Source organism: Terrimonas sp., from assembly GCF_003075435.1.
GTDB lineage: Bacteria > Bacteroidota > Bacteroidia > Chitinophagales > Chitinophagaceae > Agriterribacter.
This window is the reverse complement of the sequence record NZ_QCZJ01000007.1, coordinates 57,058-114,728: the sequence shown is the minus strand read 5'-3', so window position 1 is coordinate 114,728 and position 57,671 is coordinate 57,058. Positions and strand designations below refer to the sequence as shown.

Sequence of the window (57,671 nt, the reverse complement as noted above, 5' to 3'; positions counted from 1 at the left end):
ACAGGTGTCCGGCTTCTTTAAACTTATGCTGGTAGGCGGCTGTAGCCATTACTGTTGTTTTCAGTTCATCTTCCAAAAACTGCCAGAGGCGAAGGCGATGTGTTATGTCTTGATTGAAGAAAGGCTGATCGCCCCGGTCAATGATTTTTTCACTCCCGTACATTCCCGACACCGTTAAGGTGTTTTGCTGATCAATATTCCAATCCACGCCTGCCTTAGTGGTAAGGAAATTTGTATTCCTGTTCCTCTTTAACTGGGAATTGATAATTGTACCGTCATCATATACACGCGTTACAAATTGATTTTTGTTCAGCGTTTTTGTATACAGATCATCTGCCTGCAGAAAAATATTTACTTTATCTTTTCTGTAATTGAGTGATAGAGATGGGTTGATCTTAGGGGTGAATGTATATTGCGGTCTGATGGCAGGCAGGTTTTCTTTTCTTACCCATAGTGAACCTAAACCTGTGGTAAAACCAATCTTACCGTTAAATCCGTTTTGCTTATTCTTCTTCATGATGATATTGATGATACCGGCATTGCCATTGGCATCATACTTTGAAGAAGGATTGTTGATGATCTCTATTTTATCAATAGCAGATGCAGGAATATTATCTAAACCTGTTTGACTGCCGAAACCTGTTAATGCGGTTTGTTTTCCATCTATTAATATAGTTACCTTGTCATTACCTCTCAATTGCACTTTACCATCCTGTACGGTAATGCCCGGAAGATTTTGCATGCTTTGTAAAACAGAACCGCCGCTCTGGCTGATATTATCCGCAACAGAATAGATCTTCTTATCCAGCCTGCTGCTTATATCATTTGTTTTTGCTGTAATGATAACGCTTTCTAAAACGGTTGATTGCTCAACCAGCTCAATTGCGGGGATATCCAAAAATTCCGAGAGGCTGCCGATAAATAAAGGCTGCCCTTTCGCTTCAAATCCTGTAAATGAAACGGCTAAAAAATAATTGCCGGGTTTTATATTTTCAACTGAGAACCGTCCTTCTTCGTTGGTAACCGTTCCTGCGACAAACGCGCTGTCTTTTTCGTTCTTCACAATAACATTTGCATAAGGTATAGCAGATTTGCCGGCTTTGTTTTTTACAATGCCGGAAATAGTAACAACTGATACCTGGGCTAAAGAATAAGCTACCGGGAGTATTGAAAGTAACAGGAAGATGAAAAGTTTATTGAACATGCCTTAAACCTTGAAGTGTATAAAGCGAAATTGCAACCTGATTTAGAAGAAATTTTGAAACGATCTTTCAGTTGCTGCGCTGTAATAGCGTAATATGTTTTCATGATTCAGTCCGGAACAGCGCCATTCCATAATGCAAAACCCGGCCCATATGGCAAGGTTATATATGTTGTTATTTTTCTTTCATTTTATTGTTTTTAAATCGCTCACTGGCCGTTTGGTAATAAGAAATAGTTTCTGAAATTAATTCCTCATTTTTATTTTCCGTTTCTAACATTGATTCATCTTTTTGAGATACGGAAAACTGTACAATTCTTTTTCTGTCGTCTATCTGGGTGAACAGGTTTTGTTTAAGTAAGCCTAATGTCCTGTAATTCCCTATAAACGCTCTTTCTTCGCCTGTTTCAGTTTGATTAATATCCCTGCCATATAAGTCTGAAGTATAGTTCCAGTTCAAATATCCGAACAATGTGGGCATTAAGTCAATTTGTGAAACTAATCTGTCTATTCTTTGTGGCGGGTGAGGCAGGTTATAAATTATTGCCGGAATATGATGCTTGTCAATGTTAATCTCCCATTTGCCCGCACTGCTTGCACAATGGTCGGCAACTATAACGAATACGGTATTTTTAAACCACAACTTCTTTTGCGCATCGGAAATAAATTTTCCTAATGCATAATCCGTATATTTTACAGCCGCATTCCTGTCACCTTGCGGAAGATTGATTCTGCCTGTTGGGAAAGTATAGGGCTTATGATTGGACGTGGTCATCACAAATTGAAAAAATGGTGTATTGGCTGCAAAGCTCTGATCAGCATATTTGATAGCCTGTTTGTATAAGTCTTCGTCACAAATTCCCCATGCATTTTCAAAGCTCACTTCTTTATCAGGAATAGTATACCGGCGTGTATCAATCTTATCAGATAATGGATTTCCCCTGTTTCTGTCTACAATGTCGAACCCCTGTCCGCCAAAAAAATTATTCATGTTATCAAAATAACCATCCCCACCATAAATGAAGAGAGGGTGATAATGCTTTTGCCTGAGTATGGTAGCAATAGAAAAGATATGCTGATTATCTGGTCTTCTTACAATACTATTGCCCGGGGTTGGTGGAACGCAAAGTGTAAGCGCTTCCATCCCTCTTACCGTTCTTGTGCCGGTTGCGTATAAATTGGTAAAGAAAATACTTTGATCAGCAAGGCTGTCATAATGATGTGTAAGATTTTCTTGGTTGCCAAACGCTTTTAAAAAATCTGCACTAAAGCTTTCTATAGCAATCAGGATGATATTAGGACGGCTTTCTTTTCCTCCTTGTGCTACCCTGTTTATATCGTCCCACTGGGCAGAGGTATAATGCTGGTTTTTCTGCAGGATATTTTTCTTTAAAACAGCGTATGCTTTTTTTTCATTGAGTTTGGGATAGAACATATCATAATCCAGTTCATTGGACCTGAATGCCGCAAAAAAAGAAAATACACCATTCTTTCCAACCTCATTTATTGCAGGGTTATCGCTAAAATCTGCCTGCTCGTTTTTCATTGTTCTTAATAACAGGAACGCAGTAAGCAATATGGGAAACGTATAAAATGCTCTGATGCGTATAGAACGTTTGTCAGAAAACGTGTTCCTCAGTACCCCTGTTTTATGCAGCAGCATAAACGTACTAATTACCAAAGCAATTAAAACAATAATAATAATCGGCAAGGGATACGACTGGTTAATATTGCTGACAACTTCGTAGGTATATATCAGGTAGTCAACTGCTATAAAATTGAATCTTACTCCAAATTCATCCCAAAAAGGAAACTCCGCTATCAAACTAAAAAAGATGATAATCAAAACAACAGAGAGATAGAGACAGGTAACTATCTTATCTGCTAATGAACCAATCCATTTTTTGGGAAACAGCAGAAGGTAAATAGCGTAGAGCAACAGGAATGATAATCCTATGGAAGTATCGAAAACAAATCCTGTAAGGAATGCCTTAAGAATATAAATTAAATTGAAATCAATATTTTTTGCAGACCACGAAAAGAAGACAACTCTTGTGAGAAATGATATCGTTATATACAATCCTAAAATTGTGAATAACGCGGAAAATCTGTTGTTTATAAGATTCAGTAATCTCCTGCTGGAAATCATATTTTGCCTGTTAAAAGGCGAGACAAAGTACCATATCAATTTAGAAGGAATTTTGAAGCTAGATTTCGCAGGGCGGATAGCGTTGCGTAAAAGCTAAAATTATATATGCAACTTCACCGGTTAACCATAACGGCTTCAAATATGTTACAAAGATCACTGAGCGCTTACCAGGGCGGGTCGTTTCTTTGCGCTTCTTTGTGTAAATACTTTGTGTATTTTGTGGTTAAAAACTAATTTAACCTTGGCAATCGCTTTGTATATCTCCGTACTTTGCTGCAACACAGTTTTGTTAATTTGACATATGCCACCAGGACGCAAAAATATTTGTTTCCCGCTATCTAAAATTTTACCGAAAAGAGATGCTCTTTATTGACGAAGTCATATTTCACTGTCCAGTCCTGAAGCTTGCATATTTCCTGAACAATTGAAAGTCCTAAACCACTACCGCGGTTATCGTCAGACATTCTTGAAAATCTCTTAAACAGCAAATCCGGATTGAGCGCTTGTTCTCCTGAATTGGAAACTTCAAAAGCAGATTTTGATAATGTAATCCTTGTGGAGCCTTCCGGTAAAGTATGCCGGATGGCATTGATCAGAAGATTATTGACTAAAACCTCTGTTAAACCACTATTGCCTTTTACTTCTACATTTGAAAGAATATCGGTGCTTACATCTATTTTCTTCTCTTTAAAATGTTCCTGCAAAGCCTCCATACTTTGAAGTACTATGGTATCAAACCTGATAAGCTCAGCACTATCGAACTGGCTGTTTTCAATTTTTGCAAGCAACAAGAGATTCTTATTTATTCGGGAACTTCTTATTAATGCTTTGTTCATTTCCTCCGCAATATGATATTGTCTTTCAGTCAGGTCATCACTTTGCAACAAAATATCCAGTTTGTTTTTCAGGATAGCCAGGGGTGTTTGCAGCTCGTGGGAAGCATTTTCCGTAAATTCTTTTTGATTTTTGTAAGTGGCAATACTGTGTTGAAGCAATTTGTCGAGCGTTGCGTTTAATTCAGCAAATTCTATAGTATCAGTATCCTGAAACTGAATTCTATTTTGACCATTTAGCTGAAATGATTTTAATTTCTGCAAAGTGTCCTGAAAGGGTTGCCATATTTTTTTCGAAAGCCTTCTGTTCAATATCCAGAAACCAACTACCAGAATCAGGAAAAACAGTAACGTAACCATTGCAATATAACCAACGGTTTCCTCTGTTTCTTCAATGTTCGTTTCAACAACCAGTGAATAATTCTGATTGTTGATCTTAATATTTGTCTTTAACCCACGAAAGCGGTCAATAGCTTCTTTTGTAGAATATGGATTTTGCCGCATCACCGTATACTGGCTATCCTTTACTAACGGCTGGTGAATAAGCGCTACCTTACTTACAGGCTGTATTTCATTCCAGAATTGAATGCTTTGAGCCAATTTTTCGTCGCTGATCTTTTGTTCATTAAACTCATTTTCTATTCTCTCCGCGATAAGTTCATTGTTTTCGTCTAATTCATTCAGCCATATCCAGTCCACTAACAGAAAATACGATGGAATACTCAGCGCAAAAACAATAAATGCAAAAACAGTGAGCTGCTTAAGTGACTTCTGCAATAGATTTTTCATCCTTCCCATTTGTATCCGGTACCGTAAACAGTTTTTAAAAATTGTTCGCATCCGGCTTCATTCAGCTTTTTCTTCAGGTTCTTTACGTGTGCATATACGAAGTCGTGATTGTCGAGCATATCAGCGAAATCTCCTGAAAGATGTTCAGCCAGGGTACTTTTAGAAAGTACCCTGTTTTTATTACCGATAAAGTATATAAGTAAGCCAAATTCTTTTTTTGTAAGTGTAACCACGGCCTTATTTACTGCAACCGTTTTTGCCAGAAGGTCTATTTCCAATTCACCCTGTCTTACAATATTGGAATTGTTGAATTGCTTTCTTCGTATCAGGGAGTATATGCGGGCCGTTAATTCAGACAGATGAAAAGGTTTTGTGAGATAGTCATCTGCGCCGATTTGCAACCCTTTAATCTTATCATCCAGGGAATTCCTGGCAGAAATTATAATAACACCGTCCTGTTTATTCTCTTTTTTCAATTCTTCTAAAATTTTTAGCCCATTGCCATCCGGAAGCGTTATATCCAGTAAAATACAATCATAATCAAATACTTCTATTTTTTTCATCGCTTCAGTAAAGGTAGCAGCAACCTCGCATAAGTAGCTTTCTCCTGAAAGATACTCTACAACACTTAGGGCAAGCTCTTTTTCATCTTCTATCAGCAGAATTTTCATAACACAAATTTAAAATCAGATTTCGAAGAAATCCTGAATAGAACTACAGCTATAGCATCCAATATTATTTCTGCATTATTGCATGCTGTTATTATATAAGGATAAAGTTGAATGTAAAGTTCCTGGTCTCTGCTTATAGCCTGTTGTGATGTTTGGCTAAACAGGAATAAGCTTTTTAAAAAATAATCCTTTCTAAACGTGAGATGTAAGATTAGCTTTCACGCCTCACATTTCACGTTTGACATATCACGAGGCTCTCATTAATTTGTTTCCCTATCATCCAAACCTCTGCTCCAATCAATACTCCCCCAAACCAGTCATGCTCGAAAAATGAGTTTTGATGCAGGCAAAGATGTTTTGTTATGGGTCTTTATGCCTATTTTCTTTTGGCGTGTTATCCTCAATAGATTGCTTATACCATTTGTGCTTTTGTAATCTCTTTATCGTTGGATTAATCAGTAAAAGAAAGAAAAGTGAAGTAAAAGTATTACTAATGGTGTAAGCCATTGCTACCTGTAAAGCCGGTTCCTGGCTAAAGGAAACAGCTATATTTTTCAGCAAACCAAAGAATGGGAACATCAGTATAACGCCGACAATGTTAAAAGTTGATGCTGACCACGCCACCAATTTTGAAATGGGGGAAAATCTGAGGCTTACCATTAAAGCTGTAGAGGTGGTACCTATATTGGCTCCTATCACAATAGGAATAGCAATGTCAATATTGATTGTACCCTGAGAAAGCAGTACAATAACCAAACCCACTACGACTGAGCTCGATTGAATGATTATTGTAATGATAATCCCATAAACAATTCCCAGTAAGGGATTAGATGCTGTTGACAAAATGCCAACCAAATAAGGGTCGTTTTTTATCGGTTCCATTGCCTGGCTGATAAATGACAGTGCAAAGAAGATAAAACCGAAGTAGAATATTGATTTTCCCGCAACGGCTATTTTAGCAGGAATCATACTGATGATTGTTCCCAATACGATAAAAAAAGGACCAAGAAAAGATGAGTTCATTGAAACGATCCACGCGGTAGAGGTAGTGCCAACATTAGTTCCAAGCAAGATCAGGATGCTGTCGCGAAAAGTGATTACACCGGCATTGACCAAAGAAACCGTAAGTGTGGATACTAAAGTACTCGATTGTATCACAGCGGTAAACACACCACCCAACAGAAATCCACCCAAAGGGATCCTGGTTATTTTTCTTATCCATTTGGAAAGTCTTTCTGCTCCTAAGTGTTCTATCTCCTTGCTGAAACTTTGTAACCCAAATACAAATAAAGCTATGGAAGCAATAATAATCGTTATCGTCTGAAAATTCTCGAACATTCCTGTTGCTGATTTAATAAATCTATATTCCTTTTTTAATCTTTGAGTCGTACTTTTTTATTGTATGTCCTTCCACCATTGGTAAAAAGATTGTCTCAACAGATTGTCTAACTTCACTTTTTCACCTATTAAGAGTGTCAAAACAGGCAACTTATTTGCTTCAGCCAATGCTGTAACTCTTTCGAGTGGTTCAAACCAATTATGCTGAGCCAGCAGGAACCTGGAATGATGAACAGGAAGAAAGCATTTTGCCCTGAGGTCACTTGCCGCCTTGACGGTATCTTCGGGAAAAGAATGTACAAAAGCCCATTTTTCGTTGTACTGCCCGCATTTCAGAACAGCAAGGTCAAACGGTCCGAATTGTTCACCAATTCTTTTGAAATGCGTTCCGTACCCGCTATCGCCCAAATCAACCCTGTTACCCAATTATGTTTTTCAATAACCTTTTTCTCTCAACCCCAATATTCAAAATGCTGGGCAACACCCAAACCGCAAATTACTTTATCTATACGGTTTTTAAGCGTTTCAACAGTTTGATAGTCGAGGTGGCCCAGCAGTCGTGTGTAATAAACAGATAATCTATTAATCAACAAAAGTCGCAGGGTTCGGCCCCTCATGTTCCGAAGCATATCTTGCCGCAAAAGCCCTGGCAAACTGTGTCACAACGCTCAAAGCATATTTCAGTTCGGCAAAACAGGAAGGGGCTTCTTTGAAAAATTTTCTTTCTTCTTTCGCAAATGTGCCCTTTTGTTTTCCCATTGCCAGATAAGTATATTTTTTTACGTTGTTTTCCTGTAATTCCAGATTGCAAAACCGTTTAATACTACGGCAAACATTGCGAGGTAACCGAGCTCTGTTCCCACATCTGCCAATCCGGCTCCCTTTAATACAATCAACCGGACGACTTTAATAAAATGCGTTACGGGTGTAAAGTCCGACATCGTTCTTGCCCAATCCGGCATACTGTCTACACTGGTGAAGAAGCCGCTCATCAGCATAAATATCATCATAAAAAAATAGGCGATAAACATTGCCTGCAACTGTGTATCGGCAAAAGTGGAAATCAATAATCCCAGGCCTAATAAGGCTACCAGATAGACGGCAGCAAACAAGTATAAAGCCAATAAACTGCCGGTGGGGAAAATGCCATAAACCAGGTACATTACCGTCAATCCTATAGTAAACACAATCATTCCTACAATCCAGAACGGAATTAGTTTTCCGAGTATGAACTGCCATTTTTTAATAGGCGTTACATTGATTTGTTCAATCGTTCCTATCTCTTTTTCCTTTACAATATTCAGTGCCGTAATAAAGCCTCCAATCATGGTGAGTAACAGTACCAATATTCCCGGCACCATATAGTATTTATATTCCGCCCTCGGGTTATACCAATTGATGCTCTCCACTGAGATTTTTGCGGAGGGTGCTGCTATCTGATTCTTAGGCGACTTTATGTTTACATCAAGATTGCTGTTAAAATCTGCCAATACCTGAACAAGGTACGCGCCACCCAAAGCGGCTTTTGTGCCGTTAATGGCATCTACAGAAAGATTCACTTTTTGGTTGCTTTCACGGACAAGATTTTTTTCAAATCCTGCCGGAATTTCCAACACCAGATCGGCATTACCATACTCAATCAGCTCCAATCCTTCTTTAAAGGAGCCGGGACTACCTGCAATTTTGAAATAACCAGATGAAGCTATCTTATTTTCCAGCTTTTGAGAATAGCTGCTGTGGTCATGATCAATATAAGCTACATTCACATTCTTTACTTCAAAATTGGCAGCCAGCGGCAGTATAATCAACTGCATTGTAGGTGCAACAAGCATCATCGCCAGAATTGTTTTGTCCCTCAAAATCTGGCGGAATTCTTTTTGTAATATAAAAAGTAATGTTTTCATTTTTTCCAATTAACGATTGATAGTTAACAGTGGACAATTGACGATTGACAGTTGACAATTGATGATGGACAATTGATGATGATAAGAACCTTCCTCCACTCATTTTATCATTGTCCATTGTTCATTCTCCATTAATTAAAGTCTAATTTTAAAATTCTTCAATGCCACAAACAACAACCCTGATGCCATTCCTGCCAGAATAAGCGTCTCTTTCCATACATAACTGAAGCCAAGCCCTTTGAGCATTATGCCTTTTATAATAGTATAGTAATATTTTGACGGAACGATATAGGAAAACCACTGAAACGCTTTGGGCATATTTTCCAACGGGAACATAAAACCTGTAAGCAACATGGTAGGCAGCATCATTCCCATCATAGAAATCAGCATTGCCGTTTGCTGCGAAGCGGTAACATTGGAAATCAGCAAACCCAGTGAAAGACAGGTTATGATGAAGAGGATACTTTCAGCGAAGATCAGTACCAGGCTGCCCTGTATTTCTATATTCAAAAAGAATACGGCAAGCAACAGGATGATGATAAAATCAATGAGCGACAGCACCAGGTAAGGAACTGCTTTCGCAATCAATACCATTATCGGCTTAAAGGGCGACACCAATAGTATTTCCATTGTGCCCAATTCTTTCTCACGCACTACTGCAACAGAAGTCAGTGCGGTGCTCACAATCATAAATATCAAAGCAATAACACCCGGAATGAAGTTGAGTGAGCCATTCAGATCTTCGTTATACAACATTCTCATTTCAGGAATAATCTGATAAGACAACCTTGCGGTTGGGTTCAATTCCTGCTGGTAATTATTGATAATGGTATTCAGATAGTTTGTTACCGTTGTTGCTGTGTTTGGGTCGGAAGCATCAGCGATGATCTGTATCTGTGCACCGCCGGTCTTATAAAGGTCTGAACCAAAATTTGCAGGAAAAAGAATAGCACATTTTATTTCACCCTCTTTAAAGCGGTTTTCAATTTCCTTATAATTCAATGCCGGTTTCTTAATCTGAAAATAGGAGCTTGACTGTATTTTTGAAATAATCTGTTCCGTTTGTACATCATGGGCGTTATCCAATATGGCGACGCCGATATTTTTCACTTCACTGCTTAATGCAAAACCAAATAATAAGATTTGGGCAACAGGCATTCCGAAGAGAATCAGCAGGGTGCGCCTGTCTCTGAATACATGGTAAAACTCTTTACGTATGAAAGCGAATAGTTGTTTCATTTGTTTTAATTGACAGTTGACGATTTTTCAATTGACGATTGACAATTGACAGTTGACGATGATTGTCCAATTGAGGATGACTTATTCTTTCTATTGTTATCCATAACTGTTTTTTTGTTTTTCAATTATTCACTGTCCACTGTCCACTCTCCATCGTCCATTGTTAATTGTCCATTCGTTTAGCTCCTCTTGCCAATTGATAGAAAACATCATCCATAGTATCAGTATTAAACTTGTTTTTAAGGTTTGCCGGGCTGTCTAACGCTTCTACACGACCGTCTACCATTACGCTGATGCGGTTACAATATTCTGCTTCGTCCATATAATGCGTAGTTACGAATACCGTAATCCCGTCGGCTGCCGCTTCGTAAATCATATCCCAAAACTGCCGCCTGGTTACAGGATCAACGCCTCCGGTGGGTTCATCCAGAAACACAATTTTCGGACGGTGGAAAATGGCAACCGAAAAAGCAAGTTTCTGTTTCCATCCCAAAGGCAGTTCGCCTACTAATTTTTTAGCTTCCTTTTCCAACCCCAATGTGGTGATCAGTTTGTTGCTGCGTGTTTTTATATCGGGCCTCGAAACGCCATACACTCCACCATAAAACTCAATATTTTCTAATATGGTCAGGTTATCATACAGGGAGAATTTCTGGCTCATATAGCCAATATTCTTTTTAATGCTTTCCTGCTGTTTGTATACATCAAAACCGGCTACGGTGGCTTGGCCTGAGGTAGGATAGGATAGCCCGCAAAGAATACGCATTGCGGTGGTTTTTCCTGCTCCGTTTGCACCGAGAAAACCGAATATCTCGCCTTGTTCTACATCAAAGGAAATTTCATCAACAGCTTTGAAAGCTCCGAACTGCTTGGTCAGTTTCCGACATTCAATGGACAATTGACGATTGACAGTTGACGATTGTTCAATTGAGGATGATTTATTCGTTCTATTGTTATCCATAACTATTTTTTGTTTTGCAATTATTCACTGTCCACTGTCCACTGTCCACTCTCCATTGTCTACTTTTAACTGTTCATTAATCGAATGAAGCAGTCTTCTATGCCTGGGATAATTTTCTTAATTACAAGATTTTTATGTCCGCTTTCAATCAGTCTACTTTTTACATTGTCCGTTGTCAATTGTCCATGGCCCATCGTAAAACGTGTATATTCGCCGGAGGCATAGCAGCTTTCAACTTCAGCCTCAGCGCGTAGATCCTGCAAGAGCTTGTAAATATTATCCGCTTTGGCAGCGAACAAGGCTTTAGGAAAATTGTTAATGATATTGCCGGGTGTATCAATGGACATTATACTGCCGTTTTGTATCAATGCGATACGGTCGCAAAGCGTAGCTTCATCCATATAAGGAGTGGAAACAACAATAGTGATGCCCTGCTTTTTCAGTTTGCCAAGCATATCCCAAAACTCTTTTCTCGAAACTACATCTACACCTGTGGTGGGTTCATCCAGAAACAAAACTTTAGGCTTGTGGATCAGGGCACAGCACAAAGCCAGTTTTTGCTTCATACCTCCTGAAAGTTTTCCTGCCCTCCTGCTGCTGAAAGGCTTTATCTGCTCGTAAATATCTTTGATGAGCTCGTAATTATCTTCAATGGTAGTACCAAAAACCGTTGCGAAAAAGCTGAGGTTTTCTTCTACTGTTAAATCCTGGTACAGTGAGAAGCGACCGGGCATATAACCTACAATATTTTGGATTTCCTTATAATCCTTAACCACATCAAATCCCTCTACCGTTGCCGTTCCGCTATCTGCAAGCAACAAGGTAGTCAGGATACGGAATATGGATGTTTTGCCTGCTCCATCGGGGCCAATCAAACCAAATAACTCGCCTTTAGCTACCTCAAATGAGGTATCATTGACAGCTTTTACCTCGCCTTTGTTATAGGTTTTGATGATATTTTTTACGCTTACTGAGCTCATATTAATTGACAGTTTTACAATTGACAATTGACAGTTGACAGTTGACGATTCATTGTCCATTGCCCACTCTCCATTAACCGCGTTTAAGTTTTTGCTTAGTTGTTTTTACTATACTGATGAGTAACTTTAAGATAGATAAACAATCTTCTTTCATTGAACCAAACTCCTGCTCTGTAAGAAAATCAGTATCCTTCAGTAACATCAACCAGTATTCGGTTTCATTAGCTTCTTTGAGTGCTATATTCATTTTGTTCAAAAAATCGGCTTTTGATTGGGTGTGTTCAGCTTCTTTAACTAAAGCACCTATCGCCGTTCCACTGCTCAATAATTGTTTTGATAGAACGTATTCCTTCTTTTTATTAGAAAGATGTTTATACAAATTCACAATCCGTATCGCGGAAGCATAACTTTTACCCGCTATAATATTTTCCATATTTTTATAATTAGCAATTGATGATTTTTCAATTAGCGATTAACAATTGAAAATTAACGTTTCATTGTTCACTGTCCATTATTCATTATTCATCATCCACCGTCCATTGTCAATTAAACAATACTTCTCCATACATTCCTATTTTCAGATAGCCATCATTCTTTACATTTACCTTGATAGCATACACCAGGTTGGCTCTTTCGTTTTTGGTTTGAATGGTTTTAGGTGTAAATTCAGATTTTGCTGAAATCCAGGTAATGGTTCCCTGGTACTCTTTGTAACCGCCTTTGCCATCATCAATCCTTACTTTTACTGATTGTCCGATTTTTACCTGTGGTAATTGTGCTCCGGTAATATAAGCCCTCAGATCAAGCGTTTCTGTATTAGCAATTCTGTAAAGAGGTTTGCCCATTGTTTGCATTTCTCCCTGCAGGGCATAGTTAGCCAATACAGTTCCGTTAATAGGGTTGATGATTTGACCTTTATTGATTTGTTCCTGAAGCTGTGCTGCCATTTTTTCCATTGGAGCTTTTTCGCTCAATATGCTGCGGTTCTGTGTATTGGTGTTATAGGTATTTATTTTTAATTGCTGTTCCGTAACTGCAATTTGCTTTTTCAACTGATCGATAGACGCGCTGATGTCGTCCAGTTGCTTGCGTGTGGCAGCATCTGCCTTTACCAGGTTTTCGGTACGATTTTTTTCTCTTAGCTGTTGTTCCAGTTGTGCTTTTTGCACTTCCAACTGACGGCGCACCAATTCAGCCTGGTCGTTGGGAGCTACTGTTTTTTGATTTAATGCTTCAATACTCGCTTCAGTCTGTGCTTTTTGGAGTTCCACAATTTTAACATCAATCTGACCAACATTATCACCAACTTTTAACTGATTTCCTTCTTTTACATTATAGGTAAGTAAAACACCGTTCTGTTGTGCCGATACAATAACTTCATCTGCTTCAAAGTTTCCCGAAGCATCATAGTCCATTTTGTTACTGCACGAAGCGAGAAATAATACTATTAAAACAATTAGCAATGACTTTCTAATTGGCAATTGACGGTTGACAATTGACAATGATTTTTTGATTGCCTTTAATAATACATTGATCTTATTTTCCATTTCTGTCTGTATTTTATTTTTTGAATTGCTTGTTTTCATCGTCCACTGTCCATCGTCCATTGTTCATTATCCACTGTCCATTAATTTAATTGCCTGACTTAAATTTTAAATTATACTGTGCCTGCAACAACTGTATCTGGTGTAAGATGAGGTTTTGCTTTGCTGCATTTTCATTATTGACCTTCTGGATATATTCGTGGGTAGTAATAACACCGTTTGCCAGTTGTGCAGAAGCTGACTGGGTAACTGCTTCTCTCAATTCAATCGTTTTATTGTCCTGGCCGATGATTTCCGTGTACTTCTTTATGTTTTCATCCTGTTGGGCAATATCCATTTGTACGTTACGGATAAAAGTTTCTTTGTCTGTATCTGCAGCCTGGCTGTTCAGATCGTAAATAGCGCGTTGATTTTTCAGTGTATAAAGACTTCCGAGTGACCAGTTAAGCCGGATACCGGTAATATACCACGCTCCGAAATCATTAGAAATAGGATTAAGCGTGGGTCTTCCGTAAGCACCCTGGAAAAATGCTTTGAATGTGGGCATATAGCCTGATTTCAGTTGTTTTGTTTGTGCTACGTGAATGTTTTTTTGCAAATCATACAGTTTCAGTTCCGGGCGGTTGATTTCTCCTGATGGCAGCTCAGGTTCAGGTTTCAGCAGTTCCGAAGAAGATGCAACTTCCTTACCTATAAAAACAGAAAGCATTTTCAGAAAAGCCGAGCGGTTTCCCCCGTAATCAATGTTTGAAGATTTTGTATTTTCTATTTCGGCTTTGATTTCGTTTACATCACTGGCATAAGCCGTTCCGTATTTGTAGGCAGCTTCTGTTTTGTCCAACTGGGTTTGGAGATTGGCAATTTTAAGATTGTTCAGTTCCAGTTGTGCATCCAGCAAAAGGATAGAAAAGAAAATAGCGTTGATACGGTCGTTTATCGCATACAGTTCCACTTCCACATTTTGTTTTTGTAAGCCGGCATTGGCCTTTGTTATCTCATTCTGATAACGGGTATTTCCGCCATCAAACAATAACTGCTCCACCTCTCCAGAAATTTTATACTGGTCTTTGCTGAATGCGGGTGGCGAAAAGCCCAAAGGAGAAGAAGCCCCGCCAAGCAAATCACCATAATCCACTACCTGCGACTGGTAAGTAGCCTGTCCCGCTATATTGAATTGCGGCAAAAATTTTTTTCTGGCGTTATTTATAGTATAATCTGCCGACTTGGTCACCAGGTCCATTTTCTTAACCGCCGGATAGTTTTCCTTTGCCAGCCGGTAACATTCATCCAACGTGAGCCACTGTGCATTGACAGCGTTGACAGCTAATATCCAGTAGCAGGCAGCCAAAATTGCTTTTTTTATCATCTTGTTTGTCATTTCGTTTTAATCATTTGATTAGTTTAAGAGAAAAAAAATTATTTTGCCTTCATCATCGCTTTTATCCAAACCGGTATCAGCTTTTTACGTTCCTGCATCATTTTGCTAAATTCCGCATCATTCATTCCGTTCACTGTTTGCAGCAAAGGTTTGGCGAGGAAAGGGAACACTGTCAATCCTAAAAGGTTCATCAAAAAATGTAAAGGATCGGGTTCTGTAATCTTTCCTTTTGCTACCGCTTCCTGGTGTTGCTTAAAAAATATGGAGTTCAAAACAATTTGCTTAATCGGCAGTTTTTCTGCTAATCCACTTGCGTTGTTGCGCATTTCGCTCAACATAAAAATCGGGATATTCGGCTCTTTGGTGATGAAGTCAATGTAGTTGGAAGCGATTTGTTCTACTTTCTTTTCAATCGTGGTTCTCCCGTCATTTAATACCATTGACATATTTTGCACAAAACCTGTAACTGTTTCAAGTATTATGATATTAAACAACTTTTCCTTACTCCGGAAATAATAATTAAGCAGCGCCAGGTTGATGCCTGCTTCCTCCGCAATATCTCTTGTGCGGGTAGCTGCGAAGCCTTTTTTATGAAATACGGTTCGGGCAGCTTCTTTTATTTTTTCTTCGGTTGAGGTGTCCAATGTTTTTATTTCCTTCTTCATCGCCATTGTGCATTAAAATTCGTGTCAGGCACAAAGATATAAACAAGTTTTTGATTTATCCAAACGTTTTAATCAAATGATTAAATTTTGAACAAGTCCAGCCTGGAACTGCTGACGGTGTAAGATACAAAAGTTGAAAATATATTTTATTGTTCATTAGTGTTCGGTCGGCCGGATATGTAGTGGATAGTAGCACTAAGATGAGGATTTATTCGACGCCCCTGCTGACGCAAAACTGCCTGTTGCCTGTAGTTTTATTTCCATTTCCAATTCAAATCTTCTATATAGTTTATTTTTAGTCTGCCACAAAGCTGTCTTAGTTCTTGTCTCAATTGGGGAATATTACTAATCTTTGATTTGGGGATTATCAAGTGCCCACCAGTTCTGAGACTCGGATAAAAATACTCACCAGTTTCGGTCACATTTTCAAGTTCTGACAAATTGATTTTGGATTCTCCTGTAATGTCATTTGTCTCTATTACATTTTCAGCAAAATGAATATTTGCGGTCTGTCCAAATCTGTTTTTATATGTGTCTGAAATAAATTTGGCATAGTGACTTTTATATTGATTTCGCTGATAAAGTGGATAAAATATTAACGACACTATTCCAAATGCTAAGAAATAATATGCAAGTAATGGATTATTGCTGTCAAAAAACAAAAAACCCAACAGAAAGAATGTACCAGAAGCGATTAGCCAAGATTTTAATCGCTTCTTTTTTATTCTGTCAATCTTAGATGCTAAAAATAATTGATGTTGCAAAAAGTCGTTTTGGTCTAATTGATATGTCAAAGTCATGTTCCAAAAGTGTGGTGCTCAAAAATTACAGGCAACGGTAAAGCATTGGCGATGGCAGGGCATTTGAAAATCGTCTGCCCGGACTGCTGCCGATTTAAAAACCGAAGATGAAGATATGCACAAAAGCCAAATTATTAACGTCAAGTTGGGACTGAAGTTGATAGCGAACAAAAAGACGAGGATATATTCTCCGCCCCCTGCTATTGCCAATGCAATGTTAGCGGTTAGGGCTTCTTCGTCTTGCTATATTTATCCTGTCTGCAATCGTTTTGCTTCAGCTAAATCAATTCTTGCTTTTTGACCATGCTTCTCAAGTAAAAAAAGAAGGTTACTGCCATTTAGAAGTGTTAAAGGTTTGTTCTTTGCAAATTCGTAGGCATCCGGACCATAGTCAGCGGTCGAAACTAAAATCCCTTTTGTCGCACCTTCATTCATTACAGTTCCATAAAGGTCACGAACTGCAGAAACACCAACTGTATTTGTATATCGTTTCGCCTGTATCACAATTTTACCTCCACGAATTGGGTCTGGGTCGAATGCAACTGCGTCCACGCCACCATCACGACTTGCTTGAGTTACTTTTACTTCTCCACCATTTGAACTAAACTCCTTTTCAAATAATTCTCTGATTAAATGCTCAAAGTCCTCCCAATTTAACGTTGCTAAATTGTGTCCTTCGTTAAGGGTATTTGCAACGTCATACGATGAAACAAAACGTTTATCGCTTCTGTTAACCTGGATGAGTGGTTGAACTGCTGTAATTCCACTCAGTTTGCTACTTCCTACACCCTTTAAACTTTTAAAGCATGCTTTAGGGTCAACATTGGCAAGTTCGATTTGAATAAATTCGTCCTTCCTTGCTTGAACTGAAACAATGCAATTGTTTACTTTTTTACCAGTTGCCTTGTTGATGGTTTCAACCCAACCATTAAATACTACGATATCAATTCCGTTTGCTTTGTCAGCCTCAAAAATTTCGTGAAGTGTACGAAGACAGATATTATAAATACTTGTGTCGTACATTTTAGAAAGCTGTGTATCAGAAATAAAATACTCTTTTAATTCCTTTTTGGTAGCTATGTATTTTACCTCTGAAAGTTTCGGAAAATCTTCAGGGGCTGGTAAAACATATTCGATGATTAAAAGTCTGTTGTCTGGGTTATATTCAAGGTCAAAGTCTTTTGGGAAGCTATCTGGATATTCGGAATTATTTAAAACAAGTTCGCAATATTCGATAATTGAATTTGCATCACCTTTAAAATATAGTTCTTTTAAAGTTTCAATCTTTTGATTATGCTCCTCCTGAACCCTTAAATACTCCTTTTTTTCTTCTTCCCATTTGCTTTCAAGAACGTTGTATTTCTTTCTAATTTCTTCTTTTTGCCTTTCTACTTCTTGAAGCAATAAATTGTATTTGGTATCTAATTCAGAATTGTATGAGTTAGTTTGTTTAACCAACTCCTCCCATTCTGTCATGGCAGTTTTGTAAGAATTTTCTGAGTGGTCAATTTTCTTTTGAGCCTTTGATTTCAGCAACTTATCCATAAATGTAAGTTTTGGCTGAAAATGCATTTGATTAGGCTGCAAGGGAATTGCTTTATGGGAAGGACTTTCGGGAAGTGGTATTTGTTTAAATTCTTTTTCTATCGAGTTTTTTGGGTTAGGTACTTTAAATTTCTTTGTATCCTTTAAACTATTCCAGTCTATTGTATCGTCCATATCAAGCGTATGAACTAGCAAGTTCTCGATTTCATCAAGTTTTTCTTTTGCTTCTAAAGTTCTTTCTTCTGCAAGATTGAGATTTGCTTCTTTGTTTGCTTGTGACTTATTTTTGAAAACGATTTTCTCCCATTGCTCATCCCACTTTTTAAATTGAGCTTCGATTTTATTGTCTAAAATCCACTGGTCTTTGTCTTTGAGTATTCTATAAGTTCCAAGGCCTTGATGCCTGATTTCCGCAACATACCTTATGTCATAACTTCTGGTATATTCCTCGGTTTGGTCAATGTCGTGCAAATCGTCGAAGTTTTGTGTCATGCTATGATAGTTTGGTGATGTCTGGTAGCCTTACCGCTAACTCAAATATTTATGTTATTATCCGCAATATGCAATTATTGATAACCAGCATTTTAATGTTATGAATTTTATATTGTGGTTGCGCCAATACAACTTTAGCTTTCTCATAGTGTCATTTCAGCCAGCGTTTCTTAATAACTCGCATCGGTTTTGCTACAACGTACTTTTCTAGATAATGCACTCTTCAAAATACGCAAACGCAAAACGATACTCCAACTAACATGGAATATGAGGTCAAAGCCACTAACATTTTATTGAATTGGGTTCGGGTAGTGGCAGGCAATCTAAGATGAGGATTAATTGTATTACTAATTTAGTAATATTTTATAAATGAGCAAATTTTTAAAACAGCAGTTAAAATATTTTTGCCGGGGTGTAAAGAGGGTTTCAATCCATAAATAATGAGGGATTCATTTTACCAAATGGAGAAAAAATAAACTAAAGATAATTCTGCAGGCAGTACATATTTACAAATGCATATTGCTTTCAATAGCCCCAATTCTACGGCAGCGGGTAGTGTAATAATACTTAGAAAGGTTAAATTATGAATTTGCCGCATGAGATTAACTTGCCGTATTCGGCAAGTGCCACTGACTAATTTCACTTTGTTTAAGACACTTTGGAAGTAAATATCCCCAAATCTCCCCATGCGTGTATGGTATGCCTCGCTTTGATTTATGGCAGGAAAAGGAAAATAATACTACTATGGAGTCAATTTTGACGCTGTATTTATGGTGCTGTTAACGTGTCTGTCTTGCCGCAACGTTTATCATTTCTTTCTTACAGCATTGATCAGAAATGCATACAATTCAATAATACGTTCTGATAAAAAAATAATTTTCCTGGTGCTTAAATGTAGCTTAATTGATTTGCCTGTATTATTCGCAATGTCATTTAGTTCGGTTTGGTTTTTGAAATTACGCTATAAGGTAAAAAAAACCAAACAATTGTTATGGCCAAGTCAACATCTACTCCAGGCAAAAAATCAAAATCGGCAGATCTTTTAAAGTTTACTACAGATGCCACTAATGCAACAATAACCACAGACCAGGGGTTAAAAATTAATGATGATCATAATTCGCTCAAAGCTGGAGAACGTGGAGGAACATTACTGGAAGACATGATTTTACGTGAAAAGATTACTCATTTTGATCATGAACGTATTCCCGAAAGGATAGTACATGCAAGGGGCAGTGGAGCGCATGGTATTTTTAAGCTGAATAGATCATTAAAAGAATTTACCAAAGCGGCATTTCTTTGTGATACCAGCCGTGAAACGCCTGTCTTTGTCCGGTTTTCAACTGTTGCGGGTTCGAGAGGTTCTACAGATCTTGCCCGGGATGTACGCGGATTTGCCGTAAAGTTTTATACTGCAGAAGGCAATTACGATCTTGTGGGAAATAATATTCCTGTCTTCTTCATACAGGACGCGATGAAGTTTCCCGATCTTATTCATTCAGTAAAACCTGAGCCTGATAATGAGATTCCCCAAGCGGCCTCTGCCCACGATACTTTTTGGGATTTTATTTCCCTGATGCCTGAAAGCACACACATGGTGATGTGGGTAATGAGTGACAGGGCAATACCCCGAAGCCTGCGCATGATGGAAGGGTTTGGAGTACACACATTCCGCCTGGTTAACGATAAAGGTCAGGGGAGCTTTGTGAAGTTTCACTGGAAGCCTGTACTGGGCATTCATTCCGTGGCGTGGGATGAGGCACAAAAGATATCAGGCAAAGATTCCGATTTTCACCGCAGGGATCTATGGGAAGCGATAGAAGAAGGGAATTATCCTGAATGGGAATTGGGTGTGCAGATCATTCCTGAGAAAGATGAGCATAAATACGCGTTTGACCTGCTCGATCCTACTAAACTGGTACCGGAAGAACTGGTGCCTGTACAGATCATCGGGAAGATGACGCTAAACCGTAATCCTGATAATTTTTTTGCGGAAACAGAACAGGTGATGTTCAGCCCTGCGCACCTTGTGCCAGGTATAGATTTTACCAACGATCCTTTGTTGCAGGGCCGTTTATTTTCTTACACAGATACACAGTTGTCCAGGTTGGGTGGACCTAACTTTCATCAAATTCCTGTTAACCGGTCAGTAAATACCATTTATAATAATCAGCGGGACGGGCATATGCAGATGCAAATCAATAAGGGGAAATCAAGCTATTCGCCTAACAGCATAGGTGGTGGATGTCCTTTTTTAGCAAAGGCTGCTGAAGGAGGCTTTACTTCTTACGCGGAAAGGATTGATGCCCGGAAAATAAGGGGGCGCAGTAAAAGTTTCAGGGATCATTTCGGGCAGGCGGCATTATTTTATGACAGCCAGAGTGAGCCGGAGCAACAGCATATTAAAGACGCTTTCAGCTTTGAATTATCTAAAGTTACGGCGCCGGCCGTAAGAGAGCGGATGGTAAATACGCTAACGAATGTCAATTTAGAGCTTGCAAAATATGTTGCTGGTAAACTAGGATTACCATTACTCCAAAAAGCAATACCGGTAGAAAATGGCGCTATACCTGCTGATGGAAATCCTAAAGACTACGCACCCTTAAAAGTAAAGCAGGATATAGAACAATCACCTGCCCTGAGCATGGCCGGTTCTAAAAAAGGAATTATCGCCACTCGCTGCATCGCAGTACTTGTTGTTAATGGAACAAATGCTGCTACCCTTCGTGAATTGCAAAAGGCGACGGCTGCAAAAGGAGCGAAGATAAAGTTGATAGCTCCGACACTTGGTGTTGTAAAAACTGCTGACGGAAAACAAATACAACCGGACGAAACATTATTCAATACCGCTTCCGTACTTTTTGATGCTGTATATATACCTGGTGGAAAGATGGCCGTTGATGCTTTAGCGGCAGAACCGGATGCCATTCATTTTGTAAATGAACAGTTTCGTCATTGTAAAGCAATCGGGGCGGATAAAGATACTGCTGCATTTATGGAAAAGACCAGTTACCACGATGGTGAAGGCATTATCACTGACGGCAATATCAAACAATTTCTGAATGCTGTGGGTCAGCATCGCTTTTGGGAAAGGGAAACAGGAAGAAAAGCTCCTGCCTAATACTTGTCATTTAATTTAATTAATAGTTTAATCTTAAAATTTTGATCATGCCTAAAACGACTAAAAAAGCAGCAAAAAAAGTTCCTGCAAAAAATGATGCTGCAGAAGAATTGCTGGACTTCTTTGTGGATGGATTGAAAGATATTTACTGGGCAGAAAAAGCGCTTGTTAAAGCATTGCCAGGTATGCAAAAGAATGCCTCATCAGAAAATCTTAAATCCGCTATCGGTGATCATTTGAAAGAAACAAGGGGACATGTGAGCAGGATTGAAGAGGTATTCAAATCTATTGGAAAGAAAGCAGTAGCGGCTAAATGCGATGCCATGGACGGTTTGCTTAAGGAAGGAAAAGATATTCTTAAAGAAACGCAACCAGGGGCAGTCAGAGACGCAGGAATTATTGCAGCCTCTCAAAAAGTAGAACATTATGAAATCGCTACCTACGGTACACTCGCAACATTTGCCCGTCAATTAGGACATAAAGAAGCTGTACAATTATTAAATGAAACGCTCAAAGAAGAAAAAAACTGTGATTCCCTTCTCTCTAAATTAGCCATATCTGAAATCAATCTTAAGGCTATATAACAGCATTTAAAAAGATTCGTTGTATTCCGGAGCAGGTAAATAGTCTATTCCATTTTAGATTATTTACCTGTTATTTTTAGTTTAACTCGGAAACCCACCGTCTTTGACGGTGGTAATATTCGTTGGGCTACGCCGAATGGTTAAATTTGGGGGAAGAGCAAATATAAGAAGCAATCGCACGTAGTATATAAATGCGATTATCATATAGTGTGGACACGGAAGTATAGATTTCGAATTTTAACGGGCGAAGCTGGATTGCAGATGCAAAGAGATATACGGATGTACAGTGAATACTAATGTATTAAACATCCTGGACAATGGTAACGTTGGCTATAGCGCAAATCCTAAATACTCAGCGCAAACATAACGCTCAAAAGATAAAAACAAGGCGGATAGGATCCGTGCTATACGACAGCGAAAAAGTAAGCTGTCAACTTAATTGTAATGAACTGCTTTACCTGCCTGCCGGTAGGCAAGTACGAGGTTCGTACGGAAATGTATCCCGCCCAGGCGGGAGTGGTTTGAGAGGCGCGCCTCATTACCTGCAAGCGGTGAGACCGCCTGCTCGATTAGCAGCTACCTTTATAGGTTGGTTTCTTGAATGACAATGTAATCCTGCACCATCGTGATGTACAGGCATACAATCAATCTGTACTATCTTTCTGCTGACAAATGCTTTTTCTAAAGCCGCTTTGGCGAGTTCGTCCCTTAACCTGTATTCTTCAGGCAAACCTTCTTTCCAATATTTTGAAGTTATGATAATGTCATTGGCAATTACAAAGTTCATATATCCTGCCGGCAAATAAAACGCTACAGTATCGGTGGTTACATTGGCAAAATAAGATTGTTCTATTGGGTGTAATTTTTGATAATTTACCTTTTTTGAAATAAGCGGCATTGTTGGGATTCTGATAATTTTAAAAGGTTTTCCATCTTGCAGCGTACTGTTTTTCAAAATTTCATAATTGGTTTCCATTCGGTTAAATGTTTCTTTTGAAATTGGATTTTCGACAGTATCTTTTGCAGGTACTTCTGCAAGCAATACCGTATGCGTATCTGTAAAGCGGCAAAATTCATCTATATGTCCGCCTGTTCCGATACCGTAGATGCCGTTTTCCAATTTTTTCCATTCCTCTTCTTTCGGCCCATTTTTCAGCCAAATAATTTTAGTAACACCCAAAACCCTTTTGTATTCGTTTTCTATCTGCTCTTTTGTAAGTTTTGGATTCCTGTCTAACTCAACCGATTCTACCAAAAGCATTGTTCCCTGTCCATTGGTTTGCCAGGCGCCACCTTCTGAAAAAAGTTCAGAAGAAACAACAGGTAAGTTCATTTGTTTCGCTATATGCCTGTCAATTTCTTCTGCACGTTTGTCCGGGTGTTGATACCGAAAATCAGCTAATGCCATATTCCCTTTTCCGTCTAATAAAAAAACAGGTCCGGGATCTTGAAGCGAACCAAAAACCATATTGCCAAAAATCAGTTCAATCCTTGATGTATCAATTTTATTTTCTAACAGTTTTTCAAAAATTTGTTTTTCTGTAGTTGCTTTGTCAAATTTCGGAAGTTCGCCATAATAAATTTTTACTTTTACATATGGGTGTATTTCTTTAACTGCTTGAAGAATAGTTGTATAAAATGGTTCGCCACCTAAAAAACCGTATGGAACCCAACTAAACCAAATATATTCCTGCTTTTCAAATTCTGCAGGAATTGTCCAAGTGTCTTTTTTAGGTTCACAACTAATAAAAGGGCTCACGAAAATAAATGTAGATACTAGTAGAATATTTCTCATTTGCAATAGATTTTGATCACCTGTATGCCTTTAAGGATGCTTACAACGTCAGTCTGTTTTAAAACTAGTGTTGTTGTAAAAGTAATTTTTTAGAAGCTAATACAGGCTTATTGTGAGCTTCAAATTTTGGAACAGGGAAGGTTGTAATTAAAAACAGCCTAAGAAAATAAGGCTTTAAAAAGGTTTGTAGTAAGCCTGTAAATGACAAAAATAAAAGCCCAGACCCGCTCAATTTGCCACTGGGTGTTGATTACATTAGTTGGATAGTTAGTCATACTAATTGGGTCACAATTAGTACCAATAACTCAGCTTTAAGCAATAGCCTTTTTCCCAATGTTAATATCCTCTCCAATATTCCTGTTTCCTGTATTGTTTTTTTAATCTATTTTAAACAGCTTCTTGGTTATTTTTGTATTATTATTTTTCCTGCGAGTAAATTATGTTCATTTTTTATTGCCAGATAATAAATTTCATTGGTCAGAGAACCGGAGTTTAATAGAATTTTATTTTTACTTTTTTGGGATGGAATTTTGAATAGTACTCCGCTACTGTTATAAAGGGTAACCAGAATATCTTTTGTATTGCTGAGCTCTACCTTAATCCAGTTAGATGCAGGATCCGGATATATTTTAATAATATTATCAGGCTTATAAAGCCTTAGATTTATTTTGTGACTGTATGCTATTCCAATATAATTGGTAGGATTATTCTGGAAGACTCCTACAGAGCGGCTGAAGAGCGTGCCTTCCTATGTCGGATTAACAGTGCTGGCAGGCGATACGACAGATTTCTGCAAACTCAGGGCCAACTCATTAACAGAATCCCGCTAAGATACATTGCCTCCTATCTCAATATGACGCTGGAGACCCTCAGCAGGCTTAGAAAAAATTACATTCACGGTTGAAATTATGATCGTAAAACTATTGTGCCATATTTGAAGCTTCAATAACAGCGTTGGCAAAAGCCAAAGGATCCTCCTGCGGCAAATTATGGCCTATGCCTCCATGAATTGTATGATGGACATATTTACTTACAAACTTATTGGCGTATGCTGAAGGTTCGGGGTGTGGTGCGCCGTTGGCATCGCCCTCCAAACTAACCGCAGGCACTTTAATGACAGGTGCAAGGGCGAGCTGTGCTTCCAGGCTATCGTATTGTTTTTCACCCTTTACTAAGCCTAAACGCCAACGATAGTTATTGATGACGACAGCTACATGATCCGGATTATCAAAAGCGGCTGCGGATTGGGCAAAAGTGCTGTCGCTGAAGCGCCATCTGGGAGAAGCGGTTTGCCAGATAAGCCTTGCAAATTCTTGTGTATATTGAGAATAACCTTTTTCTCCGCGATCTGTTGCAAAATAGAATTGGTACCACCATGAAAGTTCATTATTGGGTTCCAGGGGAGCCCTGTTCATTCTTTGGCTACCGATCAGGTAACCGCTCACAGAAACCAGTGCCTTACAGCGCTGCGGCCAAAGCGCGGCTATGATGTTGGCAGTCCGTGCACCCCAGTCAAACCCGCCTATTACCGCCCGCTGGATATTCAGCGCGTCCATAAATGCGATAATATCCAGGGCAAAAACAACTTGCTGCCCGTTACGGGCAGTACCGGATGAAAGGAAACTCGTTGTACCGAAACCCCGTAAATAGGGTACATATACATGATACCCTTTTTGTGCTAATATGATTGCCGATGCTGTATAACTATGTATGTCATACGGCCATCCATGTAACAGAATAACAGGTTCGCCGTTTGGAGGTCCGACTGACACATAGCCTATATTTAATTCGCCGGCCTTTACCTGTTTAATACTGTCAAAAGCGAATGGCGGAGTATTTTTAATCATTTTGCTATTACTCTTTTGTATGCCCGCAACTGTGTTTTTATTACCTCCTGAAATGACCGAAATGGATAAAATAAGCATAATAATATGTTGACGGGCTACATAGTATGATATGATTTTCATGAGTGGTTTATCTGATTTTTTCAAATGGATGTTACATAATTCTATTTACATTACTTAAACAGGTTAACACCAAGTCCGCCAACTTTTATAATTTCATATTATCCTTCCCGTATGTTGATTCATAGAACCACAGAAGAAATATGACAAAGCGCATGCACCGTATAAATTGAAGAATTTATTACAACTTGAATGACTGCTGCCCTTATAACTGAAACTTTACCTGTGTTGCTTCTTCTGCATATTCCCATAAATGTGTAGCCAGTGCGGCATCGTGCATGGCCGGTGTATTGTGTTTGGAAAGTGCAGGGTAACCAGTATACTCTTTTTCACCGTCAGGGCCATAAAATTCACCACCATTTACGGATGGATCGGTGGCGGCAAATAACGCGGGTAATGCGCCCTGCCATGGCTGCATTATAGCGCCAATTTGTGCCAATTGAAATTCAAGTTCTTCATTTGGAATGTGGCGCTGCAGGTCGGTGCGTGTAACGCCAGGATGTGCTACTACAGAAATGATATCAAGGCTTGCTGTTTTTAACCTTTTGTTCAGCTCGTAAGCAAAGATGGTATCGGCCAGTTTGCTAACGGCATATTGTTTCAGAGGGTCGTATGGCTTTTCTAATTTCAGGTTGCTGAAATCTATACCATCCGTAAGTGTGGCGGCGCCGCTGGAAAGAGTTATAACCCTCGCATCTGCCGCATTTTTCAGCAATGGAAAAAAGCGCCCTGTAAGCGCAAAATGCCCTAAAAAATTCACCCCGAATTGCAACTCAAACCCGTCATCTGTTTTTGAAGGTGGCGGCATCATTACACCCGCATTGTTAATAAGTATATTTAACTGCTGATGTTTATTTTTAAATGTATCTGAAAACGCTTTCACCTGGTTAAGGTTTGCAAGGTTTAGGATGCCAATTTCAATGCTGCCTTTTCCTATAGTTTCAGTTTTAATTTTTTGTAATGCCTTAATGGCCTTTTGTTTGTCCCTTGCAGCAAGGGTAACATCAGCACCGGCTTCATACAAAGCTTTAGCCATTTCATATCCGATGCCGGTATTAGCCCCTGTTATTATCGCTGTTTTTCCTGTTAAATCAGGAATGTTTTCTTTTGTCCACATTTTCTTTTGTATTATACTTATATGAATTATGACGGATTAGAAAATTGCAATCTCTGCCATTTTACTTTTTAAATAATTGAAGAGGCCGCCTTCTTCCCAGTTCCCTTCATATTTATTTCCGTTGATGTAAAAAGAAGGTATTTTATTAACACCGCTTCGCAAGCCGCTTTCAAAATCACGTTCCACTTTATCTGCCAGAACTTTTTTTTGAATATCCTGTTTGAATTTTTCAAGATTAAGGCCGATCATTTCTGCGAAATCAATAAGGCTGTCTATATTCAAAATTTCCTGGTTCTCAAAAACAGTATCATGCATTTCCCAGAATTTATCCTGCAACGCAGCAGCCTCTGCGGCTATAGCTGCGGCAAAAGCATAAGGATGACTTTTTGATAAAGGAAAATTCCTGTACACAACCTTCAGATGCGGCCCCAGCTCTTTCTGCATATTTTTTATGAGAGGATAAGCACGTCCGCAATACAGGCATTGATAGTCTCCGTATTCTACCAGTTCAATAAGTGCTCTTTTATTGCCGTAAATATGATCGCTGCTATTTACAGCAGGCATTAGTTGTTTCATTTGTATAGTTTTTTAATTATCCAATTGTTCCAGCGCGTTTAAAATGCCATCCGCCCCGGGATTAATACCAACCGGCGATAGATAATTCCAACGAATAATTGCCTGTTCATCCAAAACATACAAGGCACGCTGACATTGTCCTGCCTCATTATCATAAACTTTATACTGCCTGGCTACTGCGCCCTTGGGTTCAAAATCCGCAAGCAACGGAAAATGAAACCCGTTATGTTCAGTGAAGGCAGCATGACACCACCTGCTGTCAACCGATATACCGATCATTTGAGCATGGTGCCGGATAAAATATTTTTCCATCTCATTATAAAGGTTCATCTGGTCGCCACATACTGGGCTCCAGTCTGCAGGATAAAATGAAAGAATAACCTTACTGCCCCTTAGTTCGCTTAATCTCATTTTTTGATAAGGCGAAGCATACAATGCAAATTCCGGCGCCCTGGTTCCTATTGCTAACATCTCGATCACTTTTATCTGTTATGATTTAATTTTCCGCTTCTTTTTACATGAAGAGAATACGGCTTTCTTAACAAGCAATGCAGAAGTAATCCGGCCAGTTTTCAACGGCTAAGCCGGTCACTTCTGCTCTTGCGCTGTTTCTTAAGCAAAACTTTCACCGGGTTGGAGATGACTGCTCAATGCAATTCTGTTCCACGCATTTATGGTTACAACAGCCATCACAATTTGTGCTACCTGGTTTTCACTAAAAAGACCAATTGCTTTTTCATAAGTTTCATCAGACAAACCACTTTTATGAATAAGTGTCACCTCTTCTGCTATGGCTAACACCGCTTTTTCTTCATCGCTGAAAATATTATTGGTTTCCCTCCAGGCATTCAGCAAAAAAATACGCTGATCGGTTTCGCCATTTTTTAGTGCAGCCTTCGCGTGCATATCAATGCAGTAGGCACAACCATTTATCTGCGATGCGCGAATTTTAATCAAATCTTTTACAGTTAAGGAAATGGATATTTGCGAAAGATAAGTTTCCAAAGCCATCATTGCTTTTAACGCCAGCGGTTCGGCGGTATTAATATTAATGCGTTTTTTCATTTTTTTATTTTTTAACGAGTATAAATTACTAAATGAGTGCCGCTGTATAGGCAGAGGCACTCATTGTTTTCTGTTATGCTGCGGGAATAGCCATGCGCACTTCAACAATGGCCCCGTATTGAATGATAGGGCATTTTTGGGCAATTGCTACAGCTTCATCATAGTTTTCTGCTTTGATGAGAAACAGTCCCCCGAGTGATATCGCGCCCTCGGCAAAAGGCCCTTTATGCACTTTTTTTGCATCGCTTATTACCCTGCCGTCAACATCCCAGCGCTTTGGCGGGGCAACCAGCTGACCGCCGGATGCGATACCTGCTATCCAATCCTGGTAAGGTTTTAATGCTTCCTTCATTTGTTCCGGTGAAGGTTTGGGGTGCTTGCTTGTGAGATCCCTGTGGATCGCTACTAAAAACTCATTCATTTTATTTGATTTTATGATTTTATAATTATGGAAAGAATCGGGGCAGCTAATTATGCATCCATTTATAAACTGCCTGCCGCCTTAATAATGAAATCAGCAACTTTATTTGGCTGAGAAACCATGGGAACATGGCTGGAATTAAGCTCAAGCGTTGTTGCTTTTATCAGCTTTGCTTTAAAACGTTCCAGGTCCGGGTTGATCATCCCATCTTTTGCAGCAACTATGTACCATGATGGCTTGGTTTTCCATGCCGGGCTGTATACTTTCTGCTCTGTTGCCGATGCAGCCCAGGTAACCTGTGTCGCATATATTACTTTTCTTTGGTCGGCAGGTAAATCCTGCGCAAAAAACTCATTGATGCCTTTTAGGGATAAAGACAAAAAGCCTTCCGCATTGAGTTTAAATTCAGGTCCGACCGCCGTTGGTGGCATCGCTGCATTGACGTCGTTTACGTTTTGCCCCTCTTCGGGTACGAGAGCGGCAACATAAAGCAGGCCGGCTACTTTAGGATCTTTTCCTGCTTCGGAAATAACCATGCCGCCATAGGAATGCCCAACCAAAAGCACGGGGCCATCTGCTTCTGCAATTGCCCTTTTAGTAGCAGCGATATCTTCATCAAAAGAGGTGAGCGGGTTTTGTACGGCTATCACGTTTAATCCTTTAGCCTGCAACAGGGGGATCACTTTTGACCAGCTTGAGCCGTCGGCAAATGCGCCGTGTACCAATACAATATTTTTTACGCCCTTTGTATCAGCCTGAAGAGTAGTATTTTCAGGCGAAGAGAATAGCATAGCTGCTGTAGCTAATGCAATTGATGTAAATTGTTGAGTAAACATAAAATTTGTTTTTACTGATTATTTAATTTTAACTCTTATAAGATCTGCCGGGAATTATTCATCTTCTTCGGCAACTGTTTCACCAAGCGGTTGATCTTTCATACGCCAGAAATCGTCCAGGAATTCACCGCCGTCTGCTATATTTTTTTCACGCCGGTCAGGGTAGATGTTTTCCTGGAACTTTTCCGATGAAATAGGCACAATGCTTCGCTCGGTCTTTCTCGGTAGAAAAAACTTCTTCATAAAAAACGTGTTATTATTTTGGATAAAAATGGAATACTGCCAGCCGTTTTGTTGTGTAGCTGATCGGCTTTGCGGAGACGCCGCGCCGACGTGGGTTTGTCTCATGCACGAACGGGTGGAAAGTGCACGCCCTTTACAGCCGCCTCAACGAACTGACACCCGTCATCTTCGTTACGAAAGGCAGTCAATAAGATTTCCTTGGAAGGATTCCTGAGATTACACTTTTGCCAATTGCAGTTTAAACCAATCTTCGTATTTAATCTTTCCAAGAAGCGGGTTTGCGCCGGGTACCAGTGATTCATCATTTAACTCAGTACCAAAATAGCGGGCGTGTTCATCTGCTATCAATTTGCGGGAATCTTCTGTTGCATTTAGATAATAGCGAATGAACTCGCTCATGGGCATACGCACCGGCCCGGCCACTTCCACAATTCCGTTAACAGGTGTACCGGTTGCTACATCTGCAAGCGCCGCCACTACTTCATCTGAAGCTATTGGCTGAAATTCTGCAGGCGATATGTGTACTTCATCATTAACAGTGGCAGACTGCGCGATCCTGTCTGCAAATTCAAAAAATTGTGTAGAACGTAAAATGCTGTAAGGAACGCTGGATTCACGAATGATCTCCTCCTGCGCCACTTTAGCGCGGAGATAACCGCTGTCGGGAAGACGGTCTGCACCCACTACAGACATGGCAACATGATGTTTTACACCCGCATACACTTCTGCTTCTATAAGGTTGATGGTAGATGTTTTGAAAAAATCCAAAACAGCCTGGTTTTCAAATGAGGGAGAGTTGGAAACATCTACAACAACATCAGTATTCTTCAGCACTTCAGGCAAACCTTCACCTGTAATGGTATTAACGCCTGTGGCAGGTGAAGCTCCTATTACAGTGTGGCCACGCTGGCTGAGCTTATTTACGAGGTTCGAACCAATAAGGCCGGTTCCGCCGATTACTACAATTTTCATGACCTTTTTTTTTGATTTTATTCTAAGAGTATGCTTAGAATATATTGTGATTAAATAATGTTTAGAGAAAGCTGATGTCATCTGACGATGCTATTTTCCGCATTCAACGCCTGCCTTATTACTACTGCTGCCTGCAACAGTGCCAATTTTACAGCAGGTATTTCTGCCAGCGCATTTAATAATCCATAATCGTGAATTAATCCGCCATATCTTGTCAGCGTAACTTCTACACCGGCTTCATTCAGCTTGCGGGCATAAGCTTCGCCTTCATCGCGCAATACATCATTCTCGGCTGTTTGAATAAGTGCAGGTGGAAGCCCTTTTAATTGTTCCAACGTTGCCTGCAACGGAGAGGAGTAAATTTCTTTTCGGGCATTTTTATCAGGCAAGTAATTATCCCAGAACCATATCATCATGTTTCTTGAAAGGAACCTTCCTTCACCCAATTCTTTGTAAGAATCTGTTTCAAAATTGGCATCCGTTACCGGCCATAGCAATACCTGTAGTTTGATGGCCGGGCCATTTTTTTCTTTGGCCAATAATGATACCGCCGCAGCCATATTGCCCCCAACACTGTTACCAACAATAGCAATGTTATTGCCATCGACGCCTATTTCATCGCCATGTTTGGCCACCCATTTAAGTGCTGCATAAATTTGATAAACAGCAACAGGATAATAAGCTTCAGGAGATGGGGTATAATCCGGGAAGACAGCCACAGCCCCGCTTTCCACGACCAGATCCCTAACTATTCTCCTGTGCGTGGGGTAATCGCCCAATACCCAGCCGCCGCCATGAATATAAATGAATACCGGGCCGCCAGGCTTCACATTAACCGGCTTAACAATATGAACTTTTACCTGTTCACCATCCTGTGTTATTGTTCGTTCAGCTTCTTCAATACCCGAGTAATTAACTGTAACTGAACTTTGCGCACCTGCTAGGACCTGCCTGGCATCAGCCGGGCTGAGTTGTTCAATAGGTTTGCCGGTTCCTGAGTTCAGGGCTTCAAGAAAAGCCCTGACTTCCTTAAAGATCCTGGGATCATTCTCTGCTTTGGCAGGTTTGTTGTTTTGTGACATAACAAATGTGTTTATGTGTATGAATAAAATTGTTTGAATGAGGAAGCGTAAAAGATTTTTCATAACCATAGTTTTAATTGTGATATAATTATTTGTCTGCTACTTTTCTGCGAAATCCTACCCGGCAATTTTGCAGGGATGATGGTAAATGTTTAGGTTTTCCCTGTTGCTTTGTCCTGATTTGTTCAACGTGTTTCCATATCCTTTTCAATTCCTCTTCCCCACAGGTAAACATGTTTAATGATGCCGATGTTGACAAGGCTGCAAGTGTTATCATAACACCGCCACATTCCTGATAAGTTTCTCCCACCGGCCTGCTGAATACATATTCTGTTATTTGATGTGCTTCAGATTTTGTGCAACCGAGTGACTGTATCAATTCCAAAGCCTCTTCCAAAAACCTGTGGTTGCGCTCCATCTTATCTTTGGATAATGCTGCGCCAAAGCAGGCTTGCATCCATTCATTGACCCGTTGCTGAAAACTTTCACTCATAAAAAATTTATTTTAATGATTAACTTATACATGATCTATTTTTAATGCTTTCCTGTACCTTCTTTGCCATCTCAAAATTTATACTGCAAGACTCATAGCTATAGTTATCTACCACTGTACCCTTTAAACCGGTTGAACTTGTGATTGCCAACAACAGGCAGCTGCCATTTGCGTCTTCTTTAAAGCTGTACGACTCGTCTATATTAAAATCCTGCGGATCTAACCTTACATCAATATCGCCGCAGTACAGGCAAGTTGTTTGCGTTTTAAAATCTTCTTTGTAACCTCTTTGTTTAAGGTCATCCAAAGCATCTGTGAGTGATTTATAATTTTTCATGATCGCCGTTTCTTTGTTATCAATGCAACTCAACAGTTTGAGCTTAATTGGCGAAGACAAAAACAAGCGGCGTGCCATTGTATAACTAATTGTTTATTATATCATTGTAAGCATAGGTATAAAATTAGGCACACGTTATTTCGTAAACTGACGAAGCGCTGCACTGTATTTCGTGAATTGTTTGATAGAGAGCTTTAGCTAATTAATCAAGTTGTAGGAAGCGAATGCCGGCCATGCCGTTGATGGGCAGTCAAAGTTGTTGCAACGAAACTTAACGGGGGTAATTGAGGCAGTAACCTAAAAATGCTTCAAAACAATTTTAGGTATAGCTAGCGCTATTAAAAATAATCTGCCTTTACAATATTCAGTTTTTTCATTTTAGAATGCAGGGTGGTGGCAGGCGTTCCTAACACAGCAGCGGCGCCGCCTCTGCCGGATATTTTCCCGCTGCATCTTTTCAGCACTTCAATAATATAGGTGCGCTCAAGTTCATCAAGTGTTTTGTTGGATGTGTTAAGGTCATTTGCAGTTGCATCATCAGGCGATTTAGGTAATTGTATTTCATTCAATACATTCCCCTGAGTTAAAAGGATGCTTCGTTCAATAAGGTGTTCCAGTTCACGCACATTACCGGGCCAGGTATAACTTTTTAATTCCTGAATACATTTTGCAGAGATAGCAGTGATGTTTTTCCCTGAATTTTTACAATAGCGGGAAAGGAAGAAGTTTGCAAGGGCTTCAACATCTTCCGTGCGGTTTCTTAATGGAGGCAGCGTAATAGGAAACACATTTAAGCGATAATACAGGTCAGACCTGAAACGTCCGGCTTTTACTTCGTTTTCAAGGTTACGATTAGTGGCTGCAATAATGCGTACATCAACTTTAATGGTTGTTCTTCCTCCCACACGCTCCAATTCCCGCTCCTGCAAAACACGCAGTAATTTCACCTGTGTTTCAAGCGGCATTTCACCTATTTCATCCAAAAACAAAGTACTGTTATTAGCAAGCTCAAATTTGCCGATGCGCCTTTCAATAGCACCGGTAAACGCGCCTTTTTCATGCCCGAACAATTCGCTTTCAATAAGATTTGGCGGCAAAGCAGCACAATTCACTTTCACCATTAATTTTTCTTTTCTGGGAGATGCATTGTGAATAGCCCTCGCTATTAGTTCCTTGCCTGTGCCCGTTTCGCCCAGCAATAAAACGGTAGAATTAGATTCCGCAACAAGCGACATGAGATGATATACCTTTTGCATTTCTTCCCCGCTGCCAACGATATCAGAAAAATTATAGATGGTTTTAATCTGCTCTTTGAGATAATCATTTTCAATTTCCAACTGTTTTTTATAGGCAAGCAATTTTTCGTTTGCCTGTATGTTGGCAATAGCTATGGATATTTGTGAGCAGATACCTTTTACCATCAACTCACTCAGGCGGTTTGCATGCAACCATATTGTGCCAAGGTTTTTACTACCAGTGCGCAATGGCAGCGCATACATATTTTCAAAACCAGTGGTTTTCCATAACCTTGCATACGGATTACCTGTTGCAGCTTCCTCATCCACATTAAATATAACGCCCTCCTCGCTGGCAAGCACTTTGGTTGTATAGTATTCATTAATGGTCACACGTTTGGACACCATTTCATCAAAAAAAGATTTTGATTTTGCTTTATCATACAGCGTTGTATCATACATGAATGGGTAAAGGTTGAAGCCGTCGTCTTCAATTATCTGTATCATCCCTAATTGTATGTGTAAGGTCTTTTCCAGTACTTTAAAAATGGCGGCCTGCAATTCTGCTTTCGTCCTTACCCGGGCAATATCGTTACTGAACTCCAGCAAAAAAGTTTGCTCCTGGTGTTTTTTGCTGATTTGTTCATTTGAAAGAATATTGGAAATGGCCACTGATAAATGGGCGCAAACAGCTTTCAGTAAATTGAAATTTATTTTTTCTGCTTCATTATCGCCGAGGTGCAGGTAAGCGCAGCCTACGTTTTTTTCTCCCACATGCATTCTCATTGTCAGCACATGCTTTAGTCCGGCATCTTTCCAAAAATGAACAAATGCAGGCATACCGGGCTTTGCTGCAAGTTTGTATATATCAAATATGATGGGTTCTTCTGAACGCAGTATAGTACTGAATAAAGGGTCGCTGATATTATATTTTGCTGAAGTAACTTTTTCAAAACCTGTAACCCTTTTCAGGCTATCTGTAACATCCATCACAAAAGCGCTGTAGGTGACTCCATCATCGTTTATCTGTGCAATTCCAAACTCGTTTACCGAAAAAAGTGTTTTAATACGGGTGTTTACAACATACAGCAAATCTTCACGGCTCCTCAATGCCGCAATTTCTTCGCTTAAAGAAAGTAATATTGATTTTTCCTTTTCTTTTTCTTCAATTTCTTCATTAATTATAATGTTGGCAACAGCATTGGATAAATGAGGCGCTATCCTTTCCAGGATATCTTTAAAATCCTGTGGAAAACTATCAGTTTTATCTGAGTACATCAACACATGGCCGATGATTTCCATCTTGCTTTTTAATTTCACAATCATGGCTTTCTTTATCCCACATTCATAATTCACTTTTAAAAAAGCGGGTATGCCCGGCTTGTTTATTATGTCCTCTAAAAGAAAAGCCGCCGATATTTCAGAATCCTTAACCTGTGTAAGAAATGGGTCATCAATAACAAATTGCATTTTTAATAAAGAAGGCAGTTCGCTGCGATGCCTGATGTGCATTGACGCTTTATCCATTAGGAAAGGATAATACGTTCCATTTTTTTTGTTAATCAGCGAAATAACGGTATGTGTGAAATAGAAATAATCTTTTAGCCTTGATGAAAAGACTTTTACAAGATCATCTTTACCCCTGACTTTGGTAATATCATTACTTAAGTTGAGCAAAACATCTTTTTCCTTTTTATAGTGCTCAACCTGGTGCCTGGATAAAGAAATGTAATCTTCCTCCCGTTTGTCTTTTATCCTTTTTGGCTTTTCTTTTGTACCGGAATTTTTCATTGCCCGATGTTTTAAACTTGGGTGAATTATCCTGGAGATTTAAATGCTTAAAAACTGATTTAAAGATAGTTAAATAGAAAGAAATTTGTTGAAGATTTGGCTGTAAAGTATGGAGCCTGGAGACTAACGTAAGCCATACCTGGGAATGCCCCATGGCTGTCGTATAATTTTGTAAAATCTCTTTTGAATGCTGAAAGACTTCTGCCTGTCAATTTTGCAAATTGCGCAAGCGGAACATGATATGAAAAATGTTTAGTTATATATGCTTACCGATCTATTTTGTGCAGCTGGTTGATGTCAAACAAAAAGCCTTTTAACGCAGGACAGCGTATCAAACAGTTCAATCACTTCTGTTGTTTATTCCCGCTTTCAAAATTTTAAAAGCTAAAATATTTCAAACAGAACCTGTTTAGAATCTGGACATTGAAACTTTGAAGTTTCGCATCGTAGACAAATTGATATGGCAGGTATTGCAAGCAAAGAGGCAACTGCACTCATTAAAGGAATGACAAGCAAAGCGAAAAGAAATTTGAAGTCTATCGTTATGAACGATATGGTTAGCTTTCAATAAAGTGTATCATTGTTTGTCCTGGCCCGACTTACCCAGGCCAACAGTTGACTGAGTAGAATGAAGAAAGCGGCAATCCCCATAACGTATAAGCCTACTTCAAATTTACCTCCCACCTCTTTACTATCAAGGAAGGGATATGGATACCAGCCTATGAAGTACCCTCTAAAGAAAGTAAATATTGTCCAAAGCATTGGAAATATGAGCAAACGCACTGAATTTATGACGCTTATAGCGAGTCTTGATGGCCAAATTAACCACCATACCATGATAAAGAACGGTCCGAATTGATGCAGAATAAAGTTTTTCCATTTCAGTTTTTGAGACAAGAGGGGCAATTCAATGTCGCTTAGCAGTATGGCAAATACTATTCCGGTTACCAGCATATAAAGTACTGCCCCCGCCCTGAAATACCTGAACCATCCTCCAAGTGTTTTTTTTCTGATAATTGCATACGCAGCGATAATGTAGGTTATTACTGCGATAAAGTTGCTCTGAATAGTAAAGTAACAGAATCTATTCCAACCATATCCATGAGCATTCGGATCTACGTCCCATGCACTCCAAGGTTCGATGGCGATGACTGTTACTATTGCCATAAGAATCAGTACTATAGCATTGACCCACCTTATATCTTTTGAAAAGGCATTTTGCATTGTTGTTTTCATTTCAATTAATATTATAAGAAATCAACTTTGCCGGTTTCCATATGATATTCTGCCCCGACAATCTTAATCTCGCCATTCTGTTCCATCTCTTTGAGTATAGCGCTTCCTCTTCTGATATTATCAATGGTGAGATGGATATTAGCATGCGTTACCGCTTCCATATAGGCTAAATTATTGTAGCTCTTTTCTCCAGAAAATTCCTTTAAGCTATCAATTGCAGGCTTTATTTTGGAAAGGAGTTCTGTTATATTGCCCAGTTTTACATCTTGTATTGCCGACTTAACAGCTCCGCAATGCTCATGACCCATTACCACAATAACTTTTGCTCCGGAGACTTTACAGGCATACTCCAAACTTCCTAAAATGTCCACATTACTTATATTTCCCGCAACCCGTGCAACAAACAGGTCGCCGATACCTGCATGAAAAACATCTTCAACAGGAACGCGGGAGTCCAAGCAAGATAAAATAACAGCCGCCGGATGCTGACCCAAAGAAGCATTTCTAATACGGGCTGACGTATTTCTGACAGTCAAATTGTCTTGCGTGTAGTCGGTATTGCCTTTCTTTAAGGCATCGATAATAAAGTCCGGACTTAGTTTCGATTGCACATCTTCGGTAATAACAAAAACGTCTTTAATAATTTCGTCTTCATCTATAAGCACTGAACCTTTTTCGGGGTCATTTTTGCAAGCGTTAAGAGATAAGATTGCCAGAATAAAAAAATAAAAATATTTTAAAAATGGTTTCATAATAATTGTCATTATAAGAGTTAAAAGTTTTGTTTTTGAAGAGATCTTCATTACTAAAAAATTATTTTTCTTTTTTACTTTGACCCAATTTGCTTTAAACTTTCATCATGAATTCGGATTGCCGCAGCGAGAATAACTTGATTGCAATGGATATGCCGGACGAGAAATTCTATTTAGCAAAACAGGAGGTAATAAGATTTACGTATGTATAAACTTACAAAAAAAGCAGATGCAGGAAGGATTTTGGCATAGAATGTAAGCACAAACAGGGATAAATTGAAATAGTAACTTTTCAGAACGATCAGAAACAAATTGAGTAAAATAAATTATCTCTGCTTTCATGGCTTCAAAAACTCAATGTTACATTTAGAGGGACTGTCCAGATTCTGGACATCCTGACTCATATTGTTGCACTCCGTAAATTTGATCTTTGTAATCTTTTTGTTGAGTGAAAGATTAAAAAAGTGAATAAGGGAATCAAAAAATAAGTATAAAAAAAATTACACGACTTCAATTTATACTGTCAATTTTACGGGTTGCAACTTTGATGATAAAATTTCCTGTTTACTTTCATCAACATCGTTCATTTACAAAAGAAGTATGTAATATTTGATTTTAATACAAATGATTTTAAACAGCTTTTTCATAGTTTAAATCACTTGTTTGAATCACATAGCAATCTCGTACAGTTAGTACAGTATTATAACAAGAGTAGTATAATGGAGGTTGCCAGCAAAAGCAGGGGATGTATCAAAAATAAAAAAAGGAGCTTGAAAATCGCATAAATGGGTACATGTCTTCATCAGGTATCTGAATAAAAAGAGGCTGACTCATACTTTTGAGTTCCTCATCGTCTACGTTTTTTATCTTTCAGCAGGATAGAGAAACTCAACCGGACACATGACCATGTAATGTGTTTGTGAATACTGGTAAAGCTGATCCATTGTCCTAAAACATGTCCTGTGAGGGCAGGTTGAATACCAGGTCGCCATCATCATAGTTTAACTTATACGTGAGTATATCTTTCCTTCTTTTCAATACGGATTGTGCAATCGGATGAAGCGTTAATGTAACCGGCTGGTCAGTCTTTTTCTGTATGATCCGGGTAGTAAGTACCACTTCCAGCAAAGCCAGGGCTTCCTTGTTATGGTTCTTTTGAATGAAGTCTTTGGGACGTTTATAGATAAAAATCCCGGTAGAGGGGCGTTGTCCTTTACCACGTCCGAAATCATGATGGAAAATGATCTTGTCGCCTTTTTTGTTCGGAATTCTCAGATAATTCATAACAGCACAATTTTAAAGATGATAAGATCAGTGCTCAAACTTTGCACCGTTTGCTGCTGTTGCTGCCATTCTGCACGGATGTTTTCTGTCCAATTTTGATGAAAGGGAACCAACGGTAAAAGGCGGTAAAATCTGTTTGGAAAATTCTTTATGGCAGGTCTGTCATAACTGCCTGAAAACTGTTGCACAAACTGCCACTGTAGGGCGTTTGGATGTGTGCTGGCAAAGCCAGATGCAGGGGCGCATTTCCCACTGAAAAAGTCTGTCATTTGGTCTGTCAACAACAGTGAGAAAATGCGGAAAAAAAGTGGCCAAAGCCGACAATTGACAGAAAAGAAAAAGGTTATAAATCATTGATTTATAACCTTTTGATACTTGAGTTAGTGCCCGGGACTGGATTCGAACCAGCACACCTCGCGGCGCCGCCACCTGAAGACGGTGCGTCTACCAATTTCGCCACCCGGGCATCGTTTTTACTTTTGGGAGGGCAAATGTAGGTATTTTACAAACACGGGTAAAATTTCAGGTAATTTATTGTTCTATACCCAATAACTCTACATCAAAAATCAGCATTGAGCCTCCGGGGATGGTGCTGCCTGAGCCTTGCTCCCCATATCCTAATGTATAAGGAATATAAAATTTAAATCTTGACCCTACCGGCATTAATTGAAGTCCTTCCGTCCAACCTCTGATAACCTGGTTAAGCCCGAAAGAAATTGGCTCCCCTCTTTTTCTGGAACTGTCAAAAGGATCTGCGCTGTTTAATAAAAAGCCCTCATAATGTACTTTAACTGTACTGGTATCGGATGGTTTGGGTCCGTCACCCATTTTAAGTATTTCATACTGTAAGCCGCTGGGGGTCACTTTCACACCTTCTCTCTTTTGATTTTCTGCAAGAAATTTTTCTCCTTCAGCAATAACTGCTTCAGCTTTTTTGCGCATAAACGCCTGCAATTGTTCTCTTACGGTCATATCACACTGTTGATTGTTTAGTAATGTATTTCTGCCACGCAACACATCTTCAAATCCTTTATTCATCAGGGCGTAATTAATTTTTTCTACTCCCTGCGCTTTAAAAAAAGTAGCATCAAGCACACCAAGCGCATAACTCAAACTGTCTAAAGCTGTATTCAATACTACACCGCCTGTAGCCGCAGTAGTTTTTTGTGTTGTTACCGGTTTCTTTTTTACTGCCGGTTTGGTTTGAGCCAGGCTATTAAAACATACAGCGCATAAAAGCACAATGGCAATATTCTTTTTCATTTTTTGACTGGAATTTATAAACAAGATTTATTCACTTCTTAATGCATGGCCTGTAAGGTTAATAAATACATCTTCCAGGTTGGCCTGTTTTACTTCCTTAGGTCTTTCAAACCCGGTAGCCACCAGGTCATCTATCAGCTGATCAGGAGAATTAAGCGCAATGATTTTTCCCTGGTCCATTATGGCCACCCTGTCGCACAATATTTCTGCTTCATCCATATAGTGCGTGGTGATAATAATGGTTGTTCCTTTTGCGCGGATATTTCTTATCAAATCCCAAAGGTTTCTTCTTGCCTGCGGATCGAGCCCCGTAGTAGGTTCATCAAGAAAAATGATTTTGGGTTTATTAATAATGGTAGTGGCAATGGAAAACCGCTGCTTCTGCCCGCCACTTAACTCTTTAAATTTATTCCTGCCTTTGTCTTCAAGGTTTACGAGCTGCAATAATTCCTGTGGGTTAACGGGCTCATTGTATAATCCGCTGAAAAGATTGATCAGCTCGATAAGGTTTAGCCCGGGGTAAAAACCGGAAGTTTGCAGTTGCACGCCAATAATGCGCTTTATCTTATCAATATCTTTATCAATACTGTATCCTGCAACAATCACTTCCCCGCTGGTTTTATTGCGAAGGGTTTCTATAATTTCAAGCGTGGTAGATTTACCAGCACCATTTGGCCCCAGCAAACCAAAAATCTCTCCTTCCTGCACCTCAAAACTAATGCCCTTAACAGCCTCAAAACTGCCATAGTTTTTCACGAGATTTTTTACTGATATTATTGCAGACATGGGCGGCAAGTTAATGCAGATATACATTCTGGCAAATTAATAATATTAATGTCTGCGTATCTAAACGTTAATCTTCCAGCTATATTTGCCAATTGTATTAAAGTATTTGTTAAGGTATGAAGATATTCAAGTTTGGCGGTGCAAGTGTAAACAGTGTGGAGCGTATTCAGCAATTACCCGGTATTCTTAAACATTACGAGGGTGAAAAAAAAGTAGTGGTTATTTCAGCTATGGGAAAAACCACGAATGCCCTTGAAAAAATAACGGAAGCCTTTTTCAATAACCAGAAAGACGCGGCACTGCAATTGTTTGAACACATTAAAACGCAACACCTCAATACGGCCAAATATCTTCTTATTACTACATACAATGAAACCTATGAAAAGCTGGAGCAGCTTTTTACCGAAATAGAATGGGCATTACATGATAAACCTGTACGCGAATACGACTATTATTATGACCAGATCGTTTGTTCCGGCGAATTGTTTTCAACGGCAATCATCAGCGCCTATCTTAATGAAAAAAGAATAGTCAATCAATGGATTGACGTTCGCGATATTTTCAGAACGAACGATAATTTCAGGGAAGCCGTTATTGAATGGGATATCACAAACAAAAATGTTCAACAGCATATTAAACCTGTATTTGCAGATTGTGATATTGTATTAACACAAGGCTTTATCGGTGCTACTGATGAAAACGAAAGTACAACGCTCGGCAGGGAAGGAAGCGATTATACTGCTGCTGTTTTCGCGAATATGATGGATGCTGAAAGTGTTATAATATGGAAAGATGTGGAAGGCGTGATGAATGCCGACCCTAAAATATTTCCCTCTGCAAAAGTAATAAGTGAACTGAACTATGATGAGGTTATTGAAATGGCATATTACGGCGCACAGGTTATTCACCCAAAAACAATAAAGCCCTTACAGAATAAAGAAATACCGCTATTCGTAAAATGTTTCCTGGATCCGTCTTTGCCCGGCACTATCATACATGATAAAAATATAAAGCATTTACCTTCTATTATAGTCTTGAAAAACAACCAGGCATTGCTGCATCTGCATTCAAAAGATTTTTCTTTTGTAGGTGAACATGAAATGTCGCGATTGTATCATTTTTTTGCAGAGAACAAAATCACACCTAATCTTATACAAACAGGCGCGGTAAGCCTGGTGGTTTCAACAGATGATAAAAGTGAAAAAACAGACCAGCTTGCAGGTGAAGCAACAGCATTATTTGATGTGCAGGTGGAAAAAGGTTTGACATTGCTTACCATCCGCCACTATACCGATATATTACTATCTGAACTTACAGAAGGAAAACAAATTGTATTGAAGCAGCAATCTCCGGTAACGGTACAGGTGTTGATGAGGTGATATGGGAATAAGTTAGTTTGAAAATGAATTCCTCAGAATGATCAAAAAATCAGCTTAATGCATGCTGTAGTATATAACCCTCTTTATAAAGATTTAGATAGAGAAATACTTGCATCCGCGGTTCTAACATTACAATTATCCTGAAAACAGTACGGGTTACTATCTTTTCTCAAACTCATTGATCCGAACATCAGGGTTCATAATATACGAGCGCATAGTGCTATCGTCCAACAATTCCACTACCCTGAAACCGCGATATGATGTGCCCCAACTGCCACCAAAATGACCGTCAAATAAAAAAGGGATATTGCCCAGCATTTTAATATTATCCTGGTCGTGATCATGCCCGTTAAATATTGCTTTTATATTCTTTTGCTTTTGTATGAGTTTTTGAAAATCTATGCCATCCACAGCATTTTCTGTCCATTTTACCGGAGTGATGTGCAGGAAAATAAAAATATTTTTTGCATGCTTGTAGTGTTTGAAATTTTCATTGAAAAAATCAGGATCTGGCGGCAGGTATTTTCCCTTTTCATTAGAAGTGTCGCCGAGCAAAAATACCTGGTCCTGTATCACTACAGCATGATTCAACGGCATATTCCATGTTTGCTGCCACACATCAGCGGTTACCCTGTCGTGGTTACCGCGGGTAACGTAAAAGGGTACCTGCAATTGTTGTAATTCCTTTGCGGCTTCAGGCATAAAGGCGGGTTCATTATGAATAATATCACCATTGATTACGCAGGCATTCAACGGCAGCTTACCATGAAATTCATTAATGGATTTTACCAGGGATTTATAATATGTGTCGAATTCGGTTTTGGCTTCACCATAATGTCCGTCAGACGCTATGGCAAAACGCAGCAAAACTTTTTGCTCGTTAAAAGAAGCAGCTCTTACAATATTGCCATTAGCAAGCAAAAACAGGGAACCGGATACTGTACGGATAAAATTACGGCGATGCATGTGGTTGGGTTTATTATTTGAGATTTCAATACTATAAATTGTAAGCTACAAAAATTTGAGTGTTGATACATTGATTGTTTCAAAACATATTAATTAATTTAAGTTGCTAGTTAATTGGTAAGATTATTCAAGGTAAAAGCAAGAATAAACATCACTAGTTTTATCAAAACCCCTTTAAATGTTACTGCATGTATTTTTCTGAGAAACAATGCTTTTATTTGGCTAAAGGTCGTTTCTATCCCTTTTCGCATATAATCTTTGATAAATCTTATCCACGGTTGATCCGGTCTTTTGGAATTGCTTTTCCGGCAAATCATTAGCTCAATGAATTCTGCTTCCTTTATGCCATCCTCTGCCTGATAATTGGTGTATGAAGGATCTCCATATATCTTACTTTCCGGCGTTACAGCCATGGGCAGTTTTTTCAAAGCCTGCACATCGCTTTCGCAACCAGGCACAAAACCAAACTCAACCAGTATTCCCTGAGTATTTATCATCACCTGAACTTTCACACCATAAAAATATCGGCGCATGCTGCTTTGCCTGCCACGCCATTGCTCTCCTTTGAGTAACTTACAGCGACTGATACGGATATTATCACATAACGCTACGGGGAATGAATCGATTACGTGTTCCGATGCTCCAGCTATGTTTTTTAACTCATTGCCCAACTGCCAGAACATAGGAAAAACCAGCTCGCTCACCGAATGTAACCGCCGGTTAAACCGGCTTTTGTCAAGCATCTTAGGTACCAACTTTGTCATTTTCATAAAGCCTCGGGCATTATCCAAATGACCGCCAAAATAAAGAGCTGATGCCAGTGCCGTTGTTATAACCTCACTGTCACTTACTCTGCGCCGCTCATCTTCCCTGTGACCTATTCCTTTTAAAATATCATCTATAATACAATAAATCCCTATAATTTTATCCTCTGTGAGCATCTTGATCTGATTTTGGTATGGTAACTCAAAATTATATCCTTGGATGCTCACTTTCTTTCTCATTTTATTAGCAACTTGGGTTAATTATGCTACCGAAGGTATAAAACGGCATAATTATAATGACGCTGTGAGGGTTGATGTTCCATAGTTCTATTATCGCTTAAATTTATTATTGAAAACATTAAGAAGTTAAGTGGGGCGCATTTCAAATTTTGGCTGGTTGGTGAAGATACCACCTACTTCCGGCGCGAAAATTTGAAATGCACCCGTTAAGCGCTCTTCTTAATGCACTTAACTTCTTAATATTTTTTAAAGTTATCGTCATGAAATTAAAGCATATTATTCCGGTTTTAATAATATCATGTTCTTTGTTTGCCAATATACAGGCGCAGGAAAAAACAGCATTTCAAACAGCGCATCACTGGATACCTGAAATTGATGTAAGATCAGATATCGCTATTGTATATGGTGTGAGTGAAAGAGGAAAAATGACATTTGAAGAAAGGGTTAAATCATGGAGAGACAGGGGGTATAAAGTGCATTTTATGACGGGCATAGCCTGGGGACAATACGATGATTATTTTTTAGGCAAATGGGATTGTCAAAATCATTTGGGTGAAGGTCAGCAAACGGTTAAAGGAGATACTATCTGGCATGGTAGAAATATTCCTTATGTAGTTCCTGTTGCTTCTTTCATAAAATTTATGCAGGAAAGAGTAGTTAAAAGAGTAATAGATGCCGGTATTAGTTCTATCTATCTTGAAGAACCTGAATTTTGGGCAAGAGCAGGATATAGTGAAGTATTTAAACAGGAATGGCAGAAATATTACGGCTTTCCCTGGCGTGCGCAACATGAATCCCCGGAGAACACTTATCTATCCAGCAAATTAAAATACCAGTTGTACTATAATGCCATTAAAGAAGTATCGTCGTATGCCAAAGCCTATGGCAAAACAAAAGGACTGGATGTAAAAGTGTATATACCTACGCACTCGCTGGTGAATTATTCTTCCTGGCAGATTGTAAGCCCTGAAGCAAGTCTTGCTTCATTACCCGGTATTGACGGCTACATTGCACAGGTATGGACAGGCACATCACGGGAACCGACCTTTTTTAATGGTGTAAAAAAGGAGCGTGTATTTGAAAACGCTTTTTTGGAATACGGCTCTATGGTTTCGATGACGGCGCCAACAAAAAGAAAACTGTTTTTTCTTACAGATCCTATAGAAGACTGGCCGCGCGACTGGGCAGATTATAAAAGAAATTACGAAGCTACTTTTACTGCAAAGCTGCTTTACCCGATGGTGGCTGATTATGAGGTAATGCCCTGGCCCGAAAGAATATACACACGCCCTTATAAACTCGCCAACAGCGATGAAAAAGTATTGATACCAAAATATTATTCAACGCAAATGCAGGTAATGGTAAATGCGTTGAATGATATACAGGTATCAGCAAACCATGTTACCGGCACAGGTGGTATTGGAGTGCTGATGAGCAATTCGTTGATGTTCCAGCGTTTTCCCACGCATAATGGTTATGAAGATCCGCAGTTTTCAAACTTCTACGGCCAAACATTACCATTCGTAAAACGCGGTATTCCGGTAGAAACAGTGCACATGGAAAATCTTTCTTACCCGGCAACATTAAAAAACATCAGGGTATTGGTAGTTAGTTATTCAAATATGAAACCACACGATGCTGATGTTCACAAATACCTGGCTGATTGGGTAAAGAGCGGTGGTGTGCTGGTTTACTGCGGAGAAGATGATGATCCTTACCAGAAAGTAATGGAATGGTGGAACACCAAAGGCAACAATTATGCTGCGCCTGCTGATCACCTGTTTAAACAGCTGGGTATTGAAGCCGGCACCGAAGATAAGAGCTTTGCTGTTGGGAAAGGCAAAGTATACGTGATAAGACAAAACCCAAAAGCATTTGCTATGCAGGCAGGAACAGATGCGAAATATGCAGACATTATTAAACAAGCCTATGAATCGGATGCTAAAGCCGGAAAATTTTTAGTGAAGAATAATTTTTATTTAAAGCGCGGGCCTTATGATATTGTTGCTGTAATGGATGAAGCGGTTAGTAATGAACCTTATACGGTAACGGGGCCGGTAATAGATCTTTTTGATCCTAAACTACCTGTGCTGGCAAAAAAAATTGTTGCGCCCGGAACGCAGGCTTTTTTATACAATATCAACAGGATAGAAAACAAGAAAACGCCGAAGGTACTGGCATCCGCTTCGCGGATCTATAATGAATCAGTAAACGGTAGATCTTACAGCTTTACAGCGAAAAGCCCTGTTAACACGATAAACAGTATGCGGATATATCTTCCTTTTGCGCCAAAAACTACTGTTGTAACTAATACTAAAGGAGAAAAAACAACCGTGGAAAACTCCTGGGATAAATCATCAAACACATATTACCTCAGCTTTGATAATGACCCGGACGGGATCAGTGTATCTTTAAGCTGGTAAGTTATAGAATATTTTTAGCAAGGGGCGGTTTATACTAAAACACAACAGGGCAGCACTCAAAAGGATGACTGCCCTGTTCGGTAGAAGCAGCTTACACATAATGAGCGGCAGAAGTGGTTTGTATACGGATAGATATTGGTTAGATTTGAAAGAAGAAAAAAATTACAGGCGTGAATTCGACAACAACTGTTGTATTTGCTTTTATTATTAAGACGAAAACAATAACATCGTTAGCTCATTGTAAAAACGTTTATACCTGTAAAAGTGCAATAACAAAACCGGCTCATTCCAGCCATATCGTTTGTGTAAAGGCTCCGTTAACCGCTGCATCCCATACTTCAAGTCTTACCCATTTTCGCCCTGTTAAATCCAATTCCCTAGTAATCGTTTGCTGCCCGTAAGCTTTTGTGCCGGTTAAGTCAATCTTATGCCGAAAAGTTGATTTTCCATCCCCGGAAATAATCTCTGCAAAATTTAAAGGAAAAGTCCAGTTGATGTCAAAAGAAATTTTTGTTTTAGCAGGATTAGCAGGTTTTACAGGTTTACCATAGCCCTGTTGATTTACAGTAAATGATGGTATAAGTATTTCACCGGTTGTAGTAAAAAATTTAGCAGAATCCAGCACATCCAAAACAGGTTGCCAGCCTTCCTCATACAATGGAATTTTATCTAATTGCAGGTAGTTTATATTAAGGTGAGCGTACATTTCATTTTCTGGTTCTATTGTAAATAAATCAGCCTCGCCAATCACCTTTTTATTTTCACCCCAGTTATTCATATCATCCATCAGGTCCAGTACACGGCCATTACCTAATTTATCCTGTGAAAGATCAGCAGGCATGGCTTTCCAGGCAGCGCCCATAAACCGGTTGGATTTAAAAAAAGGTTGCTCCTTATATTTATCCGGAAACCCTGTTGAGCCTTTTGTCCTGGCATGTGCAGTCCAGGCAAGTCCTTTTTCTACTTCAAGCAAATACTGCATTTCTTTTGCATTGCCTATATTATACACTTTCCCATACACAGGATGCATAGATTCCACATGCGCATCTCCTTTTCTTGACATAATCCAATACACCGGTTTAGGAAAAAGCTGCAGCCAATGCCCACCAAAAAATTCATTAGGCTCCTCACCGGGCATCAATAAAAATGCTTTATCAGAATATTTTTTGCACATATCAAACAGGTATTTCAACTCCAGCAGCCGTAGTTCATCCGGGCCCTGCGGATGTGCGGTGTAATGAAATTCTGCCAGGTGCACCATGTCTACCCCGGTTGCTTTAAATACTTTTACAAAATTTGGTGTATCAGGCATAGGCTTATTGGCTACAATTACTTTCATCACAAACTCATTGTGAAAATGGCTTGCCATGGTTTTATATCCCGGAAGTGAAGGATACTTATCATTATGTGTCAGCTTTTTTACCTGGGCTAAAACATCATTAGCACCATCAGCAGAAAGCTGGCAGAAAAAATTCAGCCGTTGTGCTGTATTGGGCGGCGCATTAAACCAGGGCACAAAACGCCTGTCGCCAAAAATATCCTGGCGTATACCTATTCCATAACCTTCAAAAGCATTTTTAAAATTGGAACCATACCATGTGAATTTTAAATTAAATGCTTCGTCGAGCGGATAAAAATATTGGTGTGGTGCAGGAAAAACCGCAATACTTCCATTGCTGCTGTTTCCGATTATAGCCCGGTACTTTACATCCTGGTTTTTTACAGTGTCGGTTGCTCGTACGGCAACTGTCTTCATGTTATCATATACATCCGAGTACGAAATATTGCTCCAGTTTTGTTGTTTGCTGATCAACCCGGCGTCGTATAATATTGCAGTTGAATCATTTTCAGTAGACATTACAGCTGCTACATTAAACATGGCACTTCCATTGTACAGCGTAATTTCAATAGCTCCCTTAAAATCCGCTGCAGCTATATCGCCAATTCTTATTACCGTTCTCGATCCATAACTACTGACAGCAGCGTTGGTTTTATTAATATTAACTTTGTAAGATTGATGCGGCTTTAAAGGAACTTTATCAAAGAAAATATTCCAGCCGTTTTGTGATATCAAATCACGTTTGCCAATAGTAACCCAGAATACCGGGTCAGCTTCTTTTACAATCTCATAAATGTGTGATTCTTTCTCCAGCCCGATACTTTTAAATAATGGCTCATCTTTATTCAGGTTAATTATAAGCTGCCCATATGCCTTGTTTCCTGCAGGCCATTTAACAGACAGTGTATTATTTTTTTCAACCGTGATCTTTGCAGCATTCTTCTTATTGAAATTTGCTGTGCTTACGGGTATTTGCGCCTTACAGCATAAGGAACACAATAAGAAAATAATGAAAGAAATTTTTTTCATGCAAACAATTTATGAGGCGATGAACATACTATTAAAACCTATCAATAAAAATACAGATTATAAGCCTTGATATGATCAAAAGAAGGGTTTAATCCCAAAGCAAAACATTATCACTTAAAGATGCGGAAAACATTCACTTTATTTCCTTTATATGTTGTTGTCTTATCAATAGTCATTCCAACTTTTACCGCTACCTGTTGAGAGGGAATATTTGTTATGCTGATAATAGATATCAACGAGGAGGCAAGCATATTTTCAAAAGCATAATCCCTGCATTTAATAGCAGCTTTGGTGGCTTACCCTTTGTTCCGGTATTGAGGTAATAAGGAATATGCGATTTCTGTTTCGCTATTGTTATCTACATTTTGCATTAAAAGTCCGCAATGCCCTACCAGATTACCTGTATTTTTTTCAATCAATGCATTCATTCCTCCACTGTTATTTGTATAGCGTTCAAACTGGGACGCGTACCAGTTTGAACATTCAGTTTCAGGATCATCTTTTTCATAAACCCAGTACCTGCTTGTTTGCGGGTCTTTAAAAAATTCCAGCCATTGATCATAATCTGAATAATTGATTAACCTGAAAATCAGCCTGCCGGTTTGTTGCCCATTCATCAAAAGCATTGATTGCAGAAATTTAATTCATCTAAAATAAAAAAGCCGATGGTTAAATTTACACTTCAGGTTTATTTTTATTGTAATTTGTAGGCTCCGGTATTTTTCACTTCACTAATTACTCAACTCATGAAACCTGTTATTCTTTTGGTTTTGTTTTTCTCATCGCTGTTTTCTGTTATTTACTTTAATCAAAATGTTTACAACAAAAAATTGCAGCACCTACCCGGAGAAAAACGAACGCCGGAAGAGGAACTGGCCGGCTTTAAAGTTCCTGAAGGATTTACAGTTGAACTGGTTGCAAGTGAAAGAGACGGAATTATTAATCCTATCGATCTCACCTTTGACGATGCCGGAAGGCTATGGACACAAACCGCTTCCATGTACCCGCTTGACCCCGTTGCTGATATACAATGGAACGACCTGCTCGAATTGATGGATCACCCTGAACGGCAACAGGATCATCCTGCATTTAAAAAAATACGCGAACTGTATGAAGGAAAAACAAAGGGCGTTGATAAAATTCTCATAGTCTCCAATCTTAATAATAGCAAGCCTGTTACTACAGTATGGGCAGACGGGCTCACTATTCCCATGAGCATATTACCATATAAAAATGGGGCTTATGTGGCACAGGGCTCTGAATTATTTTTTTTAAAAGATACTAACGGTGATGGGAAAGCAGATGAAAGGGTGCGCCTCTTTACCGGTTTTGGATTTACAGATACACATACCATGGCGCATGTGCTGGTACGTGGCCCTGGCGGTTGGATATATTTCAGTCATGGCGCATTGAATAAGGGAAATGTATCATCATTGGTAAGTGACGCAAAAATTAAAATAGATTACAGCAAGATTGCACGTTTTTCGATGGATGGAAAAAAGATTGAACTGGTAAACGCGGGCTTGAATAATATCTGGGGATTTCAATTGCGCAATAATGGGCAATGGTATGCTACAGAAGCAAACGATCTTGGTTACTCCATTGTTCCCATGGAAGCAGGCACAAGCTTTCCCGGTATTGGGAATGAGCGCATACGCAGCTACCAGCCTGTGCTGCCTGAACTGCATAAATTTCGGGTAGGCGGCACCGGTATATCAGGATTAGCCTTTGCAGATGATATATCAGGCTCTTTTCCGGATGAATGGAAGGATGTGGCTTTTCTTGCCAACCCTATTACCAATACCATTAACGCAGTAAAGATTATTCGAAAGGAGGACGGAACAGTAACTGCCTCCCATCTTCCTGATTTTCTTTCTTCTGAGGATAAAAATTTCCGGCCTGTAAACATGGAATTTGGCCCTGATGGCTGCCTGTATATAGCCGATTGGTATGATAAGATCATTTCGCATAATGAAGTGCCCACTTCCGATCCTAACCGCGATAAATCGTTGGGTCGCATCTGGCGCATCCGTCATAAAAGCCAGCAACCGGCTACTATTCCAGACCTCACAAAAGTAAATGCCGCAACATTGGTTGATCATCTTAAATCGCCTTCACTTTGGGAAAAGCGGGCGGCATGGCACCAGGTAGCAGATCGGCCGAAAGATGAGACAAAACTTTTGATTCCTGCACTGGTTGTTCTTGCCGGTGATGCAACACAGCATGAGCTTACGCGCATTCATGCATTATGGTGCCTCGAAAGCCTGCAACATTATGATGAAACCCTAATGCAACTATTACTTCGTGAAAAAGCGGCTAACCTTCGCCGTGAGGCAGTGCGTTCACTGGCATCCTTTTCGCTTACAGCGCCACAGGTCGCTACAATATTAACGCCAATGGTGGAAGATGAAAACCCGATGATAAGATCAGAAATATTGCGCACCCTTGCCGCAATAGATAGGGCAGATAATAATACCATAAGCCTGCTTGTAAAAGCATGCAAGCCTGCAATGCCCGGTAATACATTAGGCGGAGTATATGAGCGCAATTTTGAAAGATATCTTGCATTGAAAGCTTTGGAACAATACCCGGAAGCATTATATGCTTATTTCCAATCCGGCGATGCATCAGCCCAGCCGGCATCGAACCTGCTTTGGGCTGCACAGGCACTTCCTGAAGAACAGAAAAAAGAAAAAATACTACAGTTGTGGCCGACAGCCAATATTCAGGTATTAGATGAGCCCACATTTGTGTGGCTGAGTAAACTCTTACCTGACGCACGAATATCCGAGATGGTAAAACCTGTTTATCAAAACAATACTTATGCAGCAAGATACCTGGCTTTCGCTTTACAGCACCAGCAGGAATTACAATCGCCGGAGTTGATTGCAATGTTATCATCACCTGCTGATATGGTTTTGAGAAAGGGAAATATTGAAGAGAAAAAAAGCGCATTGGATGCTATTGGCAGATTAGGCATCAAAACATCTCCTGAACCTGTTATTGAAATTATCAACAACACTACAGATAACAAAACGATCACGCTTGCATTAAAAGCGCTTGAGGTTGATGCAGCTTCAAATAAAAATACTTTCCTGCAACTGGCGCAGCAAAACAAATTGCCTTTTGATCTTAGAATTTCGGCTCTACACAGCCTTGCAAAAACAGATACTGCAACAGCAAAGCAGAGCCTTGCTAAATGGATTCCAGGCTTTAATGACGAACAGAAAAAAGAGCTCACCGCTATATTGTCCGGATCTCTGCAGGGTACTACTATACTGCTTGACCTGTATAATAAGAAACGGATCAGCTCAAAAGCATTTACACTTTCTGCTGCTGAAAGGGTATACAATGCTGATAAAACAAACAACACGGCAAACGCTATACTTGCAGCAGTGAAGAAAACAAGAGAAGATGAAAAGAAAGCATTTGAAACTACATTGAACAGGTATATGGCGATAGCTGAGAAAAAAGGCGGAAACGCGCAGAAAGGCAAAACGCTTTTTCAAACCTGCCTGATGTGTCATAAAGTTGGTGATAAAGGTCCTGGCATTGCCCCGGCGCTGGATGGTTCGGCAGAGCGTGACAATAAGGCTTTGCTTACTGCTATTATTGACCCCGACGCGGCTGTAGAGAGTGGTTACATGCTCTACCGTATTACTAAAAAAGATAACAGTGTTGCAGAAGGATATCTTTTTGAAAAGAATGACCGCGGCACTACGCTTGCATTTATGGGTGGTGCAAAAATATTTATTGAAGCGAAAACAATTAAGAGCGAAGGATTTTTAACCGGCCGCTCGTTTATGCCCAGGGAATTAATATCCGGCTACACAGATGTGCAGGTGGCGGATTTACTGGCCTATATACGAACGTTAAAATAAAATGCAAATCACCTTTAATTAACATTATATAACGGATTAGGTATTTATCCTGCAACTATTGACTTGTTATCAAATAAGATGTTAGGCATTGTGACTGTTACCTTCGGCTGAACCCATGGCATATTATCCAGGGGTAATTGATAAATTTTATTTTTCTCATCTTCTGCAAGCAATATTGGGGGTTTTAGATGTTCCATATCGATACCTGCAACCTCACCTTTGTGAGACAAGAAATTTATTTGCTGGAGATTTTTTTTATCTAAAGACTTTCGGGGCAATGTATCTACTTTTAAGTCTTCTTTCCCGTCCTGCACTTGCAGGCTTACCTGAGCACAAACTGAAAAAACGCCGGCAAAAAACATACAGGCTGTTAATGCCAAATATTTACTCATCATACAAATAACAGGTTTTATTAGCAATATAATTGCGTTGGAATTTCATACAAGGCATTAATTTTTTTAAAATTCAGATCAAGTCTTCCCCTCTGCTATTTCATCAACCTGATTTGATTTTGAGCACCCCTCGCCACTCTGTGGAGAGTGGCTGGAGGAGAGGGACAACTTAATACTTTGCACCCTGACCTGCCTTAGGTATTGTTCTCAGGATAAAATCACGGAGATGCTGATTGCTGGTAGCAAGGTCTTCTTTGCGCAGGTACATCATATGCCCGCTGCGATAACCTTCCCAACTCATACGGTCTTTTAATTTACCGGCAGGATCCATTTGCCACATGTTATATTTGGCATTGAAATAATCGCATGCGCCATCAAAATAACCGCTTTGTACAAGCAGATGCAGGTTGGGATTTTGCGCCATTGCCTGGCGAAGATTTTCTGCCGTATGATTGTTTTTATTATCCCAGGGATAAACATTACCGAACATGTTATATTTCAGATCCGTTTTGTAACCGAGCTCATCGCGTATATACATATTAATAGCAGGCGTAAAAGAATGCAGCCATGAAGTTAATTCCGCATTATAATCCGGGCTTTCTCCTGCATTTTTTTTATCAATACCGAGATATCTTGAATCGAGACGACCAACAGTATATCCTTTATCTCTAAGCAATTCTTTCCAGAAAAGATTTACTGATACCTGCAGGTTATTATCAAGGATTGTTTTTTCAGGAAGCCCGGAATAACGGGCAAGCTTAGCCGCAACTTCTTTTCGTTTGTTCTCATCAAGAGAGCTGCCTTTTGCAACAGCCGGCAGGTATTCATTCACGGTATAGGCTTCTACTTCTGGCAGCATATCGGTTAAATCTTTTTGCTGCAGATCTGCAGGTAATTTTTTATGATACCATGCTGTTGCTGCAAAATAAGGTAATGCCAATACTGCATCCAATACTTCTCCTCTTTGAATACCAAGATCGGTTGGTGAAACCAGTATTACGCCGTTCAGGTACATCCACTGGCTGTTCTGGAGCTCCAGTGCAAGCCCTGAAACACGGGTAGTGCCATAGCTTTCTCCAATTAAATATTTAGGTGAAGCCCATCGTTTGTTACGGCTTACAAAAGTGGCGATCCATTCAGCGAGATATTTTATATCAGCGTTTACGCCAAAAAACTTATCACCGGCAATATCTTTACTCACCTTTCTTGAGAAACCTGTATTTACCGGGTCAACATATACAATATCAGCCACATCAAGTATGGAATGAGGATTATCCTTCATGCCATAGGGCTGAACCGGGTAACCTTCATCATCAATTTTTAATACACGTGGTCCGGTATATCCAATCTGCATCCAAACCGAAGGAGTGCCTGGTCCGCCGTTAAAAGAGATCACCAGCGGACGGGAAGATCTGTCGCTGATATCTGAACGTTCATAGTAATTGTAACAAACGCCGGCAATGGCTTTTCCTTCCTCATCCCATACCGGGATGCTGCCGGTAGTTACTTTGTAAGGAACTTTTTGCCCGCGGATGGTAACTTCATTTGAAACCGTAATGCTGTAATCAATATTGAGTACACGATTTGCCTCTCGTGATTCTTTAGCCTGCGGTGCAGGGGTATCCGGTATTTTTGTTTCTTTTTTCTGTGCAAAAACAGGTACGCATAAGGAAATGAAAAAATAACCTGCAAGAAAAATCTGCTTCATAAAAATTGTTGAATTGAATCTTACATAATACTTATTGCAAGGGAATCTGTTAAAAATGTAAAATAAACAATTATTTTCGGGTGAAAGATACCATTCAAAATTTTCTGTGATGATACATAATGAAAATGTTTACAGCATTCCTGCCAAATTCAGACGTATTGAAAACCTGCACATACTTTTATGGTTGCTTAAAGATGTATGCTGGGCATTAAACTTAAGGGTTTTGGGAATGATAATGATCATACCTACAATAACTGTGGCAGTAATGATAAGCTGGCAAACAAGAAAAATACAGTCGGAGCTTTTACATAACCTTGCGGTAGTATGCTGGATCATTGCCAATTGCCTTTGGATGACAGGAGAGTTTTTCGGATGGGACGAAGGCACCTGGGGTGCCAGGCACCTTGCGCTGTTTCCTTTCAGCGCCGGGCTTATTATTCTCTTCTATTTTTACTTTGTACTTGCGCCAAGTAAAAGATTCAGGGACAAAATGCGGGAGAGAACAGAGGAAATTATACAGCAGGAAACAGAATAAGTTATGCTGTTTCAGAAAAAATTATTTCATGAAGAACTGTCATTCCTGTTTTGGGAAATTATTGTTTGTTGTTTGCTTTTCGCTTACCGTTATTATTGGCGGAGGAATTTTGGGATGCCCATCTGAAAAAAAATACGATAACCCGGTAGTGATCATTCAAACCAAATTCGGTGACATTAAAGTGGAGCTATACCCGGAAAAAGCGCCGCTTACGGTTGCTGCTTTTCTTCAGCATATTGATTCGGGATATTTTAAAAACACTTCTTTTTACCGCGTGTTGCGTGATGATAACCAGGTTACCGGAGCACCACATTCTTATTTAATACAGGGAGGCGTATGGCAGGCAAATCCAGGCTCGAAAGAGAAATTCAGGCTGATTCCACATGAGCCTACCAGCAAAACAGGTATACTGCATACACGGGGTATTATTTCAATGGCAAGAAATGAACCGGGAACAGCTACCTCAGAATTTTTTATCTGCGTGGAAGATGAACCGGGCTTCGATTATGGGGGTGTAAATAACCACGACGGGCAGGGGTACGCGGCATTTGGCAAAGTAGTGGAAGGAATGAATGTTGTAGACAGGATTCACAGGCAGCCCGAAAATGAACAGCGTTTTATACCGCCGGTGGCTATACTTAATATTGTGCGGTATAGCAGTAAGGCGCCTCAATAATATATTCATTTTTTCATGGAAAATTAAAAATTCAAAATCTCACCGCTCTTTCCTATCTTTAATATTACTTAACTTTTTGATTAGTATTTATTAACCTTTCCTTCATACGAAAAGTTTAGTTTGCTTCCTGTGCAAAGCGTTTCCATTATTTAAAATCATTAGCATGAAAAGAATTATTTTACCGCTGTTATTAGTTTCAATCTTAATCTGGGGGTGTCAAAACAATTCAACCCAAAAATTTCCGCAGGGCATTGAGCATGTAATTGTAATTGGCGTGGATGGATTAAGTCCTGATGGAATAAGAAATGCTGAAACACCTGTTATTGACAGCATGATTAAGAACGGCGCTGTAAAATGGAATGTGAGAACTGTGCTGACCACTGCGAGCAGCCAGAACTGGGCATCCATGATCATGGGTGCGGGGCCGGAACAGCATGGTGTTATAGATAATGATTGGGAAAGAGAGGAACATTCGCTGCCGCCGGTTGTTGCAGGTGAAGAAGGCATTTTTCCTACAATATTTGGTTTGATACGCAGTCAGAAACCTGATGCTGAAATTGGCACGGTGTATCACTGGGGAGGCTTTGGAAGATTGTTTGAAAAGAAAGCGGTAAATTATGATAAGCATTTTTCTACAGAAGATTCTACCGCTGCCGACTTTACAACATATATCAAAGAAAAGAAACCAACATTCGGCTTTGTACATTTTGATCACGTGGATCACGCAGGTCACCACGATGGGCATGGCACACCTGCATATTATGCTGCGGTGAGCAAAACGGATTCATTGGTGAAAGAAATTTTGAAAAGTATCAAAGATGCAGGCATTGACCAAAATACACTGGTGATAATAACTGCCGATCATGGCGGTATTGGAAAAGGACATGGAGGTCCAACCCC

Annotated in this window: 51 protein-coding genes, 1 tRNA gene and 1 pseudogene (2 of these 53 only partly in view); 9 read left to right on the top strand and 44 right to left on the bottom strand. The window is 39.5% G+C overall.

Features of this window, described 5'->3' with window-relative positions; genetic code table 11:
• The 17 genes from DC498_RS09940 to DC498_RS09865 all read right to left on the bottom strand — a co-directional run.
• Positions 1–1,204, bottom strand: partial view of a TonB-dependent receptor domain-containing protein gene (locus tag DC498_RS09940; protein WP_116873990.1) — the 5' end (the start) only. 1,208 nt of this gene lie to the left of the window's left edge; 1,204 of the gene's 2,412 nt are visible here — the first part of the coding sequence; its start codon is at positions 1,202–1,204; its stop codon lies off the left edge, out of view.
• A gap of 172 nt (positions 1,205–1,376) precedes the next feature.
• Positions 1,377–3,281 (bottom strand): LTA synthase family protein, encoded by a 1,905-nt coding sequence (locus DC498_RS09935; protein WP_206197582.1) that lies wholly within the window; start codon positions 3,279–3,281, stop codon positions 1,377–1,379.
• Between the two features lie 407 nt (positions 3,282–3,688).
• Positions 3,689–4,972 carry a type IX secretion system histidine kinase PorY gene (locus tag DC498_RS09930; RefSeq protein ID WP_116873988.1) on the bottom strand — a complete coding sequence of 428 codons (1,284 nt, stop codon included), beginning with the start codon at positions 4,970–4,972 and terminating at the stop codon, positions 3,689–3,691.
• On the bottom strand, positions 4,969–5,643 hold the full coding sequence (locus DC498_RS09925; protein WP_116873987.1) for a response regulator transcription factor: 675 nt from the start codon (positions 5,641–5,643) through the stop codon (positions 4,969–4,971). Before DC498_RS09925 ends, DC498_RS09930 begins: the two co-directional genes overlap by 4 nt.
• A 360-nt stretch (positions 5,644–6,003) precedes the next feature.
• Positions 6,004–6,981 carry a Na/Pi cotransporter family protein gene (locus DC498_RS09920; protein ID WP_116873986.1) on the bottom strand — a complete coding sequence of 326 codons (978 nt, stop codon included), beginning with the start codon at positions 6,979–6,981 and terminating at the stop codon, positions 6,004–6,006.
• A 57-nt stretch (positions 6,982–7,038) separates the two neighbouring features.
• Positions 7,039–7,407, bottom strand: coding sequence for an MBL fold metallo-hydrolase (locus DC498_RS09915; RefSeq protein ID WP_116873985.1), 369 nt, complete (start codon positions 7,405–7,407; stop codon positions 7,039–7,041).
• A 156-nt stretch (positions 7,408–7,563) separates the two neighbouring features.
• Positions 7,564–7,740, bottom strand: coding sequence for a hypothetical protein (locus tag DC498_RS26160; RefSeq protein WP_165813806.1), 177 nt, complete (start codon positions 7,738–7,740; stop codon positions 7,564–7,566).
• Positions 7,741–7,760: 20 nt separating this feature from the next.
• The gene (locus tag DC498_RS09910; RefSeq protein WP_116873984.1) at positions 7,761–8,885 is read right to left on the bottom strand and encodes an ABC transporter permease; all 1,125 of its coding nucleotides are present in this window, start codon (positions 8,883–8,885) and stop codon (positions 7,761–7,763) included.
• Between the two features lie 135 nt (positions 8,886–9,020).
• On the bottom strand, positions 9,021–10,124 hold the full coding sequence (locus DC498_RS09905) for an ABC transporter permease (RefSeq protein WP_116873983.1): 1,104 nt from the start codon (positions 10,122–10,124) through the stop codon (positions 9,021–9,023).
• Positions 10,125–10,287: 163 nt separating this feature from the next.
• Entirely contained in the window at positions 10,288–11,085 is a 798-nt protein-coding gene (locus DC498_RS09900) for an ABC transporter ATP-binding protein (RefSeq protein WP_116873982.1), read from the bottom strand.
• A gap of 65 nt (positions 11,086–11,150) precedes the next feature.
• Entirely contained in the window at positions 11,151–12,065 is a 915-nt protein-coding gene (locus DC498_RS09895) for an ABC transporter ATP-binding protein (protein WP_116873981.1), read from the bottom strand.
• Positions 12,066–12,138: 73 nt separating this feature from the next.
• Positions 12,139–12,498: a four helix bundle protein gene (locus tag DC498_RS09890; RefSeq protein ID WP_116873980.1), complete on the bottom strand. Its 360-nt coding sequence runs from the start codon at positions 12,496–12,498 to the stop codon at positions 12,139–12,141.
• A 109-nt stretch (positions 12,499–12,607) separates the two neighbouring features.
• Entirely contained in the window at positions 12,608–13,612 is a 1,005-nt protein-coding gene (locus DC498_RS09885) for an HlyD family secretion protein (RefSeq protein ID WP_116874097.1), read from the bottom strand.
• An 85-nt stretch (positions 13,613–13,697) separates the two neighbouring features.
• Positions 13,698–14,987 carry a TolC family protein gene (locus DC498_RS09880; RefSeq protein WP_116873979.1) on the bottom strand — a complete coding sequence of 430 codons (1,290 nt, stop codon included), beginning with the start codon at positions 14,985–14,987 and terminating at the stop codon, positions 13,698–13,700.
• Positions 14,988–15,025: 38 nt separating this feature from the next.
• Positions 15,026–15,652: a TetR/AcrR family transcriptional regulator gene (locus tag DC498_RS09875; protein WP_240627950.1), complete on the bottom strand. Its 627-nt coding sequence runs from the start codon at positions 15,650–15,652 to the stop codon at positions 15,026–15,028.
• A 254-nt stretch (positions 15,653–15,906) separates the two neighbouring features.
• Entirely contained in the window at positions 15,907–16,452 is a 546-nt protein-coding gene (locus DC498_RS09870) for a hypothetical protein (protein WP_116873977.1), read from the bottom strand.
• A gap of 249 nt (positions 16,453–16,701) precedes the next feature.
• Positions 16,702–18,489 carry a restriction endonuclease gene (locus DC498_RS09865; RefSeq protein ID WP_116873976.1) on the bottom strand — a complete coding sequence of 596 codons (1,788 nt, stop codon included), beginning with the start codon at positions 18,487–18,489 and terminating at the stop codon, positions 16,702–16,704.
• 991 nt (positions 18,490–19,480) lie between these two features.
• Here DC498_RS09865 and DC498_RS09860 point away from each other — a divergent pair.
• From DC498_RS09860 to DC498_RS26780, 3 genes are all read left to right on the top strand, one after another.
• Entirely contained in the window at positions 19,481–21,607 is a 2,127-nt protein-coding gene (locus DC498_RS09860; protein ID WP_116873975.1) for a catalase, read from the top strand.
• Positions 21,608–21,654: 47 nt separating this feature from the next.
• Positions 21,655–22,191, top strand: a complete 537-nt coding sequence (locus tag DC498_RS09855) for a YciE/YciF ferroxidase family protein (RefSeq protein WP_116873974.1) — start codon at positions 21,655–21,657, stop codon at positions 22,189–22,191.
• Positions 22,192–22,335: 144 nt separating this feature from the next.
• Positions 22,336–22,488 carry a transposase gene (locus DC498_RS26780; protein WP_370443901.1) on the top strand — a complete coding sequence of 51 codons (153 nt, stop codon included), beginning with the start codon at positions 22,336–22,338 and terminating at the stop codon, positions 22,486–22,488.
• 241 nt (positions 22,489–22,729) lie between these two features.
• Here the strand turns inward: DC498_RS26780 and DC498_RS09845 are convergent, their stop codons facing one another.
• The 21 genes from DC498_RS09845 to DC498_RS09740 form a co-directional block, all read right to left on the bottom strand.
• Positions 22,730–23,986, bottom strand: a complete 1,257-nt coding sequence (locus DC498_RS09845) for an agmatine deiminase family protein (RefSeq protein ID WP_116873973.1) — start codon at positions 23,984–23,986, stop codon at positions 22,730–22,732.
• Between the two features lie 403 nt (positions 23,987–24,389).
• Positions 24,390–24,614, bottom strand: coding sequence for a T9SS type A sorting domain-containing protein (locus DC498_RS26775; RefSeq protein ID WP_370443900.1), 225 nt, complete (start codon positions 24,612–24,614; stop codon positions 24,390–24,392).
• Positions 24,615–24,906: 292 nt separating this feature from the next.
• A complete protein-coding gene (locus DC498_RS09835) occupies positions 24,907–25,953 on the bottom strand; it encodes an alpha/beta fold hydrolase (RefSeq protein WP_116873972.1) in 1,047 nt (348 codons plus the stop codon).
• Positions 25,954–26,155: 202 nt separating this feature from the next.
• Positions 26,156–27,067: an oxidoreductase gene (locus DC498_RS09830; protein ID WP_116873971.1), complete on the bottom strand. Its 912-nt coding sequence runs from the start codon at positions 27,065–27,067 to the stop codon at positions 26,156–26,158.
• Positions 27,068–27,103: 36 nt separating this feature from the next.
• On the bottom strand, positions 27,104–27,643 hold the full coding sequence (locus DC498_RS09825) for a DsbA family protein (RefSeq protein ID WP_116873970.1): 540 nt from the start codon (positions 27,641–27,643) through the stop codon (positions 27,104–27,106).
• Positions 27,644–27,655: 12 nt separating this feature from the next.
• On the bottom strand, positions 27,656–28,114 hold the full coding sequence (locus tag DC498_RS09820) for a redoxin domain-containing protein (RefSeq protein WP_116873969.1): 459 nt from the start codon (positions 28,112–28,114) through the stop codon (positions 27,656–27,658).
• A 141-nt stretch (positions 28,115–28,255) separates the two neighbouring features.
• Positions 28,256–28,708 (bottom strand): carboxymuconolactone decarboxylase family protein, encoded by a 453-nt coding sequence (locus DC498_RS09815; RefSeq protein WP_116873968.1) that lies wholly within the window; start codon positions 28,706–28,708, stop codon positions 28,256–28,258.
• 73 nt (positions 28,709–28,781) lie between these two features.
• Positions 28,782–29,129, bottom strand: coding sequence for a YciI family protein (locus DC498_RS09810; RefSeq protein ID WP_116873967.1), 348 nt, complete (start codon positions 29,127–29,129; stop codon positions 28,782–28,784).
• A 62-nt stretch (positions 29,130–29,191) separates the two neighbouring features.
• On the bottom strand, positions 29,192–29,965 hold the full coding sequence (locus tag DC498_RS09805) for an alpha/beta hydrolase (RefSeq protein WP_116873966.1): 774 nt from the start codon (positions 29,963–29,965) through the stop codon (positions 29,192–29,194).
• A gap of 54 nt (positions 29,966–30,019) precedes the next feature.
• Positions 30,020–30,208 (bottom strand): hypothetical protein, encoded by a 189-nt coding sequence (locus tag DC498_RS25990; protein ID WP_133176813.1) that lies wholly within the window; start codon positions 30,206–30,208, stop codon positions 30,020–30,022.
• 216 nt (positions 30,209–30,424) lie between these two features.
• Complete coding sequence (locus tag DC498_RS09795) at positions 30,425–31,180, bottom strand: SDR family oxidoreductase (protein ID WP_116874095.1); 756 nt, start codon at positions 31,178–31,180, stop codon at positions 30,425–30,427.
• A 77-nt stretch (positions 31,181–31,257) separates the two neighbouring features.
• Entirely contained in the window at positions 31,258–32,262 is a 1,005-nt protein-coding gene (locus DC498_RS09790; protein ID WP_206197580.1) for an alpha/beta hydrolase, read from the bottom strand.
• 88 nt (positions 32,263–32,350) lie between these two features.
• Positions 32,351–32,755: a hypothetical protein gene (locus tag DC498_RS09785; protein WP_116873964.1), complete on the bottom strand. Its 405-nt coding sequence runs from the start codon at positions 32,753–32,755 to the stop codon at positions 32,351–32,353.
• Between the two features lie 19 nt (positions 32,756–32,774).
• Positions 32,775–33,092, bottom strand: coding sequence for a phosphoribosylpyrophosphate synthetase (locus tag DC498_RS09780; protein WP_133176812.1), 318 nt, complete (start codon positions 33,090–33,092; stop codon positions 32,775–32,777).
• A gap of 338 nt (positions 33,093–33,430) precedes the next feature.
• A complete protein-coding gene (locus DC498_RS26155) occupies positions 33,431–36,118 on the bottom strand; it encodes a sigma-54-dependent Fis family transcriptional regulator (protein WP_165813805.1) in 2,688 nt (895 codons plus the stop codon).
• A 564-nt stretch (positions 36,119–36,682) separates the two neighbouring features.
• Entirely contained in the window at positions 36,683–37,354 is a 672-nt protein-coding gene (locus DC498_RS09770; protein WP_116873962.1) for a Pr6Pr family membrane protein, read from the bottom strand.
• A gap of 11 nt (positions 37,355–37,365) precedes the next feature.
• Positions 37,366–38,157, bottom strand: a complete 792-nt coding sequence (locus DC498_RS09765) for a carbonic anhydrase family protein (protein WP_206197579.1) — start codon at positions 38,155–38,157, stop codon at positions 37,366–37,368.
• Between the two features lie 897 nt (positions 38,158–39,054).
• A complete protein-coding gene (locus DC498_RS09760) occupies positions 39,055–39,390 on the bottom strand; it encodes a hypothetical protein (protein WP_116873961.1) in 336 nt (111 codons plus the stop codon).
• Between the two features lie 384 nt (positions 39,391–39,774).
• Positions 39,775–39,856: transfer RNA gene (locus tag DC498_RS09750), tRNA-Leu, on the bottom strand.
• 65 nt (positions 39,857–39,921) lie between these two features.
• A complete protein-coding gene (locus tag DC498_RS09745) occupies positions 39,922–40,653 on the bottom strand; it encodes an FKBP-type peptidyl-prolyl cis-trans isomerase (protein WP_116874091.1) in 732 nt (243 codons plus the stop codon).
• A gap of 27 nt (positions 40,654–40,680) precedes the next feature.
• Positions 40,681–41,439: an ABC transporter ATP-binding protein gene (locus DC498_RS09740; RefSeq protein ID WP_116873959.1), complete on the bottom strand. Its 759-nt coding sequence runs from the start codon at positions 41,437–41,439 to the stop codon at positions 40,681–40,683.
• Between the two features lie 116 nt (positions 41,440–41,555).
• On the opposite strand from DC498_RS09740, the gene DC498_RS09735 reads away from it, so the two are divergent.
• Positions 41,556–42,818, top strand: coding sequence for an aspartate kinase (locus tag DC498_RS09735; RefSeq protein ID WP_116873958.1), 1,263 nt, complete (start codon positions 41,556–41,558; stop codon positions 42,816–42,818).
• Positions 42,819–42,977: 159 nt separating this feature from the next.
• Here the strand turns inward: DC498_RS09735 and DC498_RS09730 are convergent, their stop codons facing one another.
• Together DC498_RS09730 and DC498_RS09725 are read right to left on the bottom strand one after the other, a co-directional pair.
• On the bottom strand, positions 42,978–43,784 hold the full coding sequence (locus tag DC498_RS09730) for a metallophosphoesterase family protein (RefSeq protein ID WP_116873957.1): 807 nt from the start codon (positions 43,782–43,784) through the stop codon (positions 42,978–42,980).
• Positions 43,785–43,894: 110 nt separating this feature from the next.
• The gene (locus DC498_RS09725) at positions 43,895–44,725 is read right to left on the bottom strand and encodes an IS982 family transposase (RefSeq protein ID WP_116874090.1); all 831 of its coding nucleotides are present in this window, start codon (positions 44,723–44,725) and stop codon (positions 43,895–43,897) included.
• Between the two features lie 323 nt (positions 44,726–45,048).
• Between DC498_RS09725 and DC498_RS09720 the strand changes: the two genes are divergently transcribed.
• A complete protein-coding gene (locus DC498_RS09720; protein WP_116873956.1) occupies positions 45,049–47,211 on the top strand; it encodes a hypothetical protein in 2,163 nt (720 codons plus the stop codon).
• A 283-nt stretch (positions 47,212–47,494) separates the two neighbouring features.
• Here the strand turns inward: DC498_RS09720 and DC498_RS09715 are convergent, their stop codons facing one another.
• Together DC498_RS09715 and DC498_RS26770 are read right to left on the bottom strand one after the other, a co-directional pair.
• The gene (locus DC498_RS09715) at positions 47,495–49,579 is read right to left on the bottom strand and encodes a hypothetical protein (RefSeq protein ID WP_116873955.1); all 2,085 of its coding nucleotides are present in this window, start codon (positions 49,577–49,579) and stop codon (positions 47,495–47,497) included.
• Positions 49,580–49,689: 110 nt separating this feature from the next.
• A pseudogene (locus tag DC498_RS26770) lies at positions 49,690–50,196 on the bottom strand (GNAT family N-acetyltransferase).
• A gap of 129 nt (positions 50,197–50,325) precedes the next feature.
• Between DC498_RS26770 and DC498_RS09705 the strand changes: the two are divergent.
• Positions 50,326–53,460, top strand: a complete 3,135-nt coding sequence (locus tag DC498_RS09705) for a PVC-type heme-binding CxxCH protein (protein WP_116873954.1) — start codon at positions 50,326–50,328, stop codon at positions 53,458–53,460.
• 44 nt (positions 53,461–53,504) lie between these two features.
• Here DC498_RS09705 and DC498_RS09700 read toward each other — a convergent pair whose 3' ends face one another.
• Entirely contained in the window at positions 53,505–53,855 is a 351-nt protein-coding gene (locus DC498_RS09700) for a hypothetical protein (protein WP_133176811.1), read from the bottom strand.
• Between the two features lie 166 nt (positions 53,856–54,021).
• Complete coding sequence (locus tag DC498_RS09695) at positions 54,022–55,560, bottom strand: S10 family peptidase (protein WP_116873952.1); 1,539 nt, start codon at positions 55,558–55,560, stop codon at positions 54,022–54,024.
• A 109-nt stretch (positions 55,561–55,669) separates the two neighbouring features.
• Here DC498_RS09695 and DC498_RS09690 point away from each other — a divergent pair, with 109 nt between their 5' ends.
• The 3 genes from DC498_RS09690 to DC498_RS09680 all read left to right on the top strand — a co-directional run.
• Positions 55,670–56,095, top strand: coding sequence for a hypothetical protein (locus DC498_RS09690; RefSeq protein ID WP_206197577.1), 426 nt, complete (start codon positions 55,670–55,672; stop codon positions 56,093–56,095).
• A gap of 28 nt (positions 56,096–56,123) precedes the next feature.
• Complete coding sequence (locus DC498_RS09685) at positions 56,124–56,771, top strand: peptidylprolyl isomerase (protein WP_116873951.1); 648 nt, start codon at positions 56,124–56,126, stop codon at positions 56,769–56,771.
• Positions 56,772–56,934: 163 nt separating this feature from the next.
• A protein-coding gene (locus tag DC498_RS09680) for an alkaline phosphatase family protein (RefSeq protein ID WP_116873950.1) crosses the window boundary here: on the top strand, positions 56,935–57,671 show its 5' portion. 931 nt of this gene lie beyond the right edge of the window; the window shows 737 of its 1,668 coding nt (coding positions 1–737); its start codon is at positions 56,935–56,937; the stop codon falls past the right edge of the window.

What these genes read in the sequence shown, in the direction of transcription:
- DC498_RS09930 (WP_116873988.1), bottom strand. Translation starts at nt 4,972, where the DNA reads ATGAAAAATCTATTGCAGAAGTCACTTAAGCAGCTCACTGTTTTTGCA.
- DC498_RS09925 (WP_116873987.1), bottom strand. Translation starts at nt 5,643, where the DNA reads ATGAAAATTCTGCTGATAGAAGATGAAAAAGAGCTTGCCCTAAGTGTT.
- DC498_RS09920 (WP_116873986.1), bottom strand. Translation starts at nt 6,981, where the DNA reads ATGTTCGAGAATTTTCAGACGATAACGATTATTATTGCTTCCATAGCT.
- DC498_RS26160 (WP_165813806.1), bottom strand. Translation starts at nt 7,740, where the DNA reads ATGGGAAAACAAAAGGGCACATTTGCGAAAGAAGAAAGAAAATTTTTC.
- DC498_RS09910 (WP_116873984.1), bottom strand. Translation starts at nt 8,885, where the DNA reads ATGAAAACATTACTTTTTATATTACAAAAAGAATTCCGCCAGATTTTG.
- DC498_RS09905 (WP_116873983.1), bottom strand. Translation starts at nt 10,124, where the DNA reads ATGAAACAACTATTCGCTTTCATACGTAAAGAGTTTTACCATGTATTC.
- DC498_RS09900 (WP_116873982.1), bottom strand. Translation starts at nt 11,085, where the DNA reads ATGGATAACAATAGAACGAATAAATCATCCTCAATTGAACAATCGTCA.
- DC498_RS09895 (WP_116873981.1), bottom strand. Translation starts at nt 12,065, where the DNA reads ATGAGCTCAGTAAGCGTAAAAAATATCATCAAAACCTATAACAAAGGC.
- DC498_RS09890 (WP_116873980.1), bottom strand. Translation starts at nt 12,498, where the DNA reads ATGGAAAATATTATAGCGGGTAAAAGTTATGCTTCCGCGATACGGATT.
- DC498_RS09885 (WP_116874097.1), bottom strand. Translation starts at nt 13,612, where the DNA reads ATGGAAAATAAGATCAATGTATTATTAAAGGCAATCAAAAAATCATTG.
- DC498_RS09880 (WP_116873979.1), bottom strand. Translation starts at nt 14,987, where the DNA reads ATGACAAACAAGATGATAAAAAAAGCAATTTTGGCTGCCTGCTACTGG.
- DC498_RS09875 (WP_240627950.1), bottom strand. Translation starts at nt 15,652, where the DNA reads ATGAAGAAGGAAATAAAAACATTGGACACCTCAACCGAAGAAAAAATA.
- DC498_RS09870 (WP_116873977.1), bottom strand. Translation starts at nt 16,452, where the DNA reads ATGACTTTGACATATCAATTAGACCAAAACGACTTTTTGCAACATCAA.
- DC498_RS09865 (WP_116873976.1), bottom strand. Translation starts at nt 18,489, where the DNA reads ATGACACAAAACTTCGACGATTTGCACGACATTGACCAAACCGAGGAA.
- DC498_RS09860 (WP_116873975.1), top strand. Translation starts at nt 19,481, where the DNA reads ATGGCCAAGTCAACATCTACTCCAGGCAAAAAATCAAAATCGGCAGAT.
- DC498_RS09855 (WP_116873974.1), top strand. Translation starts at nt 21,655, where the DNA reads ATGCCTAAAACGACTAAAAAAGCAGCAAAAAAAGTTCCTGCAAAAAAT.
- DC498_RS09845 (WP_116873973.1), bottom strand. Translation starts at nt 23,986, where the DNA reads ATGAGAAATATTCTACTAGTATCTACATTTATTTTCGTGAGCCCTTTT.
- DC498_RS09835 (WP_116873972.1), bottom strand. Translation starts at nt 25,953, where the DNA reads ATGAAAATCATATCATACTATGTAGCCCGTCAACATATTATTATGCTT.
- DC498_RS09830 (WP_116873971.1), bottom strand. Translation starts at nt 27,067, where the DNA reads ATGTGGACAAAAGAAAACATTCCTGATTTAACAGGAAAAACAGCGATA.
- DC498_RS09825 (WP_116873970.1), bottom strand. Translation starts at nt 27,643, where the DNA reads ATGAAACAACTAATGCCTGCTGTAAATAGCAGCGATCATATTTACGGC.
- DC498_RS09820 (WP_116873969.1), bottom strand. Translation starts at nt 28,114, where the DNA reads ATGTTAGCAATAGGAACCAGGGCGCCGGAATTTGCATTGTATGCTTCG.
- DC498_RS09815 (WP_116873968.1), bottom strand. Translation starts at nt 28,708, where the DNA reads ATGAAAAAACGCATTAATATTAATACCGCCGAACCGCTGGCGTTAAAA.
- DC498_RS09810 (WP_116873967.1), bottom strand. Translation starts at nt 29,129, where the DNA reads ATGAATGAGTTTTTAGTAGCGATCCACAGGGATCTCACAAGCAAGCAC.
- DC498_RS09805 (WP_116873966.1), bottom strand. Translation starts at nt 29,965, where the DNA reads ATGTTTACTCAACAATTTACATCAATTGCATTAGCTACAGCAGCTATG.
- DC498_RS25990 (WP_133176813.1), bottom strand. Translation starts at nt 30,208, where the DNA reads ATGAAGAAGTTTTTTCTACCGAGAAAGACCGAGCGAAGCATTGTGCCT.
- DC498_RS09795 (WP_116874095.1), bottom strand. Translation starts at nt 31,180, where the DNA reads ATGAAAATTGTAGTAATCGGCGGAACCGGCCTTATTGGTTCGAACCTC.
- DC498_RS09790 (WP_206197580.1), bottom strand. Translation starts at nt 32,262, where the DNA reads ATGTCACAAAACAACAAACCTGCCAAAGCAGAGAATGATCCCAGGATC.
- DC498_RS09785 (WP_116873964.1), bottom strand. Translation starts at nt 32,755, where the DNA reads ATGAGTGAAAGTTTTCAGCAACGGGTCAATGAATGGATGCAAGCCTGC.
- DC498_RS09780 (WP_133176812.1), bottom strand. Translation starts at nt 33,092, where the DNA reads ATGAAAAATTATAAATCACTCACAGATGCTTTGGATGACCTTAAACAA.
- DC498_RS26155 (WP_165813805.1), bottom strand. Translation starts at nt 36,118, where the DNA reads ATGAAAAATTCCGGTACAAAAGAAAAGCCAAAAAGGATAAAAGACAAA.
- DC498_RS09770 (WP_116873962.1), bottom strand. Translation starts at nt 37,354, where the DNA reads ATGAAAACAACAATGCAAAATGCCTTTTCAAAAGATATAAGGTGGGTC.
- DC498_RS09765 (WP_206197579.1), bottom strand. Translation starts at nt 38,157, where the DNA reads ATGAAGATCTCTTCAAAAACAAAACTTTTAACTCTTATAATGACAATT.
- DC498_RS09760 (WP_116873961.1), bottom strand. Translation starts at nt 39,390, where the DNA reads ATGAATTATCTGAGAATTCCGAACAAAAAAGGCGACAAGATCATTTTC.
- DC498_RS09745 (WP_116874091.1), bottom strand. Translation starts at nt 40,653, where the DNA reads ATGAAAAAGAATATTGCCATTGTGCTTTTATGCGCTGTATGTTTTAAT.
- DC498_RS09740 (WP_116873959.1), bottom strand. Translation starts at nt 41,439, where the DNA reads ATGTCTGCAATAATATCAGTAAAAAATCTCGTGAAAAACTATGGCAGT.
- DC498_RS09735 (WP_116873958.1), top strand. Translation starts at nt 41,556, where the DNA reads ATGAAGATATTCAAGTTTGGCGGTGCAAGTGTAAACAGTGTGGAGCGT.
- DC498_RS09730 (WP_116873957.1), bottom strand. Translation starts at nt 43,784, where the DNA reads ATGCATCGCCGTAATTTTATCCGTACAGTATCCGGTTCCCTGTTTTTG.
- DC498_RS09725 (WP_116874090.1), bottom strand. Translation starts at nt 44,725, where the DNA reads ATGCTCACAGAGGATAAAATTATAGGGATTTATTGTATTATAGATGAT.
- DC498_RS09720 (WP_116873956.1), top strand. Translation starts at nt 45,049, where the DNA reads ATGAAATTAAAGCATATTATTCCGGTTTTAATAATATCATGTTCTTTG.
- DC498_RS09715 (WP_116873955.1), bottom strand. Translation starts at nt 49,579, where the DNA reads ATGAAAAAAATTTCTTTCATTATTTTCTTATTGTGTTCCTTATGCTGT.
- DC498_RS09705 (WP_116873954.1), top strand. Translation starts at nt 50,326, where the DNA reads ATGAAACCTGTTATTCTTTTGGTTTTGTTTTTCTCATCGCTGTTTTCT.
- DC498_RS09700 (WP_133176811.1), bottom strand. Translation starts at nt 53,855, where the DNA reads ATGATGAGTAAATATTTGGCATTAACAGCCTGTATGTTTTTTGCCGGC.
- DC498_RS09695 (WP_116873952.1), bottom strand. Translation starts at nt 55,560, where the DNA reads ATGAAGCAGATTTTTCTTGCAGGTTATTTTTTCATTTCCTTATGCGTA.
- DC498_RS09690 (WP_206197577.1), top strand. Translation starts at nt 55,670, where the DNA reads ATGATACATAATGAAAATGTTTACAGCATTCCTGCCAAATTCAGACGT.
- DC498_RS09685 (WP_116873951.1), top strand. Translation starts at nt 56,124, where the DNA reads ATGAAGAACTGTCATTCCTGTTTTGGGAAATTATTGTTTGTTGTTTGC.